This window comes from Massilia sp., assembly GCF_031995545.1.
Lineage (GTDB): Bacteria > Pseudomonadota > Gammaproteobacteria > Burkholderiales > Burkholderiaceae_D > Telluria.
The window spans coordinates 1-56953 of sequence record NZ_DAMAGA010000028.1 but is presented as its reverse complement, the minus strand read 5'-3'; the positions used below and the strand labels follow the sequence as shown (position 1 = coordinate 56953).

At 66.8% G+C, this 56953-nt stretch carries 50 protein-coding genes (1 of these 50 cut by a window edge); 24 read left to right on the top strand and 26 right to left on the bottom strand.

Going from position 1 to position 56953, the window contains the following annotated elements:
* Nucleotides 1-145 carry the final stretch of an NAD-dependent epimerase/dehydratase family protein gene (locus RTQ83_RS17645; protein WP_312517230.1) on the top strand. 776 nt of this gene lie to the left of the window's left edge, so 145 of the gene's 921 nt are visible here — the last part of the coding sequence; its start codon lies off the left edge, out of view; its stop codon occupies nt 143-145.
* A gap of 101 nt (nt 146-246) precedes the next feature.
* Here RTQ83_RS17645 and RTQ83_RS17640 read toward each other — a convergent pair whose 3' ends face one another.
* On the bottom strand, nt 247-2502 hold the full coding sequence (locus RTQ83_RS17640; protein WP_312517228.1) for an OPT family oligopeptide transporter: 2256 nt from the start codon (nt 2500-2502) through the stop codon (nt 247-249).
* Nucleotides 2503-2679: 177 nt separating this feature from the next.
* Between RTQ83_RS17640 and RTQ83_RS17635 the strand changes: the two genes are divergently transcribed.
* Together RTQ83_RS17635 and RTQ83_RS17630 are read left to right on the top strand one after the other, a co-directional pair.
* Entirely contained in the window at nt 2680-5178 is a 2499-nt protein-coding gene (locus tag RTQ83_RS17635) for a PBP1A family penicillin-binding protein (RefSeq protein ID WP_312517227.1), read from the top strand.
* 120 nt (nt 5179-5298) lie between these two features.
* The gene (locus RTQ83_RS17630; protein ID WP_409456124.1) at nt 5299-5658 is read left to right on the top strand and encodes a DUF1428 domain-containing protein; all 360 of its coding nucleotides are present in this window, start codon (nt 5299-5301) and stop codon (nt 5656-5658) included.
* A 6-nt stretch (nt 5659-5664) separates the two neighbouring features.
* Here the strand turns inward: RTQ83_RS17630 and RTQ83_RS17625 are convergent, their stop codons facing one another.
* Nucleotides 5665-6933 carry an AMP-binding protein gene (locus tag RTQ83_RS17625; protein ID WP_312517225.1) on the bottom strand — a complete coding sequence of 423 codons (1269 nt, stop codon included), beginning with the start codon at nt 6931-6933 and terminating at the stop codon, nt 5665-5667.
* 197 nt (nt 6934-7130) lie between these two features.
* Here RTQ83_RS17625 and RTQ83_RS17620 point away from each other — a divergent pair, with 197 nt between their 5' ends.
* The 7 genes from RTQ83_RS17620 to RTQ83_RS17590 all read left to right on the top strand — a co-directional run bounded on the left by RTQ83_RS17620 (nt 7131) and on the right by RTQ83_RS17590 (nt 13763).
* Complete coding sequence (locus RTQ83_RS17620; RefSeq protein WP_312517223.1) at nt 7131-7523, top strand: phosphonate transporter; 393 nt, start codon at nt 7131-7133, stop codon at nt 7521-7523.
* Between the two features lie 30 nt (nt 7524-7553).
* Nucleotides 7554-8939 (top strand): diguanylate cyclase, encoded by a 1386-nt coding sequence (locus tag RTQ83_RS17615; RefSeq protein WP_312517221.1) that lies wholly within the window; start codon nt 7554-7556, stop codon nt 8937-8939.
* Nucleotides 8929-10713, top strand: a complete 1785-nt coding sequence (locus tag RTQ83_RS17610; protein WP_312517219.1) for a bifunctional diguanylate cyclase/phosphodiesterase — start codon at nt 8929-8931, stop codon at nt 10711-10713. The genes RTQ83_RS17615 and RTQ83_RS17610 overlap by 11 nt, the downstream gene beginning before the upstream one ends.
* 105 nt (nt 10714-10818) lie before the next feature.
* On the top strand, nt 10819-11139 hold the full coding sequence (locus RTQ83_RS17605; RefSeq protein ID WP_312517217.1) for a hypothetical protein: 321 nt from the start codon (nt 10819-10821) through the stop codon (nt 11137-11139).
* A 235-nt stretch (nt 11140-11374) separates the two neighbouring features.
* Nucleotides 11375-11656, top strand: coding sequence for a hypothetical protein (locus RTQ83_RS17600; RefSeq protein ID WP_312517215.1), 282 nt, complete (start codon nt 11375-11377; stop codon nt 11654-11656).
* A 140-nt stretch (nt 11657-11796) separates the two neighbouring features.
* A complete protein-coding gene (locus RTQ83_RS17595) occupies nt 11797-12816 on the top strand; it encodes an HDOD domain-containing protein (RefSeq protein WP_312517213.1) in 1020 nt (339 codons plus the stop codon).
* Entirely contained in the window at nt 12816-13763 is a 948-nt protein-coding gene (locus RTQ83_RS17590) for a 5'-nucleotidase (protein ID WP_312517211.1), read from the top strand. The genes RTQ83_RS17595 and RTQ83_RS17590 overlap by 1 nt, the downstream gene beginning before the upstream one ends.
* Before the next feature lie 22 nt (nt 13764-13785).
* On the opposite strand, the gene RTQ83_RS17585 is transcribed toward RTQ83_RS17590, so the two are convergent.
* Both RTQ83_RS17585 and RTQ83_RS17580 read right to left on the bottom strand, forming a co-directional pair.
* Nucleotides 13786-14928, bottom strand: a complete 1143-nt coding sequence (locus tag RTQ83_RS17585) for a prolyl oligopeptidase family serine peptidase (protein ID WP_312517209.1) — start codon at nt 14926-14928, stop codon at nt 13786-13788.
* 166 nt (nt 14929-15094) lie between these two features.
* Nucleotides 15095-16432: a GDSL-type esterase/lipase family protein gene (locus tag RTQ83_RS17580; protein ID WP_312517207.1), complete on the bottom strand. Its 1338-nt coding sequence runs from the start codon at nt 16430-16432 to the stop codon at nt 15095-15097.
* Between the two features lie 201 nt (nt 16433-16633).
* Between RTQ83_RS17580 and RTQ83_RS17575 the strand changes: the two genes are divergently transcribed.
* On the top strand, nt 16634-17521 hold the full coding sequence (locus RTQ83_RS17575; RefSeq protein WP_312517205.1) for an alpha/beta hydrolase: 888 nt from the start codon (nt 16634-16636) through the stop codon (nt 17519-17521).
* Between the two features lie 119 nt (nt 17522-17640).
* Complete coding sequence (locus RTQ83_RS17570; protein ID WP_312517203.1) at nt 17641-18762, top strand: mechanosensitive ion channel family protein; 1122 nt, start codon at nt 17641-17643, stop codon at nt 18760-18762.
* A 17-nt stretch (nt 18763-18779) separates the two neighbouring features.
* Here the strand turns inward: RTQ83_RS17570 and RTQ83_RS17565 are convergent, their stop codons facing one another.
* Nucleotides 18780-19451 carry a class I SAM-dependent methyltransferase gene (locus tag RTQ83_RS17565; RefSeq protein ID WP_312517201.1) on the bottom strand — a complete coding sequence of 224 codons (672 nt, stop codon included), beginning with the start codon at nt 19449-19451 and terminating at the stop codon, nt 18780-18782.
* A gap of 169 nt (nt 19452-19620) precedes the next feature.
* Between RTQ83_RS17565 and mfd the strand changes: the two genes are divergently transcribed.
* The 4 genes from mfd (at nt 19621) to RTQ83_RS17545 (ending at nt 25866) form a co-directional block, all read left to right on the top strand.
* Nucleotides 19621-23067 carry a transcription-repair coupling factor gene (gene mfd, locus RTQ83_RS17560; protein ID WP_312517199.1) on the top strand — a complete coding sequence of 1149 codons (3447 nt, stop codon included), beginning with the start codon at nt 19621-19623 and terminating at the stop codon, nt 23065-23067.
* Between the two features lie 15 nt (nt 23068-23082).
* The gene (gene serB / locus RTQ83_RS17555; protein ID WP_312517197.1) at nt 23083-23931 is read left to right on the top strand and encodes a phosphoserine phosphatase SerB; all 849 of its coding nucleotides are present in this window, start codon (nt 23083-23085) and stop codon (nt 23929-23931) included.
* A 147-nt stretch (nt 23932-24078) separates the two neighbouring features.
* The gene (locus tag RTQ83_RS17550; protein ID WP_312517195.1) at nt 24079-25365 is read left to right on the top strand and encodes an SGNH/GDSL hydrolase family protein; all 1287 of its coding nucleotides are present in this window, start codon (nt 24079-24081) and stop codon (nt 25363-25365) included.
* A 66-nt stretch (nt 25366-25431) separates the two neighbouring features.
* Nucleotides 25432-25866 carry a hypothetical protein gene (locus tag RTQ83_RS17545; RefSeq protein ID WP_312517193.1) on the top strand — a complete coding sequence of 145 codons (435 nt, stop codon included), beginning with the start codon at nt 25432-25434 and terminating at the stop codon, nt 25864-25866.
* Between the two features lie 232 nt (nt 25867-26098).
* Here the strand turns inward: RTQ83_RS17545 and RTQ83_RS17540 are convergent, their stop codons facing one another.
* The 4 genes from RTQ83_RS17540 to RTQ83_RS17525 all read right to left on the bottom strand — a co-directional run bounded on the left by RTQ83_RS17540 (nt 26099) and on the right by RTQ83_RS17525 (nt 28652).
* On the bottom strand, nt 26099-26485 hold the full coding sequence (locus RTQ83_RS17540) for a cupin domain-containing protein (protein WP_312517191.1): 387 nt from the start codon (nt 26483-26485) through the stop codon (nt 26099-26101).
* A gap of 102 nt (nt 26486-26587) precedes the next feature.
* Complete coding sequence (locus RTQ83_RS17535) at nt 26588-26977, bottom strand: hypothetical protein (protein WP_312517251.1); 390 nt, start codon at nt 26975-26977, stop codon at nt 26588-26590.
* 35 nt (nt 26978-27012) lie between these two features.
* A complete protein-coding gene (locus RTQ83_RS17530) occupies nt 27013-27825 on the bottom strand; it encodes a Mut7-C RNAse domain-containing protein (RefSeq protein ID WP_312517189.1) in 813 nt (270 codons plus the stop codon).
* Nucleotides 27826-27887: 62 nt separating this feature from the next.
* Complete coding sequence (locus tag RTQ83_RS17525; RefSeq protein WP_312517187.1) at nt 27888-28652, bottom strand: DUF72 domain-containing protein; 765 nt, start codon at nt 28650-28652, stop codon at nt 27888-27890.
* Nucleotides 28653-28795: 143 nt separating this feature from the next.
* Between RTQ83_RS17525 and trxC the strand changes: the two genes are divergently transcribed.
* Nucleotides 28796-29233, top strand: coding sequence for a thioredoxin TrxC (gene trxC / locus RTQ83_RS17520; RefSeq protein ID WP_312517185.1), 438 nt, complete (start codon nt 28796-28798; stop codon nt 29231-29233).
* Between the two features lie 88 nt (nt 29234-29321).
* Nucleotides 29322-29684: a hypothetical protein gene (locus tag RTQ83_RS17515; RefSeq protein ID WP_312517183.1), complete on the top strand. Its 363-nt coding sequence runs from the start codon at nt 29322-29324 to the stop codon at nt 29682-29684.
* Between the two features lie 50 nt (nt 29685-29734).
* Here RTQ83_RS17515 and RTQ83_RS17510 read toward each other — a convergent pair whose 3' ends face one another.
* The 4 genes from RTQ83_RS17510 to phaC form a co-directional block, all read right to left on the bottom strand.
* Complete coding sequence (locus RTQ83_RS17510; RefSeq protein ID WP_312517181.1) at nt 29735-30907, bottom strand: cystathionine beta-lyase; 1173 nt, start codon at nt 30905-30907, stop codon at nt 29735-29737.
* Nucleotides 30908-30932: 25 nt separating this feature from the next.
* Complete coding sequence (rimO, locus tag RTQ83_RS17505) at nt 30933-32381, bottom strand: 30S ribosomal protein S12 methylthiotransferase RimO (RefSeq protein ID WP_312517179.1); 1449 nt, start codon at nt 32379-32381, stop codon at nt 30933-30935.
* A 161-nt stretch (nt 32382-32542) separates the two neighbouring features.
* Nucleotides 32543-33109, bottom strand: a complete 567-nt coding sequence (gene phaR, locus RTQ83_RS17500; RefSeq protein ID WP_312517177.1) for a polyhydroxyalkanoate synthesis repressor PhaR — start codon at nt 33107-33109, stop codon at nt 32543-32545.
* 275 nt (nt 33110-33384) lie between these two features.
* Complete coding sequence (phaC, locus tag RTQ83_RS17495) at nt 33385-35175, bottom strand: class I poly(R)-hydroxyalkanoic acid synthase (protein WP_312517175.1); 1791 nt, start codon at nt 35173-35175, stop codon at nt 33385-33387.
* Between the two features lie 46 nt (nt 35176-35221).
* On the opposite strand from phaC, the gene RTQ83_RS17490 reads away from it, so the two are divergent.
* Nucleotides 35222-35494 carry a hypothetical protein gene (locus RTQ83_RS17490; RefSeq protein ID WP_312517173.1) on the top strand — a complete coding sequence of 91 codons (273 nt, stop codon included), beginning with the start codon at nt 35222-35224 and terminating at the stop codon, nt 35492-35494.
* A gap of 23 nt (nt 35495-35517) precedes the next feature.
* On the opposite strand, the gene pgeF is transcribed toward RTQ83_RS17490, so the two are convergent.
* Nucleotides 35518-36318: a peptidoglycan editing factor PgeF gene (gene pgeF / locus RTQ83_RS17485; RefSeq protein ID WP_312517171.1), complete on the bottom strand. Its 801-nt coding sequence runs from the start codon at nt 36316-36318 to the stop codon at nt 35518-35520.
* Nucleotides 36318-37412, bottom strand: a complete 1095-nt coding sequence (locus RTQ83_RS17480) for an RluA family pseudouridine synthase (RefSeq protein ID WP_312517169.1) — start codon at nt 37410-37412, stop codon at nt 36318-36320. Before RTQ83_RS17480 ends, pgeF begins: the two co-directional genes overlap by 1 nt.
* Before the next feature lie 64 nt (nt 37413-37476).
* Here RTQ83_RS17480 and RTQ83_RS17475 point away from each other — a divergent pair, with 64 nt between their 5' ends.
* On the top strand, nt 37477-38316 hold the full coding sequence (locus RTQ83_RS17475) for an outer membrane protein assembly factor BamD (RefSeq protein WP_312517167.1): 840 nt from the start codon (nt 37477-37479) through the stop codon (nt 38314-38316).
* Between the two features lie 92 nt (nt 38317-38408).
* Here RTQ83_RS17475 and yaaA read toward each other — a convergent pair whose 3' ends face one another.
* Entirely contained in the window at nt 38409-39179 is a 771-nt protein-coding gene (gene yaaA, locus RTQ83_RS17470) for a peroxide stress protein YaaA (RefSeq protein ID WP_312517165.1), read from the bottom strand.
* Nucleotides 39180-39213: 34 nt separating this feature from the next.
* Here yaaA and RTQ83_RS17465 point away from each other — a divergent pair, with 34 nt between their 5' ends.
* Nucleotides 39214-39669 (top strand): putative toxin-antitoxin system toxin component, PIN family, encoded by a 456-nt coding sequence (locus tag RTQ83_RS17465; RefSeq protein ID WP_312517163.1) that lies wholly within the window; start codon nt 39214-39216, stop codon nt 39667-39669.
* A gap of 24 nt (nt 39670-39693) precedes the next feature.
* Complete coding sequence (locus RTQ83_RS17460; protein WP_312517161.1) at nt 39694-40857, top strand: pyridoxal phosphate-dependent aminotransferase; 1164 nt, start codon at nt 39694-39696, stop codon at nt 40855-40857.
* 55 nt (nt 40858-40912) lie between these two features.
* On the opposite strand, the gene RTQ83_RS17455 is transcribed toward RTQ83_RS17460, so the two are convergent.
* The 10 genes from RTQ83_RS17455 to RTQ83_RS17410 all read right to left on the bottom strand — a co-directional run bounded on the left by RTQ83_RS17455 (nt 40913) and on the right by RTQ83_RS17410 (nt 51211).
* Nucleotides 40913-41998: a tetratricopeptide repeat protein gene (locus tag RTQ83_RS17455; protein ID WP_312517159.1), complete on the bottom strand. Its 1086-nt coding sequence runs from the start codon at nt 41996-41998 to the stop codon at nt 40913-40915.
* Complete coding sequence (locus RTQ83_RS17450) at nt 41995-42885, bottom strand: AAA family ATPase (RefSeq protein ID WP_312517157.1); 891 nt, start codon at nt 42883-42885, stop codon at nt 41995-41997. The genes RTQ83_RS17455 and RTQ83_RS17450 overlap by 4 nt, the downstream gene beginning before the upstream one ends.
* Nucleotides 42885-44684 carry a pilus (MSHA type) biogenesis protein MshL gene (mshL, locus tag RTQ83_RS17445; protein WP_312517155.1) on the bottom strand — a complete coding sequence of 600 codons (1800 nt, stop codon included), beginning with the start codon at nt 44682-44684 and terminating at the stop codon, nt 42885-42887. The genes RTQ83_RS17450 and mshL overlap by 1 nt, the downstream gene beginning before the upstream one ends.
* 29 nt (nt 44685-44713) lie before the next feature.
* On the bottom strand, nt 44714-45076 hold the full coding sequence (locus RTQ83_RS17440) for a hypothetical protein (protein ID WP_312517153.1): 363 nt from the start codon (nt 45074-45076) through the stop codon (nt 44714-44716).
* The gene (locus RTQ83_RS17435) at nt 45073-45792 is read right to left on the bottom strand and encodes a hypothetical protein (protein ID WP_312517151.1); all 720 of its coding nucleotides are present in this window, start codon (nt 45790-45792) and stop codon (nt 45073-45075) included. The genes RTQ83_RS17440 and RTQ83_RS17435 overlap by 4 nt, the downstream gene beginning before the upstream one ends.
* Nucleotides 45789-46460, bottom strand: coding sequence for a hypothetical protein (locus RTQ83_RS17430; RefSeq protein ID WP_312517147.1), 672 nt, complete (start codon nt 46458-46460; stop codon nt 45789-45791). The genes RTQ83_RS17435 and RTQ83_RS17430 overlap by 4 nt, the downstream gene beginning before the upstream one ends.
* Complete coding sequence (locus RTQ83_RS17425) at nt 46457-47389, bottom strand: agglutinin biogenesis protein MshI (protein ID WP_312517145.1); 933 nt, start codon at nt 47387-47389, stop codon at nt 46457-46459. The genes RTQ83_RS17430 and RTQ83_RS17425 overlap by 4 nt, the downstream gene beginning before the upstream one ends.
* A 195-nt stretch (nt 47390-47584) precedes the next feature.
* The gene (locus tag RTQ83_RS17420; protein WP_312517143.1) at nt 47585-48046 is read right to left on the bottom strand and encodes a type II secretion system protein; all 462 of its coding nucleotides are present in this window, start codon (nt 48044-48046) and stop codon (nt 47585-47587) included.
* Nucleotides 48047-48260: 214 nt separating this feature from the next.
* Nucleotides 48261-49508, bottom strand: a complete 1248-nt coding sequence (locus RTQ83_RS17415) for a type II secretion system F family protein (protein WP_312517141.1) — start codon at nt 49506-49508, stop codon at nt 48261-48263.
* Nucleotides 49508-51211: a GspE/PulE family protein gene (locus RTQ83_RS17410; protein ID WP_312517139.1), complete on the bottom strand. Its 1704-nt coding sequence runs from the start codon at nt 51209-51211 to the stop codon at nt 49508-49510. Before RTQ83_RS17410 ends, RTQ83_RS17415 begins: the two co-directional genes overlap by 1 nt.
* Before the next feature lie 279 nt (nt 51212-51490).
* Here RTQ83_RS17410 and RTQ83_RS17405 point away from each other — a divergent pair, with 279 nt between their 5' ends.
* Together RTQ83_RS17405 and RTQ83_RS17400 are read left to right on the top strand one after the other, a co-directional pair.
* The gene (locus tag RTQ83_RS17405) at nt 51491-55606 is read left to right on the top strand and encodes a response regulator (protein ID WP_312517137.1); all 4116 of its coding nucleotides are present in this window, start codon (nt 51491-51493) and stop codon (nt 55604-55606) included.
* Between the two features lie 28 nt (nt 55607-55634).
* Nucleotides 55635-56573 carry a diguanylate cyclase domain-containing protein gene (locus tag RTQ83_RS17400; protein WP_312517135.1) on the top strand — a complete coding sequence of 313 codons (939 nt, stop codon included), beginning with the start codon at nt 55635-55637 and terminating at the stop codon, nt 56571-56573.
* Nucleotides 56574-56953 lie beyond the last annotated feature (380 nt).

The following is a 56953-nucleotide window of genomic DNA, read 5'->3' as shown; positions in this document are numbered from 1 at the left end:
TGAGAGCGGGCCATTTTCGCCGTTCGATCTGGCTACGCCACTGGTGCTCGATACTGCGCGTGCCAAGGCGCTGGGGTATCCGGTCAAGCAGACCGATGACTGGATCGGGGATGCGATTCGCCAGCATGATCTGGCTTATGTGTGATTTGCGGTTGATCGGAGTGTGTTGAACGCGTCACCCCATCAATGAACAACGCCGGCACAAAGCCGGCGTTGTCGTTTCCAGCGCCGGCCTCGCGCGCGCGCTTACTTCTTCGCCTTCTCGCGCGCCACCCAGTACAGCAGCCCCACGATCACCGCATACGGAATCATGCTCAGGTAGTTCGAGCTATCCCCCGCAAAGAACGGATTCGACGCTTCCGCCCATTTGCCGATCGCGCTGTCGAATTCAGTCAGCACGCCGGCCGTGATGGCAATGATGATCCCCGCGAGCGCGCCGCCGGCGATATAACCCGACGCCAGCAGCGTGCCCGAACTGCGGTCACCCGCGGCCTGGCGCTCTTCCTCGTTCAGGTTCGCGTTCTGTGGCAGCTTGTTGTTGCGGCGATCCGCCAGCCAGCGTACCGTGCCGCCGATCGCGATCGGCAGCGTCGCCACCAGCGGCAGGTAGACGCCGACCGAGAATGCCAGCGCCGAGATGCCGGCCATTTCCAGCACCACCGCGATCATCACGCCGAACAGCACCAGCGTCCATGGCAGCTGCTGGTCGAGGATGCCCTTGATGATGTACGACATCAGCACTGCCTTCGGCGCGTCGTATTTCTTGACCTCGGTGCCGTCGGGACGGGTCTTGTGCTGGCCGTTGATGCCCGGGTCGACCAGATATACCACCTTGCCGTCATTCGCCACGAAGTACTTGCCGGCCGGGCCGCCGACGGTATCGGTCTTGTGCCAGACCTTGTAGGTACTGGCATCGTCTTTGGCCTGCGGGCCGTGCAGCTGGCCGGTCTCTTCCAGCTTGGACGCATCGACCGTCAGGCCGGGCGCTACCTGCGCCGCCGGCACATAGACGGTGCCCGCTTCGTTCAGCTTGAGCAGGATCGGTCCCAGGATCAGCGCCGAGGCGAAGGCGCCGCACAGGATCGCGTACTGCTGCATGCGCGGGGTCGAGCCGACCAGGTAGCCGGTCTTCAGATCCTGCGAGGTGGTGCCGGCATTGCTGGCGGCAATGCAGACGATGGCGCCAACCGACAGCGCGGTGACGTAATAGCGCCCGCCGGTCCAGCCCATCACCAGGAAAATCAGGCAGGTGAACAGCAGCGTCGCCACCGCCATGCCCGAAATCGGATTCGACGACGAGCCGATCTCGCCGGTCAGGCGCGACGACACGGTGGCGAACAGGAAGCCGAACACCAGGATCAGGATCGCGCCCAGCACGTTCATGTGCAGCGGCGTGGCCAACGAGATGACGGCGATGATCGCCAGGCAGCCGATCACGACCCATTTCATCGGGATGTCGCGGTCGGTGCGCAGCGACTGGTCGCCGCTGCTGCCTTGCTTCATTCCAGCAAGGCCGCCGCGCAGGCCGTTCCAGATCGTCGGCAGCGAACGCACCAGCGAGATCAGGCCGCCGGCCGCCACCGCGCCGGCGCCGATGTAGAGGATGTAGGCGCCGCGGATATCGTCCGGCGTCATGTCTTTGATCAGCATGGTGCCAGGCGACAGCGGCACGGTGAGCAGCTCGCCGAAGAACTTGATCATCGGGATCAGCAAGAGCGACGCCAACACGCCGCCGGCCGCCATCGTGAACGCGATGCGCGGACCGATGATGTAGCCGACGCCCACCAGTTCCGGCGAAATCTCGGCCCCGGCGCTGCCGGCTTTCAAGGGCGCGCCGAACTCGAAGTTGATGGTGTCGCGCCAGCCCTTGAACGACACGCTCAGGGTTTTATACAGGATGCCGATGCCGAAGCCGCCGAAGATGATCATCGCGCGGCGCTTGGCCTCGCGCATCGCATCCGAACCTTCTTCGCGCACTTCGCCCGCCGCTTCGCGCGAGACGTCGGTGGCGGCAGCCTTCAGTACCTCGGCACAGGCGGTCCCTTCCGGGTATTTCAGTTCGCGGTGCTGGTCGACGATCAGCGTGCGGCGCAGCGGGATCATCATCAGGATGCCGAGCAGGCCGCCCAGCACGCCGACCAGCATCACGCGCGAGATTTCCAGGTCGAAGCCGAGAATCATGATCGCCGGCATGGTGACGCCGAGGCCGAAGGCCAGCGATTCGCCGGCCGAACCGGCGGTCTGGGCCACGCTATTCTCTAAAATCGTCGATTCGCGTGCGCCCATCTTGCGGGCCACGCCGAACAGGGTGATCGCGATCACCGCGACCGGGATCGAGGCGCTGACGGTGAGGCCGACTTTCAGCACCAGGTAGAGCGAAGAGGCGCCGAAGATCATGCCCAGGATCACGCCCATGATCAGGGCGCGGGGAGTCATTTCTGCAAGGCGAGCGGTGGCCGGGATGTACGGCTTGAAGGCCGCCGGGTTCGGGTCGTAAGGCATGGTGTTCCTTTGTTGCTGGAGCGGCTCGCCACGAGCAATGCGACGAGGTGGCGAGCCGAAAGCGAGAATATCTCACATGCAACGCGGGAATGAAAGCGTAAAAATTGCGTGGTATAAAAGCGGATTATAATCGGCCGCTGACGGCCTGAAGCCCGGCCCCACCATGAGAGTTCCGCAGTGACCAAGTCTTCCAGCACGCCTTCCCGCCCGACCAAACCTGCTCCAAAGCGTCCGCGCCGCCTGCGCGGCATCCTGCTCGCACTGCTGGCGATCATCCTGCTGGCGGTCGGCGGCGTCGCGGCCTGGGTGATGACGGCGATCGTGCCCAACGTGCCGCCGATCGACGCCGTCACCGACTACCGCCCCAAGATCCCGCTGCGCATCTACACCGCGGATAATGTGCTGATCGGCCAGTTCGGCGTCGAGCACCGCGACTTCGTGCCGATCGCGAAGATTCCGCCGATGATGAAGACCGCCGTGCTGGCGATCGAGGACACGCGCTTCTATGAGCACGGCGGCATCGACTTCCGGCGCGCGCTCGGCGCCGCCCGCGCCAACCTGGGCGGGGGCTTTCGCCAGGGCGCGTCCACCATCACGATGCAGGTGGCACGCAACTTTTTCCTGACGCGCGAAAAGCTGGTCTCGCGCAAGCTGACCGAGGTCGCGCTGGCCTACAAGATCGAGAACGCGCTGACCAAGGACCAGATCCTCGAGCTGTACATGAACCAGATCTATCTGGGCCAGCGCTCGTACGGCTTTTCCAGCGCCGCGCGCAGCTACTTCGGCAAGTCGCTGGATCAGCTGACCCTGGCCGAGACGGCGATGCTCGCCGGCCTGCCGCAAAATCCTGCGCGCCACAATCCGGTCGCCAATCCCAAGCGCGCGCAGCAGCGCCAGCACGTGATCCTCAAGCGCCTGCTCGACCTGGGCGAGATCAATGATGCCCAATACCAGCAGGCGCTGGTCGAACCGCTGCGCGTGAAGCGCGACGCCGGCCAGTCGTTCGATACCCGCGCCGAATACGTGGCCGAACTGGCGCGCCAGGTGGTGTACGAGCAGTTCGGCGAAGAGGCCTATACGCGCGGCTTCAGGGTCACGACCACCATCCTCAAGGCCGAGCAGGACGCAGCCTACGACTCGGTGCGGCGCAACGTGCTGGCCTATGATGGCCGCCACGGCTACCGCGGGCCGGAAGCGCGCATCGTGCTGGCGGGCGATGGCGACGAACGCGACGCGGAGATCGCCGAGGCGCTGCAGAAGCGCCCGACCAGCGACGGCCTGCTGCCGGCCGTGGTGCTGGCGGCCAGCGCGGACCAGGTGCGGGTCGAGACGCTGGCCGGCGACGAGCTCACGATCAAGGGCGCCGGCCTGAAGTTCGCGGCCGGCGCGTTGTCCAGCAAGGCGCGCGAGGCGATCCGCATTACGCCGGGCGCCATCATCCGCATCACGAAAAGCGACAAAGGCGACTGGGCCATCACCCAGGTGCCGCAGGTGGCGGCCGCGTTTGTCGCCATCGACGCCGACACCGGCGCCTATCACGCGCTGGTCGGCGGCTTCGACTACAACCTGCAGAAGTTCAACCACGTGACCCAGGCCTGGCGCCAGCCCGGCTCCAGCATCAAGCCGTTCGTGTATTCGGCGGCGCTGGAAAAAGGCTATTCGCCGGCCACCCGCATCCTGGACCAGCCGATCGAACTGCCCGGCGCCACGCTTGATACGCCATGGACGCCGCAGAACGACGACGGCGTGTTCGACGGCGAAGTCACGCTGCGCCAGTCGCTGGCCAAGTCGAAGAACGTACCGACCGTGCGCGTGCTGCGCGCGGTGTCGGTCGACTTCGCGCACCAGTACCTGGAACACTTCGGCTTCGACCTGGCGCGCCATCCGAAGAACTACACCATGGCGCTCGGCACCGGCGCCGTCACGCCGCTGCAGCTGGCCGGCGCCTATGCGGTGTTCGCCAACGGCGGCTACCGCGTCAAGCCCTATCTGATCGCGCGCATCGTGGACGGCAATGGCAGCGTGATCGCCGAGACCACGCCGCCCGCGGTCAAGCAAGAGGACGCGCGCGTGATCACCGCCCGCAACGCCTTCGTGATGGACACCATGCTGCGCGACGTGACCCGCTACGGCACCGCCGCCGCCTCGGCCAAGCAGCTCAATCGCCAGGACCTGGCCGGCAAGACCGGCACCACCAGCGACGCCATCGACGGCTGGTTCGCCGGCTATGGCGGCAACGTGGTCGGTGTGGCCTGGATGGGCTACGACGAGCCGCGCTCGCTGGGCGGACGCGAGTTCGGCGCCACGCTGGCGATGCCGATCTGGATCGATTACATGCGGGTAGCATTGGCCAAGGTGGCGCCGCAGGAGCGTACACCGCCGGAAGACGTGGTGAACGATGGCGTCGACTGGATCTATCCGGAATTCATCGACGCGGTGGAAGAACGCACCATCGACATCGCGCCGGAAGCCGATCCGGACGCCCTGCTGCCGGGCGACCCGGGCACGCAGCCGGCGCCTGACGAGGGCGCACCGCCTGATGCTGTGCCGGGTGCGATCCCGCTGCCGCAAGTGGCGCCGCCGGCGCCCGCTCCGCTTCCACCCCCGGCGCCGCCCGCGCCTGTACCGCAAGCGCCACAGCTTCCGCCCCCGCCCCCGCCCGGCGGACGTTATTGATCCTAGTCTGATCCTCCACGCTGCGGCCGGAACCTTCGGCACCCGGCGCCGGTCTGTTCATCAGACCCGCGTCCGTAGCGGGAAAACCTGTCCGCAGCATGTGATAACCAGGAGATGATCATGGCGTACGTCGATGGTTTCGTTCTTCCCGTTCCCAAGTCCAGGATCGACGCCTACAAGGCGATGGCCGAGACGGCCGGCACTGTTTGGCGCGAACATGGCGCGCTCGAATACCGCGAATGGATCGCGGACGACGTCAAACCCGGCAAGCTGACCTCGTTCCCGCAGAGCGTCGACCTCGCCGATGACGAAACCGTGGTGTTCGCCTGGATCACCTACGAGTCGCGCGAGCAGCGCGACCGGGTCAATGAAAAGGTCATGAAAGACCCGCGCCTGGCCGACGCCATGAAGCCGGACCTGATGCCGTTCGACGGCAAGCGCATGATCTACGGCGGTTTCAGCCTGCTGGTCGAGCGCTGAAAGGCGTCACAGGCAGGCGTCGATGATCCAGTCGGCCAGCTTGCCGCTGGCGCCGCGCGGCAGTGCCGCGCCGAAAGAGATCGCGGCCGGACATTCGGCGGCGGACAGGCGTTCGCCCAGCCATGCGTGCAATTCGGTGCGCAGGGTGCCGGCGCGTGCTGCGTCGGGCAGCGCCGCGTCGATCTGGCGCGGCACCACGAACGCCTTCAGCCGGTGCCCCTCGTCGGCCCGCATCAATCGCACGCTGGCGTCCGCCACCTGCGGGTGGAGCTTGAGCACGTCCGTCACGTAGTGCGGAAATACATTGATGCCGCCGACCTGCACCGCCTGGTCGACCCGACCCGCCGGACGAAAGTGCTGCGCGTCCGACCAGTCGAGCCGATCCTGCAGCGGGTAGGACTGGTGCTGTCCGTCCGGCATGCTGCGCTCCAGCCGGTCGGCTTCCTGCGCGCGGCGCCAGTAGCCGAACAGGGTGTAGTCCCCGTCCGCGCGGTCGCGCCAACCGACCCCGGCCGTCTCGGAACTGCCGTACACCTGCACCAGCCGCGCCAGTCCGGCATCAAGCACCCCGCGCGCAACGTGGTCGGGGCAAGGCGCGGTCGAGGTGACGCCGATGATATCGCCGGGGATCGCCGTCCCCGCCTGCTCGCTGAATCCGCGCCAGGAGTCAGGAAAGCCGACCACCAGATCGCCCGGCCGCAATTGCGCTGCCAGGGCACCCGGCGCCTGGCCGCGCAGGTCGGCGACATCCTCCGCACCCAGCCCTAGCCGGCGCGGCAACAGCACGGTAAACAGGAACCCGTAAATATGGTGCGACGGCACCAGGCTGACGATGCGGCGCCGGCCGGGAAACAGCGCGGCAAGCTCCAGCGTCTCCTGCCATAGCGCAGCCAGCGCGTGGGTACACGGTTTCGGCGCGCCCGAGCTGCCCGAGGTGCGGAAGGTCAGCGCGCTGCCATCCGCGTCCAGAGCGCTTCGCGCGGCCGCCACCCAGTCGTGCAGACGGGTGCTCGCCGGGGACGCAGCACCGGCATCGGCAGGCGGCCGGTGGTGCAAACGCAGCACGGTCTCCAGTGCCGTCGCCAGTCCCATCAGGTCGAGCGAATCGGCCCCGAGGTCGGCGCGCAGATCCAGCGCCATTGGCCATGGTTGCGCCAGCAGGCGCACGCCCGGCCGCATCAGCGCCATTTCGCCGGCCAGCAAGTCGGCAACCATGCGCCGCAGCACCGGTTGATCGCGCCACCAGCGGGCATCGGTCAGCGAATCAGAAGTCATGCACAGGCCCGTCGAATCGAAAGGCTGCGATGGTGACAGCGCATGGAAACGCTGTCAAACTGTTCATTCCTGTGGAAAAAACTCTAATCCTCAAAGAAATTGTGACGCTCCTACCCGCGCACAATTGACATCTGACCTTTTCACATGTCAACATCAATTTCTAATAATCAATAGCCGTTGAGTCGGCCTCCAAAACCATGACCTCTTCGACCATCACTTTCGGCATGCCGGACCTCGCTGCCCGCCTCGACCAATGCTCGCCGGAAGAACTCGACAGCCTCGATTTCGGCGTCATCGGTTTCGGCGCCGACACCAATGTGGCGCTGTATAACACCTTCGAATCGCAGGCTGCCGGTCTGTCGCAGCAGCGCGTGATCGGCCAGCCGCTGTTCACCAACGTCGCGCCGTGCCTGAACAACTTCATGGTCGCCCAGCGTTTCGAGGATGCCCAGGACGACGGCTCGACGCTCGACGACACCATCGACTACGTCCTGACCCTGCGCATGCGTCCCGTGAAGGTCGCCCTGCGCCTGCTGGCCAGCCCGGCCGGGAGCCACCGTTACGTGCTGGTCCAGCGCCAGCCGCGCTAATTCAACCCGAAGGCCACCGTGAGCCACGCCATGACCCGCGACATTAACCAGCTGAGTGCCGAGTACGAAGCGCTGATCCAGTTCCTGTACCTGGCCCCCGTCGGCCTGGTGCAGGCGGACGCCCATGGCGAGATCGCCATGATGAATCCGATCTCGGCCCAGCTGCTGATGCCGCTGTCGCGCGACGGTGGCCTGGACAACCTGTTCACGGCCCTGCAGGACGTGGCCCCCGAGCTGCGCGCGCTGTGCGACAGCTTCACCGCGCCCAACGGCAAGGTGTGCGACGGCCTGCACGTGCACCTGAATGCCGGCAGCGCCGGCACCCCGACCAAGCGCGTGCCGCAGATCCTGTCGGTCACGTTGCTGAAACTCGACGCCACGCGCCTGATGGCGGTGATCAGCGACATCACCGAACAGGTGCGGCGCGACCGCCAGCTGCGCCAGAGCGACGCCTGGCTCAACGCCATCCTGACCGGCATCACCGACTACGCCCTGGTCGCGCTCGACCACCAGGGCCGGGTCCACGAATGGAACCCGAGCATCGGACGCGTCACCGGCCACGGCGAAGGGGCACTCGGCCAGCCATATTCGATTTTTTACCCGCCGGACGCGATCACGCCGGAACACCTGCACGACCGCCTGCGCGAAGCCGACGCCAACGGCTGGACGCTGGACGAAGGCCGCCGCCTGCGCGCCGACGGCAGCGCGTTCTGGGGCAGCGTCCTGATCGCCCCGCTGCCCGACCGCGACCCGCTGCCGGGCCAGGAGCCGGACGGCGCCGCCTATTGCCTGATTCTGCGCGACATCACCGACAAGCGCGAAGCAAGCGAACGGCGCCGCCGCGAAACCTTCGGCGACTATCTCACCGGCCTGGCCAACCGCCGTGCCTTCTTCGAAGCGGCCGAGCAGGAACTGCAGCGCAGCCAGGCATTGCCGCGCCCGACCGCGCTGGTGGTGATCGATGTCGACCATTTCAAGGCGGTCAACGACTGCCACGGCCACCCCGGCGGCGACATCGTGCTGCAGCACCTGGCCACGATCCTGGGTGCCACCTTCCGCGAAGTGGACGTGGTGGCGCGCATCGGCGGCGAGGAATTCGCGGTGCTGCTGCCCTCGACCGACCTGGCGCGCGCCGCCGGCGTGGCCGAGCGCCTGCGCGCCGCCGTGGCCAGCCAGAGCGCCACGGTCGACGGCCAGCCGGTACGCTACACGGTCAGCGCCGGCGTCGCCGCCACCATCGACGGCAGCGGCGGAATCGACCTGCTGCTCAAGCAGGCCGACCAGGCGCTGTACGCCGCCAAGCGTGCCGGCCGCAACCGGGTCGAACGCTGGCGCCCGGAACTGATCGCCGGCACCGGCCCGAACGTGACATCCAACGACGCCCACCACCCCGAGGAGGACGCAGATGCTGCCTGACCCGAGCGACGCTTACGAAGCCCTGATGCAGTTTTTGTACCGCGCCCCGATCGGGCTGGCGCAGACCACCCTCGACGGCAGCGTCGAGATGCTCAATCCGATGGCGTCGAATCTGCTGATGCCGCTGGCGACCGAGCATGGCCTGGACAACCTGTTCGAGGTACTGGCCCCGGTGGCGCCGCAATTGCCGCAGATGGTCGCGGCCTTCGCCGAGCCGTCGGGCGTGATCTGCGAAGGCCTGCGCCTGCCGGTCGGGGTGGCGCACGCTGCCACCGGCAACCTGCAGGTGCTGTCGCTGAGCCTCTTGAAACTCGACCGCGAGCGCCTGATGGCGACCGTGGCCGACGCTACCTTCGAAGTCCAGCGCGAGCAGGAAACCCTGCACCGGCGCCTGCGCAACGCTGCGCGCACCGACGCCCTGACCCGCATGCCCAACCGCGAGGCGGTACGCGAAGACCTGCAGCGCCTGATCGACGCGCAGGTGCCGCTGCAGGACACTGCCCAGCCATCGGCCGACCCGCAGTTCGCGGTGCTCCTGATTAACGGCGACCGCTTCCGCCAGGTCAACGACAGCCTGGGCCAGGCCACCGGCGACCAGCTCCTGATGCACATGGCTGACCGCATCCGCGGCGCCCTGCGCCCGACCACCAGTTTCGAGGCACCCGGCGCACGGGTGCCGGGCCAGCTGGCGGCGCGCATCGGCGGCGACGAATTCGTGGTCGTGCTCGAGAGCATGCGCAACCGCAGCGACGCCGAGCGGGTGGCGATCCGCCTGCTCGACGCGCTGGCGCGCCCCTACGTGATCGACGGCCACGAGATCGTCTGCTGCGCCAGCCTGGGCCTGGCCTGGGGCGCCGGCGCCGCCAGCGATCCGGACGCCGTGCTGCGCGACGCCGGCATCGCCATGGTCGAAGCCAAGCGCGCCGGCGGCAACCGCCATACCGTGTTCGACCCGGGCATGCGCGAGCGCGCCGCACGGCGCGCCGACATCGAGGCCGACCTGCGCCAGGCCTTGACCGAAGAACAGCTGTTCGTGGTGTACCAGCCGGTAGTGGGCCTGCGTCCCAACGGCGCGGTCGACCATGCGGCCGGAGTCGAGGCGCTGGTGCGCTGGCGCCATCCGACCCGCGGCATCGTGCCGCCGGGCGAATTCATCCAGGTGGCCGAGGAATGCGGCCTGATCGGCGCGGTGGGCGACTTCGTGCTGCAGCAGGCCTGCCGCGACTTCGTCAGCTGGCAGGAACGCATGGGCGAGGCGGCGCCGCGCCTGATGGCGGTCAACCTGTCGCGCGCCCAGCTCGGCCAGGCCGGCTGGATCGACACCGTGCGCGCCACCCTGGAACACACCGGCATGCCGCCGGCAGCGCTGCAGCTGGAAGTGACCGAAAGCCTGGCCGCCCAGGACCAGGACATCCAGACCCGCCTGCACGACCTCAAAGGGCTCGGCATCAAGCTGGCGCTGGACGACTTCGGCACCGGCTACTCGTCGCTGTCGAGCCTGCACCTGCTGCCGGTGGACACGGTCAAGATCGACCGCTCCTTCGTGTGCCAGGCCGATACCAGCGCCCACCACCGGGTGCTGATCGAAGCCACCGTCAAGGTGGCGCAGAGCCTGGGCATGAACACGGTGGCCGAAGGCATCGAGACCCAGTCCCAGCTCGACGTGGTGCGCAGCCAGCGCTGCGACAAGGCGCAGGGGTATTTCTACAGCCGGCCGCTACCGGCGCCGGATCTGCTGGCCTGGCTCGACAGCAAGATGGCAGTGGCCGCCTGACGCGGTCCTGCGCTTGCTTCCTACAGCGCGCTCAGAACTGTTCCTATTCTCGTGCCTGTTCGGTACGCGCATCATGGCGTCATCCAATCTTCCAAGGAGAACGACATGAAACGGTCCTTGAACACTGCCCTGATCGCCGGCGTGATGGCCTTCGGCCTGGCCGCCTGCAGCTCGACCGACACCATGAACAGCACCAGCGGTTCGAGCACCACTTCGTCCACCAACAGCGGCAGCGCCGTGGAATCGAACAGCACCACCGGCGACACCACCGGCGGCTCGAGCTGGAACGCGGGCTCGACCGGCGTGAACGGCGCCGCAGGCACCACCGGCACCACCGGCATCAGCAACGCATCGGGCACCACCAACAACACCGATTCGTCGAGCACCGGCACCAATACCAATCCGAACACGAACATCAATCGCTAAGCGGATTCGCCGCGCGCGGGCTCACCGCCCCCGCGCAGTATTGGAGCGCACGCCATCGGCTTCCCAGGCATGGCGTGCGTTCCCGTTTTGGCACATACCTATCGCGTCGCTTGTTGGTCCCCGCGTATTGTCGAGTATGTGAGTACGGTCCTACATCGGTTGACGATGCGTTCCTATTCTCGACCTACCGCTGACCTCGCATTATTGCGTTACAGACAACCCGAGGAGAAACAACATGAAAAACACGATCCAGACCGTCCTGCTGGGCGGCGTCATGGCCTTCGCCCTGGCCGCCTGCAACACCACCGGCACCGACACCACCAGCGGCTCGTCGTCGATGGGCAGCAGCAGCTCGTCGATGGACCCGAACGCGCGCAGCAACGGCAGCAGCTCGAACGCGCCGAACAGCGGCACCGCGACCGGCGAAGGCGCCAGCGGCAACACCGGCGACACCCGTCCTGCCGCCAACACCCCGACCCACGGCGCGCCGACCACCGGCTCGTCGACCGGTACCTGATCGGCCCGGTTCAGCTTCAGCGGTAACATCGCGGCCCGGTCCGGGCGCCGAAAGGCGCTCCGGCCGGGCCGCGCCACATCCGGACGGCGCCGGCTCGGGTAGAATCGCAGCATGGCCGACTGCCCCGACCTTCCCACCTCATGAAAAAATGGCTCGCACGCCTGTTCGGCGGCGCCGCCGGCGTTCGCGCCGACGCAGACCAGGGCCGCGCTGCGGGCGCCCAAGCGTCACCTGATACCGGCATTCCGGCGGCCCCGCTCGAGCCGACACCCGACATCGACCTCGCTTTCTTCCTGTGGCTGGCCGGACCGCACGTCAGCGGCGCACCCGCCGGCGCCGCCCTGATCCTCGATGAACTGGCGCGCATGGCGCGCATCGGCGATGGCCAGACCGAGGCCGCCAGCCTGGTGCCGCGCGTGCCGGCCGTGATCCCGCAACTGCTGCACAGCCTGCGCGACCAGGACAGCTCGGCCGCCCGGCTGGCGCGCCAGGTGGCGCAAGACCCGGTGCTGGTGGCCGAGCTGATCCGCGAGGTCAACAGTCCGTACTACCGCCCCGCGACGCCGGTGCGCAACCTCGAAGGCGCACTGCTGCTGCTGGGCCAGAACGGGCTGCGCATGCTGCTGGCGCGGGTCGCCTTCCGCCCCGTGATCAGTATGCAGACCGGGCCCCTGGCGCGCCAGCTGGCGCCCAGCCTGTGGCGCCAGTCCGAACTGTGCGCGCTGGCAGCCGGCCTGCTGGCGCCGCGCCATGGCGCCGATCCGTTCGAGGCGTATCTCGCCGGCCTGATGCACAACGTCGGCCTGGTGGTGGCGCTGCGCGTGATCGACGGCCTGCTGCCGGCCGGCGCCCTGCCCGACGACGATGCCTTCGGCCTGGGCCTGGTCGCCGCCGCGCGCCGCATCTCGGCGCGCATCGCCGCCGAGTGGGAATTGCCGCCGGCGATCGGCCACGCCATCGCCCACATCGGCGACGCCGCCCCGCTGCCGGCCACGCTGGCGGCGGCCGACCGCCTGGCCAAGCTGCACCTGCTCGCCGGCGGCGGCCAGCCCGCCTTCGTGCGCTCCGCCGCACTGCTGGACGCGCCCGAGCGCCAGGTGTACGACGCGCTCATGCGGAGCGAACAGCCGGATCAACCACCGCAACCCGAGGAACCCTGATGCCTTTTCCCATCGAACAAAAGCTGGTGATCGGCGTCGCATCGAGCGCGCTGTTCGACCTGTCCGAATCGCACCAGGTCTACCTGGAGCAGGGCGCCGAAGCCTACCGCAGCTATCAGGAACGGCAGCGCGAGGTAGTGCTCGAGCGCGGCGTGGCGTTTTCCTTCATCCGGCGCTTTTTGAGCATCAATAAATGCTTCCCGCAGCAGGCGCCGGTCGAGGTGGTGCTGTTCTCGCGCAACTCGCCCGAGACCGGCCTGCGCGTGATGCACTCGATCGCCCACTATGGCCTGGACATCTCGCGCGCCGCCTTCATGAACGGCAAGTCGCCGTATGCCTACCTGCCGGCCTTCAACGCCTCGCTGTTCCTGAGCGCCAACGAGGAAGACGTCAAGAGCGCGATCGCGGTCAACTATCCGGCCGGGCTGGTGCTGCCCTCGCGCAGCGCCGATGACGAAGACGATATCGAGCTGCGCGTGGCGTTCGACTTCGATGGCGTGCTGGCCGACGACGAATCCGAAACCGTCTTCAAGCGCAACAACGACCTGGACGAATTCCACGCCCACGAACGCCTGCACGTGGCACGCCCGCACCAGCCGGGACCCCTGGCCGACCTGTTCCAGAAGCTCGCGATGATGCAAGCCCTGGAACAGCAGGCCGAGCGCGACGATCCCGGCTACCGCCGCATCGTGCGCATCGCCATCATCACCGCGCGCAGCGCGCCGTCGCACGAGCGGGTGGTCACCACACTCAAGAGCTGGGGCGTGACCGCCGACGAGACTTTCTTTTTGGGCGGGATGGACAAGGGACGCGTGCTGTCGGTGTTCAAGCCGCACATCTTCTTCGACGACCAGCTGACCCACTTGCGCGCCGGGCCGGGCGGCACCATCCCGATGGTGCATGTCCCGTTCGGGATCGCCAACCGGCGCGCGCCCGAACCGGCGTAGTTCGAACGGGAGCGGGACAGCGTCAGCGCTGCGCCGGGAAGAACTGGCTATAGACGCTGTGCGGCGGCATGCCGATCTGTTCCGGCTTCTTCATCAGGTATGCGAAACCTTCGCGCTCGCCCTTGAGGGTGCCGTTCAGGAAGTTCAGCACGTAACGGCCGGCGGCGCCGTGCGCACGTGCCACCTCATCGCGCGTGTACTCGTTGAAGTCGAGCGGATCGAGGCGCAGGAAGCTGGTGGCGAAATGGCTGTGCTCCATCGGGTACATCGTCAGCAGGTAGACGTCGGCGTTTTTCATCTTCTGCAGGGCGGTTCCCGACGGGTCGGGCAGGAAGCGCACGCGCTCGAACGGGTTCGGGCGCTGGGCCAGGAACAGCAGCGGCGTACGCATCTGTTCCAGCTTCAGCCAGGAGGCCTCGGCCAGCAGCTTGTGATGGTAGCGCACCGAGCCATCCAGGCAGACCAGTGCCTTGATCCGCTCGTCCTTTGCCGCCGCCAGCACGTTGGCCAGGCCGCCGAAGGAGAACCCGACCACGGCCAGCCTTTCGGCATCGGCCTGCGGCAGGGTGGCAGCGTAAGCGAGCAGAAAGCGGATGTCGGCCGCCTGCGCCTCGGCGTGGGCGAGGTCGGCCTTCTGTCCGCGGCTGGCGACGCCCAGCGCGGGGCTGGCGATCACGATGTAGCCGTGGCTGGCGAGCAGCTCCATCGTCTCGGCGTTCTCGAACGCGGGACTGCTCAGGCTGGGGGAATAGATCACCACCGGGAAGCGTCCCGGCACCGGCTGCGCATCGCGCACCGCCCACAGCGTGGCGTTACGCTCGGTGGCGACCTGGGCTGCGCGGTCCTTGCCGACGAACGACGCGAGCCAGTCCTCGACCACCTGCGCCCCCTGCTTCGGGGTGCGCCGGAAATCGTCGTCCCAGCCAAACAGCGCCAGGTAGTCGTTGTAGCGCATCTGCGCGCCGCCCTGGCGGGCCGGATACCAGATCACGGTCTGGATCGGACGCGCCGCGGCTTGCCCGTAGCGGCGGCTGGTGTCGTATTGCTGGACGGTGCGCATCCCGACCGCATGCGGGCCGGGCATGTTGTCGATGAGAAGCGCTTGCTGGGCGATGGAGGGAACGCTGCACAGCAACGCGAAGAAGAACGCAATCAGCCGGATCATGGGTCGCCTTATGGAAGTATCGATGAGCGAAACCTGGAGCACGGCAAAGCGGATTGTCGCTTTGCCATGCCGGCAACTCTACCATGCAATTCTTCGTTGGCGCACCATTTTTTGCTATCCCCTAGCAATCCATAGTCCAATACGTCAGCATCCCCTCGGCGATATCTCACAAGGCAGGTAGCGCCATTAACCGGTCCAGTTCCGGCTGCATCGCCTTGGCCCAGATCGCATAGCCCTGTTCGTTCGGGTGCAGCAGGTCGGGCATGATGTCCTTCGACAGGCTGCCGTCCGGCCCGAGGAAGGCTTGATTGATGTTCAGGAAGAACACGCGCTGGTTGTCGGCCAGCGACGGCAGCATCGCGTTGATCTGCTCGTTGGTCTTGCGCGCGCTCCCGTCCGGCGTGGCGTCGCGCGGGAAGATCGCCAGCAGCAGGATGCGGGTACGGGGCAGGCGTCGCTGCAGCTCGTCCAGGTTGCGCTTGATGCCGGCCACCGTGATCGCCGGGAAGTCGCCGCGCAGCCCGGTATTGTTGGTGCCGAACATCAGCACCGCGACCTTCGGACTGATGCCGTCGACTTCGCCGTTCTGCAATCGCCACAGCACGTTCTCGGTGCGGTCGCCTCCGAAGCCCAGCGCCAGTCCGTCACGCGGCGCATAGTACTGCTGCCAGACCGGCGCGCCCTCCTTTTCCCATCCCTGGGTGATCGAATCGCCGATGAACACCAGTTGCGGACTCTTGCCGGCGGCGACCATGCGCGCCTTGTCTTCCAGCTTCTGGCGGTGGCGCGGCAGCCACCAGTCGAGCGACCACGATTCGTTCAGCGTGTCCGGAGTGACTGCCACCGTGCGCCAGTCCGGGCACGGCGTGTTCGGCTTGCCGTCGCGCGCAAAGGCGATGTTGGCGATGCTGACCTCGCCGCTGCCGGTGCCTTCCATCGCGAACGGCCGCGCCACGGCGCTAAAATCGTCGCCGTCGCGCGCGAAGCAACGCATCGACAGGATGATGCGGCGCCAGCCCTGCCCTTCGGCCGCGCGACCCGCGACCACATACGGCACCTGGCGTTCGCAGTCGTCGCCGCAGCCGACCTTGAACACGATGCCGCCTTTCGACAGACGGTCCACCTTCAGGTCGAAGTAGACGATGCCGCGTTCGACATAGGGGCGCAGGTCGAGCGGCGCGCCCTGCAGCCGCACGCCGCTCTTCCAGATATCGTTCCAGCGTAGCGTCAGCGCGTCGCCGCCGCCGGTTTTCGGCGCACGCGACAGCGTGATCGCGCTGTTCGGGAATTTGTCCGTGAGCGCCGCGCCGGCGCTGACCGACGCGCCGTCAAGCGGATGCTCGCTGTCCGGGGCCAGCGCCACCACCTGCAAGCCCTGGCGCGCCTGGACGTCGAACAGCGCCACGCCATCGGGCTGGGCGTTGGACGGCTGGCCGCCGGTCGCGCACGCCGTCAACGAAACCGCGGCCAGCAATCCGAGGGCGCCGAGTCGGTTGTTCATCATGTCTCCTGTTGCTGTTGTGTTGGAACCGACATGATGCGCGACTGTTAGCGCTAACGCAATGCCTGGCCCTCACCCATCCGGCATTGCCACCGGTGCCGGCCCGGACCGGCGTGACAATGCGCGGGTTTTTGAACCGGTCTTATTGGCTATGCTGGCCGTTTCGTTCGACCACAGGGGAAGCAAGTAATGAGTGTGAAAAACATGAAACGCCGTCAGTGGGTCGGCGCCGCAATCGCCATCGCAGCCGCCTTGCCCTTCGCCGGCGCGCTGGCGGCGCCATTTGCATCGGAGCGCATCACCGTGCGCGTCGAAGGTTCCGGTCCGGACGTGATCCTGATTCCCGGCCTGAATTCGTCGCCTCGCGCCTGGGCCTCGACCGTCGCGGCGCTGCCCGGCTATCGCTATCACGTGGTGCAGGTGGCGGGATTCGCCGGCCAGCCGACGGGCGGCAACAAGGAGGGCCCAGTGGCAGCCCCGGTAGCGGAGGAAATCGCGCGCTATATCGACCAGGCCGGCCTGCGCCAGCCCGCCGTGATCGGGCACTCATTGGGCGGCACCATCGGCATGATGCTGGCCAGCCGCCACCCGCAAGCGCTGTCGCGCCTGATGGTGGTCGACATCTTCCCGTACATGGGCCGGTTCTTCGCGGGACCGGGCGCGGCGCCGGCACAGGTCGAAGCGGTGGCCGACCGCATCGCCGCCAGCATGCGCGGCGCCGACGCCCAGCAGCGCGCCACCCGCGCCAACGAGACCATCGCCGGCATGGTGGACAGCGAAGCGATGCGCGCCGGCGCGGTCGCGGATTCGCTGGCCAGCGATCCCGACGTGGGCGCGCGCGCCTACCGCGAGCTGATCGTGACCAACCTGATTCCCGAACTGGGCAAGATCACGGTGCCGGTGACGGTGATGTACGCCCAGCCGAAAAACGTGCCGGTGCCGCCGGAGCAGTTCGACCGGGTGTACCGGGACGGCTACGCGCAGGTCAGGCAGCTGACGCTCAAGCGGGTGGCCGACAGCGCGCACTTCATCATGTGGGACCAGCCGCAGTGGTTCCAGGCGCAGATGAAAGCGTTCCTCGAGGCTGGCTGAATCTTCGGCTGACTGGCGCTGGTCTGGCAACGCCACGCCACGCCACGCCAATTGTGCGCGCCGCGATCCGGTTGGGCAGCAGACTAGCCGTTTGCTGTCGTCGCCCGCTGGAGCCGCGCGTGGAACCACTGCTGCCGTACAGCCACTTCGAAAACTGGGTCATGGCCCTCGGCATCGCCGTGGGCAGCACTGCGCTGATGTACTTCGTGCGCTGCTTCACGATCCGCAAGCTGCACCAGAGGGCAGAGCGCAGTCCGGGCCGGCTGGACGAGTTCGCCGGCAAGATGCTGGGCGCCACCTACGTCAGCTTCCTGCTGTGCATCGGCGTGTACCTGGGCAGCCTGTTCCTGGTACTGCCGGCCAACTACAAGATCATCGTCTCGCGCATCGCGGTCGCCGCCCTGGTGCTGCAGCTGGTGGTATGGGCCGACGCCGGCCTGCGCGCCTGGCGCACCCAGTTCATGGCCACCCACGACGACGGCGCGCGCAAGGCCTCGAGCCTGATCATGTTCTTCATGCTGCGCCTGGTGACCTGGACGGTGGCGTTCCTGATGATGCTGGATAACTTCGGCTTCAACATCACCACCCTGGTAGCGAGTCTGGGGATCGGCGGCATCGCCGTCGCCCTGGCTACCCAGAACATCCTGGGCGACCTGTTCGCCTCGCTCTCGATCATGATCGACAAGCCGTTCGAGATCGGCGACTTCATCATCGTCGGCGACGCCCTCGGCGCGGTCGAGTACATCGGCCTGAAGACCACGCGGCTGCGCGGCCTCGGCGGCGAGCAGATCGTGTTCTCGAACGGCGACCTGCTCAAGAGCCGCATCCACAACCACAAGCGCATGCAGTCGCGCCGCGTCGCCTTCATCCTACGCGTGGCCTACGGCACGCCGGATGCGGAGATGGCGCGCATTCCGCAACTGGTACGCGCCATCGTCAGCGCGCGCGACGACGTCGATTTCGAGCGCGCCCACTTCTTCCGCTACGGCGAATGGTCGCTCGACTTCGAGGTGGTGTACCACTTCAAGAGTCCGGACTACATCCTGCACATGGACGCGCAGCATGCGATCCTGCTCGAGGTCTACCGCTGCTTCGAGCGCGAGCGGATCCAGTTCGCCCACCCCTTGTCGGTGATCCGGGTGGCCGAGCCGAGCGACCCGGCCGGCGGCTGGCTGCCGCACACGCTGGCGCGTGCCGGCAAAACGGCACCGGTCGCGGACTCCACGCCGGCGCGCCACTAGCCGTTTCAAACCACTTTTTACGCGAAGCCGATCCAGCCGCGGAACACGCCGGCCACGTAGAACAGCTCGACGTCTTGAAAACCGCCATCGCGCAGTAGCGCTTCGTCCTGGCGCGGCGACAGGATCGGCAACTGACGCGCCAGCCCTTCGCGCCGGCGCCGCGCTTCCTCGGGCGGCACCCCGGCCGACACCGCGAACGCCTCGTCGCGCGCCAGCCAGCGCGCACGCTCCCGGTCGTCCTCGCCGGCGCTCATGTGCGCCACCACGAACGGCGCGCCGGGGCGCAGGCGGCGGTGAATCGCGCGCACGGTGCGGGCGCGCTCCTCGAACGGCATGAAGTGCATCGTCAGCAGGCAGGCGGCGGCATCGAACGGCCCGTCCGGCGCGGCGTCGACATAGCCTTCGTGCAGGGTGACGCGCGGCGCGTGTGCGCCGATGGTGTCGAGCGCCAGGGCCAGCATCGGCGCCGACGGATCGACGCCGTCGAACGACCATCCCGGCTCGGCGTCGGCGAACACCTTCAGTTCGAGTCCGCCGCCGGCGCCCAGCACCAGTACCCGGGCATCGTGCGGCGCGCTTTCGGCCAGCAGGGCGCGCGCCATGCGCTGCATGTCGGCGAAGCCCGGCACCAGCCGTGGCGGGCCTTCGGCGTAGTGCGCCACCGCGTGCGGATTGGAAAAATGGTTCATCACGCTCCTCATCGCAAATCCTCGTAACTTATAATATTACGTAACTTCACAAGGTGCAAGGCACGGCACGGTGGTGCAGCAGTTCGCCAGTCGCGGCGGCACGCGCCCCGTATTGCGCGTTCGTCTATAATTGGCAGCCACTTTGACGCGAACGTAACAGCCACGCTGCATGCCTTTCGATCTCAAGAAACACCTCCCCAAACCAGGTCACCGCTTCGCCCTGCCGTCGCTGCACGGCTCGTCCGACGCTTATGCACTTGCTCTCGGCGCGCTGGCGCTGAAAGCCAACCGCCAGATGCTCACCGTGGTCGTCGCCAATGCCAGCGACGGCCAGCGCCTGCTGGACGAGATCCCGTGGTTCGCGGACGGCAAGCTGTCGTGCCACCTGCTGCCGGACTGGGAAACCCTGCCCTACGACGCGTTCTCGCCGCACCAGGACCTGGTGTCGGAACGCCTGGCGACCCTGCACGAGATCCGCAACGGCCAGTGTGACGTACTGGTGGTGCCTGCGACCACCGCCCTGGTACGGCTGGCGCCGCCATCGTTTTTGGCAGCCTACACGTTCTTCTTCCGCCAGGGCGAACGCCTGGACGAAGCCAAGCTCAAGGCGCAACTGACGCTGGCCGGCTACAGCCACGTGTCGCAGGTGATGTCGCCCGGCGAATACTCGGTGCGCGGCGGCCTGATCGACCTGTTCCCGATGGGCTCCGTGCTGCCGTACCGCCTCGACCTGTTCGGCGACGAGATCGAAACCATCCGCACCTTCGATGCCGACACCCAGCGCTCGCTGTATCCGGTCAAGGAAGTGCGCCTGCTGCCGGGCCGCGAATTCCCGATGGACGACGCCGCACGTACCGCCTTCCGCGGGCGCTGGCGCGAACGCTTCGAGGGCGACCCGTCGCGCTCGCCGATCTACCGCGACATCGGCAACGGCATCGCCTCGGCCGGTATCGAGTACTACCTGCCGCTGTTCTTCGAAGAGACGGCGAACCTGTTCAACTACCTGCCGGACGAGTCACCGGTGGCGCTCATTGGCGACATCGACGCCGCGATCCAGCGCTTCTGGCTCGATACCGAGTCGCGCTACAAATTCCTGAAGAGCGACCGCGAACGCCCGATCCTGGAGCCGCACGAGCTGTTCCTGGGCGCCGAGCAGTTCTTCACCTGCATCAAGCCGCACGGCCGCTGGGCCATCGCGCGCGATGCGGCGGCGCCGGCGTCGGAGCTGAGCGCACCCCTGCCCGACGTCTCGGTCAACCGCCGCCTGGAAGATCCGCTCACCAATCTGCGCGGCTATCTGGCACGGAGCGACACGCGCGTGATGATCTGCGCCGATTCGGCCGGCCGCCGCGAGACGCTGCAGCAGTATTTCGCCGAATACCGGCTCGACCTGACGCCGGTCGAAGGCTTCGAGGGCTTCCGCAACAGCGACGCCAAACTGGCGCTGGGCGTGGCGCCGCTGCAGGCCGGCTTCGAACTGAACGACAAGGAATCGGGCCGCCTGGTGTTCGTCACCGAGACCGAGCTGTATGCAGGCTCCGGCCGGCGCGCCGGCAAGAAGAAGCAGGAAGCCACCAGCCAGGTCGAGTCGATGGTGCGCGACCTGTCCGAGCTGAAAATCGGCGACCCCGTGGTGCACATCAACCACGGCATCGGGCGCTACATGGGCCTGATGAGCATGGATCTGGGCGAAGGCGAGACCGAGTTCCTGCACCTGGAATACGCGAAGGAGACCAAGCTGTATGTGCCGGTATCGCAGCTGCACGTGATCTCGCGCTACTCCGGCACCTCGCCGGAAGACGCGCCGCTGCATTCGCTCGGCTCGGGCCAGTGGGAAAAGGCCAAGCGCAAGGCCGCCGAGCAGGTGCGCGACACCGCCGCCGAACTCTTGAACCTGTACGCACGGCGCGCCGCGCGCCAGGGCCATTCGTTCGAATACTCGAGCATCGACTACGAGAACTTCGCCCAGAGCTTCGGCTTCGACGAGACGCCGGACCAGGCCGAGGCGATCCACAACGTGGTGAAGGACATGACCTCGGGCCGGCCGATGGACCGCCTGGTGTGCGGCGACGTCGGCTTCGGCAAGACCGAGGTCGCGCTGCGCGCCGCCTTCATCGCGGTCATGGGCGGCAAGCAGGTGGCGATCCTGGCGCCGACCACGCTGCTGGCCGAACAGCATGCGCAAACCTTCGCCGACCGCTTCGCCGACTGGCCGGTCAAGATCGCCGAGCTGTCGCGCTTCCGCACCGGCAAGGAGATCAACAACGCGATCAAGGGCATGGCCGACGGCACGCTCGACATCGTGATCGGCACGCACAAGCTGCTCTCGCCGGATGTCAAATTCACGCGTCTGGGCCTGGTGATCATCGACGAGGAACACCGCTTTGGCGTACGCCAGAAGGAAGCGCTGAAGGCGCTGCGCGCCGAGGTCGACGTGCTGACGCTGACCGCGACCCCGATCCCGCGCACGCTGGGCATGGCACTGGAAGGCTTGCGCGACTTTTCCATCATCGCCACCGCGCCGCAGAAGCGCCTGGCGATCAAGACCTTCGTGCGCAGCGAAGACGGCTCGGTGATCCGCGAAGCCTGTCTGCGCGAACTGAAACGCGGCGGCCAGATCTACTTCCTGCACAACGAAGTCGACACCATCGAAAACCGCCGCGTGATGCTGCAGGAGCTGTTGCCGGAAGCGCGCATCGGCGTGGCCCACGGCCAGATGCACGAGCGCGACCTGGAAAAGGTGATGCGCGACTTCGTCCAGCAGCGCTTCAACATCCTGCTGTGCACCACCATCATCGAGACCGGCATCGACGTGCCGACCGCGAACACGATCATCATGCACCGCGCCGACAAGTTCGGCCTGGCCCAGCTGCACCAGCTGCGTGGGCGCGTGGGCCGCTCGCACCACCAGGCCTATGCCTATCTGCTGGTGAACGACGTGCAGAACCTGACCAAGCAGGCGCAGCGCCGGCTGGACGCGATCCAGGCGATGGAAGAGCTGGGCAGCGGCTTCTATCTGGCGATGCACGACCTCGAGATCCGTGGCGCCGGCGAAGTGCTGGGCGAGAACCAGTCGGGCGAGATGCTGGAGATCGGCTTCCAGCTGTATTCGGACATGCTCAACGAAGCGGTGCGCTCGCTGAAGGCCGGCAAGGAGCCGGACCTGGCGGCGCCGCTGTCCTCGACCACCGAGATCAACCTGCACGTACCGGCGCTGCTGCCGGCCGACTACTGCGGCGACGTGCACGAACGCCTGTCGATCTACAAGCGCCTGGCCAACTGCGAAAGCCAGGACCGCATTGACGGCATGCAGGAAGAGCTGATCGACCGTTTCGGCAAACTGCCGGATGCGGTGAAGGCGCTGATCGAAACCCACCGCCTGCGCATCGCCGCCAAGTCGGTCGGCATCGTCAAGATCGACGCCCACGGCGAAGCGGCCAGCCTGCAGTTCATGGAAAAGCCGCCGATCGATCCGATCAAGATCATCACGCTGATCCAGAAGAACCGCCACGTCAAGCTGGCCGGCCAGGACAAGCTGCGCATCACCGCCAGCATGCCCGACCTGGCGGCGCGCGTGAACCAGGTCAAGCAGACCATCAAGCAACTCCTTGCATAACTACGTTAGAACGACATGACCACCAACCTGGTACTTCAGGGGCCGCAGGCCACCCACGCAACCCTGGAGCGCCTGGCGCAGCTGGCGGCGCCGGCATCCATCACGGCGCTGGGCGAGCATGCGCTGCGCGCCGACGGCGTCACCTACAGCCCGGCCCTGAAGGCCGAGCTGGATGCGGCCGCGTTCGAGGCCGGCGTCGACGCCACCTTCATCGCCGCCGGCCGCGCCCTCAGCGACTTCAAACTGGTGGCGATGGACATGGACTCGACCCTGATCACGATCGAGTGCATCGACGAGATCGCCGACATGCAGGGCCTCAAGCCGCAGGTCGCCGCGATCACCGAAGCGGCGATGCGCGGCGAGCTCGATTTCTCCGAAAGCCTGAACCGGCGCGTGGCCCTGCTTGCAGGCCTGGACGCGAGCGCGCTGCAGCGCGTCTACGACGAGCGCCTGAATATCTCGATGGGCGGCGAAGCAATGCTGCAGGCGGTGCAGGCAGCGGGGCTCAAGACGCTGCTGGTGTCGGGCGGCTTCACCTTCTTCACCGACCGTCTCAAGCCGCGCCTGGGCCTGGACAATACGCACGCCAACGTCCTGGAAGTGGTCGACGGCAAGCTGACCGGGCGCGTGCTGGGCGGTATCGTCGATGCAGACGAGAAAAAGCGCACCGTGGAACGCGTGTGCGCCGAACTCGGCATCGCGCCATCGCAGGCAATCGTGATGGGCGATGGCGCCAACGACCTCAAGATGATGGGCATCGCCGGGCTGTCGGTGGCGTTTCGCGCCAAGCCGGTGGTGCGCGCGCAGGCCGATGTCGCGTTTAATTTCTCGGGCCTGGATGGCCTGCTGACCATCCTCGCCTGACGGCTCAACGGAACTAAGTTCCCGCTTCGTTGCAACGCGCGAGCTAGCGCAAAAGCCGCGCGTGGCGCATCGCGTGCGCGCCTGCCGCTGGGCTATCGTGGATGTGCGGCCGGGCTGCGGCCGAACGTCCATCGACAGGGGCTCGCCATGACTTTTCCGGCTTTCCGCGCTTCATCCATTTCCAGCCATGCTGCGCCCGACGTGCGGCGGCGCGGACTGCTGCTTGGCGTGCCGGCGCTGGCGGGTGCGCTTGCCGTCGCCAGACCGGCGCAGGCGCGCGCGCCGCAGCGCTGGTGCGCGGCCTGGGGCTGCGCGCCCGCCGGACCGCCGCCCGCCGCCTCCACTCAGAGCTTCAGCAACCAGACACTGCGCCTGATCGTGCGCGCCTCGGTCGGCGGCAGCCGCGTGCGCATCCGCCTGTCGAACGAGCGCGGCAGCACCGACCTGCGCGTCGGCGGCGCCGCCATCGGGCTGCGGGTCGGCGGTGCGGCGGTGGGCACCAACGTTGCTCTTAGCTTCGGCGGCAACCGCGCAATCACGATTCCCGCCGGAGCACCGGCCGTGTCCGATCCGGTGAGCCTGTCAGTGGCGCCATTCAGCGACCTGGCCGTCAGCGTCTATTTTCCAGGGACGGTGCAGGCCACGACGCTGCACAACGCCGCCTACCAGGCCAACTATGTGTCCACGGCGGGCGACCATACGGCGAGCGCGAACCTGCCGGTGCAGCGCTCGTTCGCGTCCTGGCCCTTTCTGACCGAGGTCGACGTCGATGCCGGCGCGCCGGTGCTGGTGGTCGCGGGCGACTCGGTCACCGACGGCGTCGGCAGCACGTCCGGCGCCAACCGGCGCTGGCCCGACTCGCTGGCGCGGCGCCTGCAGACCGAACTGGGCAATGAACGCATCGGCGTGGTCAACCGCGGCATCAGCGCCAACCGCATGCTGGCCGATACCGACACCGCCCTGGTCGCGGGCAACGACCTGCTCGAACGCTTCGACCGCGACGTACTGGCCACGGCCGGCGTCGCGGGCCTCGCCGTGCTCATCGGCATCAACGACATCGTCTACAGCCCGGCGTCGGCACCGCTGGCGCCGGAATCGATGTTCGCCGGCTACCGGCAGCTGATCGAACGTGCGCACCTGCATGGCCTGCCGGTGCTGGGCATGACGCTGCCGCCCTTCTCCGGGTTCGTCTATTACACGCCGGCACGCGAAGCGGTGCGGCAGGCGGTCAACAGCTGGATGCGGGGCGCGGCGCCGTTCGACCTGCTGGCCGATATCGATGCGGCCCTGAGCGACCCTGGCACGCCGCAGCGCCTGCGGGCGGAGTACGACAGCGGCGACCACCTGCATCCGAACGATGCCGGCTACCAGGCGCTGGCGGCGGCGGTGCCGCTGACGGCACTGGCCTCGCTGCTGAACAATGGCGTCGTGTAACGAGGTGTAATTGTCGCCCACGGTTGCATCGGGACCTCGTAAGATGGCGCAATCAGGAGGACCGTCATGAAGAAACTAGCCATCATCATTGTGTCGCTGGGCGCGCTTGCCGGTTGCGCCACGCCCGGCCCGAACTACCGCACCGTGTATGCCCAGCCGTCCGATCCGAGCCAGTGGCGCGTCGTGTCCGTCACTCCGGTACCGATGGGCACCGGCGCCCAGCAGGCCGCGTCCGGCCAGTCCGGCTATACCACCACGACTGCAGGGCCGAACGTCACGTATTCGACGCCGGTGACGTCGCAGCCGGTCATCGTGCAGCAGACGCCGGTCTATGTGCAGCAGCCGGTGTACGTGCCGCAACCGGTGTATGTCGAGCAGCCGAATTACTGGTATCCGCCGGTCTCGATCGGGCTCGGGTTCGACTTCGGCCGCGGCTGGGGTGGGCATCGTCACCGTGGCTGGGGTGGGAGTATCGGGACGCGGTTCCCGTATCGCCGTTAAGATCAGTCCAGCGCCTGCTGTCTATCGCTAGCGTTGTGGCTCGAGCGGTTTAAGTGTTACCTTAAAAGCCGTCATCCCCGCGCAGGCGGGGATCTAAGTTTGCACGCGTCACGACGACGCTAAGAGCACTTGGATCCCCGCCTGCGCGGGGATGACGGTTTTTGGTTTAGTGGCAGGAGCGAGGCAGGCTGCTATTTCGCTCGTTCACTGCCTGCTGCGCAATCGTTGGCAATCAATGCCCGTGCTGACGCTCGTACTCGTCCGCCTCGGCCTTGGTCGCATGCACGACGCCATCCGGATGCTCCGGCGGCGTGTACAGCGTGTACAGGCGCATCGGCTCGGTCTTCGAGGTATTGATCACATTGTGCTCGGTGCCGGCCGGGATCACCACCGCCACGCCGTCTTCGAGTTTGTGTTCTTCGCCGTCCAGCAGCGCCACGCCTTCGCCCGCTTCGACGCGGATGAACTGGTCGTGGCCCTCATGGCGCTCGACGCCGATCTCGTCGCCCGGCTGCAGGGTCATGATGACCAACTGGCTGCGCTGGGTGGTGTAAAGGACTTCGCGGAAGTTGTTTCCAGCGAGCGTTTTTTCTTCGATATTGATGCTGTAGCCCGACATGTCATTCTCCAGGATGCTGATGGTTCAAGGGCGGCAATTGCCGCACTGACATTGATTGTATAAGAGCCAAGCGATCCGTGTGCAAGCGCCTTCAAAATGCCGTTAGTCCGGCCCGAACAGGTCGTGCGCATCGAGGATGGCGTAAGCGATATCCAGCCGCTCGGACAGGCGCCGGCGCACCGCCGCCGGCACCGACTGGCGCACCTTCTTGCACAAGCCCGGGCGCTCTTCCAGCACAATGACGATGCCGCGCACGGTACGCACCTCGTTCGGTCCCGGTGCGATGCGCAGTTCGGCGCCCAGGTTCGTGCAAATCAGGCCCTGCACATGCTGCAGGTCGGCGTAGCTGTCGACCCGCTCGATGCGCTCGATCAGTTTCTGCTCTTGCAGGCGCGTCAGCAGCAGCGGCCGCTTGTCGGCTTGCGGGTCGGCCATCAACCGCTCGCGCTCGCAGACGCAGGCGCCGGGCGGGCATTCGACCCGCAGCGGCATGTCGATTGGCGATGGTGTGGGCGAAACGGAAGTATTCACGCGCGTGCAGGGAGGTCGGTTTCGTAAGCCGATTCTACCTCGGCGCGGCCGCTCGGCGGCGCCTGCGTCGCTTCGCCGATCGCTGCCAGCAGCGCCGCCATGCGCTTGTAGTGCGAACCCTTCCAGTACACCCGTCCGCAACAATCGCAAGTGGTGAAGCTGTCGTGCAGCACGCGCACCGATTCCGGCAGGCGCTCGATGACACTGGCCTTGTCCACCGCGCGCAGCGGCAGATTGCAGTGCAGGCACAGCGAGAATGGCCGCGCGCCGGCAGCCAGGCCGAGTCGCGCGAACAGTTCGCGCAATTGCTGCTCGGGATCGAGTGCGTGGATGTAGCAGCCGTGCGCGACCGCACTGCGCTTGAGCAGTTCGCGGTCTCGCGTCAGCACGATGCGATCGCCGTCGCTCGCCAGCGCCTCGACCTCGTTGTCGTGATAATGGTTGTCGTACAGCGTGTCGTAGCCGGCCATGCGCAGCAGGCGCGCGAGCGCACCCAGATGGGCATCGGCGACGAAGCGCATGCGGTCGCGCGGCCGCGCGCGCAGCAGTTCACCCACTCCCGCAAGTCCCGCATCCTCGGCACGCGCATAGGTGGCGACCTGGTCGCCGTCGCTTAGGATGCGCTCGAAGCCGCTCGCCTCGCCGTTGACCAGCACCGCCTCGACCTCGGTATGCGGCACGCCCAGCGCCTCGATCATGTGCTTGACGGTGGCGCGGCGCGCGCACTCTGCCGCGAAGCTGCGGTCGCGCCGCTCGCGCGGCAGGAAGTCGTTCAGCGCTGGATCGAAACGGAAGGTCGCGGTCACCATGATGAGCGGCAGTATGGCAAATTCAGGTCAGGCACGCACAAGCTGTCCGTGCATCAATGCCGTCAGGCCGGCGCACAGCCGCCCTTCCCCATCAGCTCCAGCGCGTTCGGCACCGACGCGCCTTCGGCCGTGTTATCGAAGATGCACCAGACCGTGCGGCCGGCTGCCGCCTGCGCCTCGAGCCGGGCGCGCCATGCGGCAATCTCGTCGGCCGGATAGCTTGAGTAATAGATGCGCGGCGTGCCGTGCAGACGCACGTAGACGGCGCGCTCGCTCGTCGGCTCGTGCTCGCCGGGCTGTCCTGCAGCAGGGTCGGCAATCACCCGCACCACCTCGCATTCGCGCAGCAGCGCGCTGGCCGGCTCCGAAAACCAGCTCGGATGGCGCGCCTCGAACGCCACGGTGCAGCCGAAGCGTGCGCGCAGGCTGTCGAAGAAGGCGTGCGCCGGAGCATCGACGAAGCCGAAGCGTGGCGGCAGCTGCACCAGCAGGCAGCCGAGCTTCTCGCCCAGCATGCCGGCCTCGCCATGGAAGCGGTCGAGCTGCTCGTCGACCTCGATCAGGCGCGCGTCGTGGGTCACGGCGCGCGGCACCTTAACTGCGAAGCGGAAGTCGTCGGGCACGCTGTCCGCCCAGCGCGCATAGGTCTCGGGCTTGTGCGGCCGGTAGAACGAGGAATTGATTTCCACGGTAGGAAACACGGCGGCGTAGCGCTCCAGGTGACTGCCTTCGACCGGGAATGCGTCGGCGCAGGCTTTCGGCAGGCTCCAGCCGGCGCAGCCGACCAGCAGGTTGCCGCCGCCGTTGAGTAGAGGTGTCTCTTGCATCGATGGCTCGAAGTTTTGTCGTTTCCACAATTCTACGAAAGTCGGCCGCGTCCTGTCGCATGGCTGGGGCGGCGACGCGATTCGCATGCGGCGCTTACAATCATGGCATTCAGAACATGCCATGAACACGCAAGGAGAATTCCATGACCGAGCCGCTTCACGTCGTCTGCCCGCACTGCGACGCCGTCAACCGCCTGCCGCAGGCGCGCCTGCAGGATGCGCCCACCTGCGGCAAATGCGCCAACACCCTGTTTGCCGGCCGCCCGCTGGACGTCGACAGCGCCCGCTTCGAGCGCCACGTGTCGCGCAACGATATTCCGGTGCTGGTCGACTTCTGGGCCGAATGGTGCGGTCCGTGCAAGATGATGGCGCCGGCCTACGCCCAGGCCGCCGGACGGCTGGAGCCGGCAGTGCGTTTGCTGAAGGTCGATACCGAACGGGCGCAGGATCTCGCAGCGCGCTTCGCGATCCGCAGCATCCCGACCATCGCCCTGTTCCGCGGCGGGCGCGAGATCGCGCGCCAGGCCGGCGCCATGGATGCCGGACGGCTGGTGGCGTGGGTACAGCAGCACGTAGGCTGAAGCAGACGATCACAGCGCGCGACAAGTCTCGAAGCGACGATGCTACACTGGCAACAAACGGGACTTCCCCCGCACTGAAGGAGCTGCTATGTCGCAAGAACTGGTTATGGAACGCGGCGTCGAAGACGCCAAGCACTGGGCACGCATCCTGTACATCATCCATGCGCTGACCTTCTTCTTTTCGCTCGGCACGCTGTCGATCATTCCGGTGATCGTCAACTACGTGAAACGTCCGGAGACCGCAGGCACGATGGTGCACAGCCATCACACCTGGATGATCAAGTCATTCTGGTGGTATGTGATGTGGATGGTGGTCGGCGGCGTGCTGTTCGCCACCATCATCCTGATCCCGCTGGCGTACGTGGTGTGGTTCGTTGTCTGGGTGTGGAAGGCGTACCGTCTGGTGCGCGGATTCCTGGACCTGAACAGCAACCGGGCGATGCCGGTGTAAACACGAATGGGGCCGACGGCCCCATTTTATTTGATGCGCAGCCCGTGGTTTTACAACTGCGCGAAAGCGCGCTCCAGATCCGCGATCAGGTCGGCCGGATCTTCGAGTCCGATATTGAAACGCACCAGCACGCCGTCGTCCCACCGCGTGCGCATGGTCTTGATCCGGTACGGCATCACCAGGCTGTTCGGCCCGCCCCAGCTGTAGCCGATGCCGAACAGTTCCAGCGCATCGACCAGGCGATCGACCTGCTCTTCGCTGTAGCACGCATCGAACACCACCGAGAACAGGCCGCCGGCGCCGGTGAAGTCGCGTTTCCAGTTGGCGTGGCCCGGACAATCCTCGAATGCCGGATGCAGCACCTTGACTACCTCCGGCCGCGACTTGAACCAGGCCGCCACTTCGCGCGCGCTGGCGTCGTGACGCTCGAAGCGCAGCTTCATGGTCGGCAAGCCGCGCTGGACCAGGTAGGCATCGTCGGCGCCGACACCCATCCCGAGCCGCATATGCGCCTGCGCCAGACGCTCGTTCAGTGCACGGTCGCGCGTAATGACGGCGCCCATCAGCAGGTCGGCGCCGCCCGACTGGTACTTGGTCAGCGCATGCATGACGATATCGACGCCGAGGTCGAAGCCGCGCAGCGCCAGGCCGGCCGACCAGGTGTTATCCAGCGCCACGATCACGCCGCGTTCCTTCGCAGCGCGGCACAGCGCCGGCAGGTCCGGCACCTCCATCGACACCGAGCCGGGCGCTTCGGTCCAGAGCAGCTTGGTGTTCGGCTGAATCAGCTCGGCGATGCCGGCGCCGATCATCGGATCGTAATAGCGCGCGCTGACGCCGAAATCCTGGGTCAGCCAGCGTCCCAGTTCACGGTTCGGGTTGTAAACGTTCTCGGGCAGCAGCACGTCGTCGCCGCTTTTGAGCAGCGCGAAGTCGACCATCGCGATCGCCGCCAGGCCGGACGGCGTGAGCAGGCAGTGATTGCCGCCCTCGATCTCGGCCAGCTTGCCTTCCAGCACGAAGGTGGTCGGGGTGCCGTGCAGGCCGTAGGTGTACGACTGCTTGTCCTTCCACTCGGTCGAACGCATCGCTGCCACGTTCGGGAACAGTACCGTCGAAGCGTGATGGATGCCGGGCGGGAAGGCATCGAAGCCCGGCGGCGCGACGTAGTCGCTGTGGATCAGGGTGGTCTGGATCGACTTCTGTATCGACTTATCGCTCATTGCGCCGCGGGCTTGGGATGAAGGTTTAAACCGGCGAGGCCCACAGGTCGTGAGCGTCGGCCTTGGTGATGGTCACGTCGAGGAACTGGCCGACGGCTATTCTTTGCTTGCCCGGCACCAGCGGACGCTTGATGTGCACCACGCCGTCGATTTCCGGCGCGTCGGCGCTGGAACGGCCGATGGCTTCGCGCGCGCCCACTTCGTCGACCAGCACGCGCATGGTCTTGCCGACCTTGGCCTGCAGGCGCTTAGCCGAGATTTCTTCCTGCAGCAGCATCACCCGCGCACGGCGTTCTTCGCGCACTTCTTCCGGCACCGGATTGGCCAGTTCGTTGGCGGTCGCGCCTTCGACCGGCGAATAGGCGAAGCAGCCCAGACGGTCGATCTGTGCTTCCTTCAGGAAGTCCAGCAGGTATTCGAATTCGGCCTCGGTCTCGCCCGGGAAGCCGGCAATAAAAGTGGAGCGGATCGTCAGATCCGGGTTCATGCGGCGCCAGTTGAGGATGCGATCGAGGTTCTTCTCGCCGCTGGCCGGGCGCTTCATGCGCTTGAGGACGTCCGGATGCGCGTGCTGCATCGGGATGTCGAGGTAAGGCAGCACGTGGCCGTCGCCCATCAGCGGAATCGCCTGGTCGACGTGCGGGTACGGATAAACGTAGTGCAGGCGCACCCAGGCGTCGTACTGGCGTGCCAGCTGGCCCAGCATCTCGACCAGCTGGGTCATGTGGGTTTTGACCGGACGGCCGTTCCAGAAACCGGTACGGAACTTGACGTCGACGCCGTAAGCGGACGTGTCCTGCGAGATCACCAAGAGTTCCTTGACGCCGGCCTTGAACAGGTTCTCGGCTTCGATCAGCACTTCATCGATGCGGCGCGACACCAGGTCGCCGCGCATCGACGGGATGATGCAGAAGCTGCAGCGGTGGTTGCAGCCTTCGGAAATCTTCAGGTAGGCATAGTGCTTTGGCGTGAGCTTGACGCCGTGGTCCGGCACCAGGTCGACGAACGGGTCGTGCGGCTTCGGCAGGTGCAGGTGCACCGATTCCATCACCTCGGTCACCGCGTGCGGGCCGGTCACGGCCAGCACCTTCGGGTGCACCTTGGTGATGATGTCGTCGCCCGCGGCGTCCTTCTTGGCGCCAAGGCAGCCGGTGACGATCACCTTGCCGTTCTCGGCCAGCGCTTCGCCGATCGCGTCGAGCGACTCCTGCACCGCGGCGTCGATGAAGCCGCAGGTGTTGACGATCACCAGGTCGGCGCCGTCGTAGGACTTGGCGGTCTGGTAGCCTTCGGCGCGCAGCTGGGTCAGGATCTGTTCCGAATCGACCAGCGCCTTCGGGCAGCCGAGCGAGACGAAGCCGACTTTCGGCGCGACCGAGCCTGGCGCCGGCGACGGAATGACGACGGCGGGCGCGGCGGCTGCGGCAGCGATGCTGCTGTTGTTGGCGGAAGGATTACGACGAAGTTCGTGCATGGGCGGACGACAAAGATTTGAGCAATCCGCGATTGTACAGGAACGTGGTGCAGCGGTGGGATCGAGGGGCTGGACTGTTGCTTGCGGGTCCGCCGAAGCTTGACCACATGGAAACGGAAGCAGGTGGCCTGCAGGGAGCCACCCGATGGTTTTTTTGCCGTTTACTTCTTGTCCGTCGGCGGCGGCGTCATTCCCGGGAACGGAAACGCCCCGAACATCGCCTTGCTCTGGTTCTGCATCTGCTCCTGCATCTGCATGAACAGGTTCTTGCTCTGGTCGATGTAGTTGTTCATCATGCCCTGCATCATCGGGCCCTGGACGTTCATGAACTGGGTCCACATCTCGGGGCTGAACGGCTTGCCCTCGAGCGCGCCGGCGGCGCCGCTGGTGAACTTGTTCTGGATGTCGGTGAAGGCCTGGACGTTCTTTTCCAGGTACGAGCCCATCATGCCCTGCATCGCATGGCCGTAGTAGCGGATGATCTGCGCCAGCACCGAGCTCGAGAACATCGGAATACCGTTCGCTTCTTCTTCCAGAATGATCTGCAGCAGAATGCTGCGGGTCAGGTCTTCGTTCGACTTGGCGTCGACCACGGTGAACTCGTCGGCGTCGAGCACCAGCTGTTTGACGTCGGAAAGAGTGATGTAAGAGCTGGTCTGGGTGTCGTACAGCCGACGGTTGGGATACTTCTTGATCAGGCGTTCCGTACTTTTCTTCACACTACTCATCTCTCGTTCCATTGGTTGCGCCGCGGCGTCCGGGGGTGTTGGCCTCGTCTCCACGCACTTATGATTATGTTCACCGGACGATGTTCACTCAAGCGCCGGTTTATCTCCTGTTCGCTCCTGTCCAGCCCGCTGCTCGAGCTGGGTTCGAGTCAGCAGCCGGACACCGAGCACCATACCATGCAATCCACGCAGGTGCAGCAATTATCGGTTTTATCACTAATCTAAACTTTTTGTCAACAAACCGCGTTGACACGGAATTGCCAGTGCGCCGTTGTTCAGTCGCCGCGCGCCTTGACGTAACGGCCTGGCGCCGGCTCCAGTGGGCGGTAGCGCTCGCTGCCGTGGGCTGCCGGCGCGGCCACTTCAGCGCCGCCGTTTTCGGCCAGGAACCTGGCCCACTCCGGCCACCAGCTTCCCTTGTTCTCGGTCGCGCCTTCGAACGACTCCAGGTCGCTCTTCACTTTCGCCTTGCCCTTGCCTTTGGCGGCGCCGTCGTTGACCCAGTAGCTGCGCTTGTTCTTCGACGCCGGATTGATCACGCCGGCAATGTGGCCGGATGCACCCAGCACGAAGCGGTTCGCCTTCGGGTTTTTCGGATTGAGCAGGCCCATCGAGGCATACGCCGCCTGCCACGGCACGATGTGGTCTTCCTTCGAGCCGTAGATGAACACCGGCGCCTCGATCTTGCCGAGGTCGACCGGCACGCCGCAGACGGTGAGCGCGCCCGGCACCTTCAGCTTGTTTTCCAGATAGGTATTGCGCAGGTACCAGCAGAACATCGGACCCGGCAGATTGGTGCTGTCGGCGTTCCAGTACAGCAGGTCGAAGGCCGGCGGCTCCTTGCCCTTGAGGTAGTTCTGCTGCACATAGTTCCACACCAGATCGTTCGGACGCAGCGCCGAGAAGGTGGTGGCCAGGTCGCGTCCCGGCATCAGGCCGCCCGCGCCCAGATGCTGCTCGCGCAGCGCCACCTGGGTTTCGTCGACGAACACTTCGAGCACGCCGGTGTCGGAAAAATCGAGGAGCGTCGTCAGCAGCGACAGGCTGGCGGCCGGGTGACGACCGCGTTCGGCCAGCACCGCCAGCGCGGTGGCGGCGATGGTGCCGCCGACGCAGAAGCCGAACACATGGGCCTTGTCCTGGCCAGTGATCTCGCCCACCACGTCGAGCGCGCGGATCGCGCCTTGCTCGACGTAATCGTCCCATTTCAGGTTGCCCAGCTCGCGGCCCGGATTGCGCCACGAGACCATGAACACGGTGTTGCCCTGCTCCACGACGTAGCGCACCAGCGAATTTTCCGGCTGCAGGTCGAGGATGTAGAACTTGTTGATGCACGGCGGGATCATCACCAGCGGCACCGTGTGCACGTTCGGCGTCGTCGGCGTGTACTGGATCAGCTGGAACAGCTCGTTCTCGTACACCACCTGGCCCGGCGTGGTGCCGACGTTGACGCCGACCTCGAACGCCGATTCGTCGGACTGCGAAATGCGGCCCTTCTGCAGGTCGGCCAGCATGTTCGACAGCCCCTTGGTGAGGCTCTCGCCCTTGGTCTCGATCATCTTCTTCTGCGCTTCCGGATTGGTAGCGAAGAAGTTAGCGGGCGACATGGCATCGACCATCTGCTGCACCGTGAAGCGGATCTTCTGCTTTTCGCGCGCGCCGGCCTCGACCGCGTCAGCCATGGCCAGCAGGAATTCGGAGTTGAGCAGGTAGGACGCGGCGGAGAAGGCCGACATCGGATTGCTCGACCACTCGGAGGCGGAAAAGCGCTTGTCATGCAGCTCGGGCGTTTTGCCGGACATGAAGTCTTGCCACAGTTGGCCACCCTTTTTGAGATAATCGTCGCGGATCGCTTCCAGCTTGCCCGGCGCGATACCGGCGCCGGCGTTCTTCAGGAAGTCGAGCATCGGCGTCATGTTGCCGGCCGCGGGCATGGTTGGCATTGCCGGCATGGTGGGCACGCCGGGCATCGTCGGCATCATGTTCATCCAGCCCTGCCAGGCCGACGGGTCGGTGAATTGGGACAGCCAGTTGGAGGCGAAAGCTTGCGGGTCAGGCATGTTCATGTGGGCATCCGTTGTCAGGGTCTCGTCTAATCACCAGGAATAAGTCATGTGGATCGTCGCCATTGCTTGGATGTACGTAGTCGTATTGATGGCGGCAACCGAGCCGACCGTGGTGGGCGGCATCATGACGTTCTTGTTCTATTGTGCCCTGCCATTATCTCTTCTTTTTTACATTTCGGGCGCAAGAAGGCGCCGCGTCCGCCAGCGCGGCGCGGCGCCGCAACGCAACCTTGAACGGGACGTGGAACGGAATGTCGATACCAGGAAGGATGGCACGGGAGGCCCGGACACCATCGATGCCGATGGCGATGGCGACTGACTTGTCATCAGCCGCGATTGCGCTTACTTCAGCCAGATCAGGCTGGCCTGGCGCCCGGTGACGCCGTCGCGCCGGTAGGAGTAAAAGCGCTCGGGTGCGCTGGCGGTACAGATGCCGCCGCCATGCACGCGCGTCACGCCATCGCGCGCCAGCATCAGGCGCGCCAATGTGAACATATCGGCCAGGTATTTGCCGGGGCGGCCGGGATAATCGGTGAAGCAGTCACGCGTGGCCGCGCCCGGCAGCGCCTCCATGAAGGCGTCGATCACGTCCTGCCCTACCTCGAACGACTCTGGACCGATGGCCGGCCCCATCCACGCCGTGATCTCGCTGGCACCCGCCGCGCGCATCGCGGCCACGGTCTGCCCCAGCACACCGCCGGCCAGTCCGCGCCAGCCGGCGTGGGCCGCGCCAACCACTTTGCCGTCCAGGTCGGCAAACAGCACCGGCAGGCAATCGGCGGTCAGGATCGCGCACACCACACCTGGCTGCGTGGCGATGCTGGCGTCGCCGGTGCAGGTCGGACGGCCGGGGCCGGCCAGCGCCGCATCGACCACCTCGGCGCCGTGCACCTGGGCGATCCAGGCCGGCACGCCGGGCAGCCAGGCTTGCAGACGCGCGCGGTTTTCGCGCACGTGTTCGCCGTCATCAGCCACGTGCAGGCCGAGGTTCAGCCCGCCGCCGCCCTTGCCATCGTCGTAAGGACCACGGCTGACGCCGCCGTCGCGCGCTGTCGCCAGCGCGCCGACACCCGCCGGCAGGTCCGGCCACTCGGGCCAGACCAGGTCGTCAGCAGTCAGCGCACGCGCCATATCGGCCGGCATCAGGCGCGGTATTCGACCACGACATCGCCGTCGTCGTCATCGTCGAATTCGTCCTGGACGTCGCCATCCTGCGGCTCGTCGATGCCGGCCTTGGCGATCAGCTCGGCGAAGTCGGCGGCCAGCGGCACGGTCCATTCGCAGTCTTCGCCGCTGCCCGGATGCACCAAGCCCAGGCGGCGCGCCTGCAGCGCCTGGCGGTGGAACACCGGCGTCAGGTGGCGCTTGCCATATACCGCGTCACCGACCAGCGCGAAGCCGAGCGACTGCATGTGCACGCGGATCTGGTGCGTGCGGCCGGTCTCCAGGCGGCAGCGCACCAGGCTCACCGGGCGACGGTCGAGTTCGCCGGTGGCGACGCGCTCGTAATGGGTGATCGCCGGCTTGGCGAACGGGCTGCTCGAGACCGCCATCTTGACGCGGTCCTTGGCATCGCGCCCCATCGGACTGTCGATCGTGCCCGACGCCCGCGGCGTGCCCCACACCAGCGCGAAGTATTCGCGCTTGACGGTGCGCGCCTGCAGCTGGCGCACCAAGTCGGTCTGCGCGGCCAACGTCTTGCCGACGACCATCAGGCCACTGGTGTCCTTGTCCAGGCGGTGCACGATGCCGGCGCGCGGCACGCCCACCAGCTGCGGGCAATGGTGCAGCAGGCCGTTGAGCAGCGTGCCGGTCCAGTTGCCGGCGCCCGGATGCACGACCAGGCCGGCCGGCTTGTTGATGACGATGATGTCATCGTCTTCATGCACGATGTCGAGCGCGATCGCTTCCGGCGTGAAGGCCGTGTCTTCCGGCGCCGCTTGTGGTTCAATCACGACGGCTTCGTCGCCGTACGCGGTGTCCTTGCCACGGGCGGGCTTGCCGTCGACGGTAATGTGGCCGCTTTCAAACCACAACTGCAGGCGGCTGCGCGAGAATTGCGGCACCAGGGTGGCGACCACCTTGTCCAGGCGCTGGCCGCAATGCTCCTCGTTCAGCGCAAGGGTGATGGGGGACAGATCGATGCCGGAAGCGGGCGCGAACCCGCCCTCCAGCTCGTCGTCCAGGTCATTGTCATCAGGTAGTTCCGCCGAACCCGGCGCAGGAGTTAATATCACGTCAGTCCCATCGGCTATAATCAGCCGTTCGTTGAATCTAGGTAAAACTTTCTTGCAAAACGCTATGCAAAAAAAATTGTCTGTATTGGTCGCTACTTGCGCCCTCGTCGGTCTGTCGGCCTGCAGCATGCTGCCATCGGCCTCCGACGAAACCAAAAACTGGTCGGCGGAGAAATTATACGCTGAGGCGCGCGAGGAGATGGCCGGCGGGCACTACGAAGCCGCGATCAAATTGTTCCAGCGGCTCGAAACCAACTACCCGTTCGGCACCTACGCTGCGCAATCGCAGATGGAGATCGCCTACGCCTATTACAAATCGCAGGACCAGGCCGAGGCGCTGGCCGCGGTCGAACGCTTCATCAAGCTGCACCCGAACCATCCCCAGGTTGACTACATGTACTACCTGCGCGGCCTGATCAACTTCAACGACCAGCTGGGCTTCTTCAGCTTCATCTACGAACAGGATCCGACCGAGCGCGACCCGCGCGCAACCCGCGAAGCCTTCACGGCGTTCAAGGTCCTGGTCGACAAGTTCCCGAACAGCAAATACGCGCCGGACTCGATCGCGCGCATGAGCTACCTGATCAATGCGATGGCGCAGTACGAAGTGCACGTGGCGAGCTACTACTACCGCCGCGGCGCCTACCTGGCGGCGCTCAATCGCGCGCAGGAAGCCTTGGCCAACTACAGCGACGCCCCGGCGCGCGAAGAAGCGCTGTTCATCATGATGCGTTCGTACGACAAGCTCGGCCAGCCGCTGCTGCGCGACGATACGCAGCGTGTGTTCACCATGAACTATCCGAACAGCCGCTTCCTGAATCCGAACGCGTCGCGTGAGGCGCCGTGGTGGAAGTTCTGGGCCAAGAGCGGGCCGAAGCCGTCGCCGAAGGACGCGGTGGAATAAGGATCGGTAGCCGCGGCGCGCGTTGTGCGGCCGCGGCATCAACCAGTCGCCTGCTCAGGCGCGGCTACTGGTTTGCCCTGTCAGGCAAACGATCACACTTCCAGGCGGCGCCTGTACACCCACTTGCGCTCGCTCGACAGCCCAGGCTCGAACGCATACCCGTCCACGTCGAACTCTTTCAGCTGCTCGGGATCGGTAATTCCGTTCTGCGCCGCATAGCGCGCCATCATCCCGCGCGCACGCTTGGCATAGAACGAAATGATCTTGTACTTGCCGCCCTTCCAGTCTTCGAACACGGGATCGATCACCGGGGCTGCCAGCAGCTTGGGCTTCACCGACTTGAAGTATTCTTCCGACGCCAGGTTCACCAAGGCCGTCGCCCCTAGCGCTTCCAGCTGGCGGTTAAGCGCCCCGGTCACGATCTCGCCCCAGAACGCGTACAGGTCCTTGCCGCGCGGGTTCAGCAGCCGGGTACCCATCTCGAGCCGGTACGGATGCATGCGGTCCAGCGGGCGCAGCAGGCCATACAGGCCGGACAGGATGCGCACCCGCTGCTGTGTGTAGCCGATGGCGTCCGCATCGAGCGTGCGCGCATCGAAGCCGGCGTACACGTCGCCGTTGAACGACATGATGGCCTGGCGCGCTTCGGCGTGGTCCGGCTGCCAGTGGGCGTAGCGGCCGACGTTGAGCACGGACAGCGCGTCCGACAGCTTCATCAGCTCGCCGATGGCGGCCGGCGAATAGCCGCGCAGCACCTCGATCAGCTCGGCGGCATGCGGGACGAAATCGGGGGTGGTATGGTGCTCGGTGGTGCTGGGGGAGTCGAGGTCGAGGGATTTGGCGGGCGACAGTACGATCAGCATGAAGACAATTAATTTCTACAAATAAACAACCGACATGATACCCGCTTCCGCCAAACCCATCGTCATCGACACCAATGTGCTGCTCGACCTGTTCGTCTTCAACGATCCGCGCTGGGGCGAGCTGCTGCAAGCGATCGAAAGCGGCGAAATCCAGGCCCTGACCCGCGCCGATTGCCGCGATGAGTACCTGGCCGTGCTGCGCTACCCGCACCTGCCACTGGACGACGACAGCCGCGCCCAAGCAGCGGCCCGCTTCGACGCCCTGCTGCACCTGGTCGCGCCGGATGCGAAGCACGTGCGGCTGCCGGTGTGCACCGACCGCGACGACCAGAAATTCATGGAGCTGGCGCGCGACGCCGGCGCCACGGTCTTGATCAGCAAGGACAAGGCCCTGCTCAAGCTCAACCGCAAGACGGCGCAGGCCGGGCTGTTTCGCATCATGCTGCCCGAGGCGTGGCTCAAGGCGCGCGCCGCGGGCACGCTAGAATAAGGCATTCATCTTTCGACAACGATCATGACCACTCCGCTCTTGCCTCTCACTTCGCGTCTGCCGCAAGTCGGCACCACCGTGTTCACGCAGATGTCCCAGCTCGCCGCCGAACACGGCGCCGTCAACCTGGGACAGGGTTTCCCCGACTTTCACTGCGACCCGAAGCTGGTAGACCTGGTGACCGAGGCCATGCACGCGGGCCACAACCAGTACCCGTTCATGACCGGCGTGCCAGCCCTGCGCGAAGCCGTCGCGGACAAGATCGCGGCGCTGTACGGTCATCGCTACGACGCCGCCGCCGAGATCACCGTCACCGCCGGCGCCACGCAGGGCTTGATGACGGCGATCCTGTGCGCGGTGCATCCGGGCGACGAAGTGATCGTCATCGAACCGGCCTACGACAGCTATGCGCCGGCGATCGCCCTGGCCGGCGGCGTGGTGGTGCCGGTGACGATGCGCGTCGGCGCGGACGGCTACAGCGTACCGTGGGACGACGTCGAAGCCGCGGTCACGCCGCTCACCCGCATGGTGGTGATCAACACACCGCATAACCCGACCGGCAGCATCCTGCGCCGCGCCGACCTCGATGCGCTGGCCGCGATCGTCGACGGCACCCGCATCCTGGTGCTGTCCGACGAGGTCTACGAGCACATGGTGTTCGACGGCCAGCCACATGCTTCGGTGTCGTCGCACCCGCTGCTGGCGGCGCGCGCCTTCGTGGTGTCGAGCTTCGGCAAGACCTATCACGTGACCGGCTGGAAGGTCGGCTACGTGGCGGCGCCGGCGGCCTTGTCGAGCGAGTTCCGCAAGGTCCACCAGTACAACGTCTTCAGCGTCAACGCGCCGATGCAGCACGGGATCGCCGCCTACATGGCCGATCCGGCGCCGTGGCGCGACCTGCCGGCGTTCTATCAGAAGAAGCGCGACCTGTTCCGCGCGGGGCTGGCCGGCAGCCGCTTCGAGCTGCTGCCGGCGGACGGCACCTACTTCCAGTGCGTGCGCTATGGTGCGATTTCGGATCTGCCGGAGGCGGAGTTTGCCAAGTGGCTGACGCGCGAGGTGAAGGTGGCGGCGATTCCGGTGTCGGCGTTCTACAGCCAGCCGCAGGAGTCGGGCGTGGTGCGGTTCTGCTTCGCGAAGCGGGATGAGACGCTGGAGATGGCGCTGGAGCGGCTGGCAGTGCTGTGATCCGCCCCGGGCGACCGCACTCTTGGCGGTCGTGAGGGTGGTAGCGAAAAATACGTCAGCGGCCCAGTTGCTTCAAGCGCCGCTCGACAAACGCCTGCAGTTCGGCCGACAAGGTCCCACTCGCGCGCGCCCGCTGGAAGGCTTCCGCCGCCTCGGCATCGCGCTTCTCGCCCTGCAGCGAAATCCCCAGCCCCATCCACCACACACCATTCTGCGGCGCCGTCTTCAGCGCGCGCTGGTAGTGTTCGGCCGCTTCGTGCTGTCGCCCTTCGCGCTGCAGCACGCCGGCCAGGAAGGCGTGGTATTCGCCATTGCCCGTTGCATACGGCATGGTGCGGTTCAGGGTCTGCAAAGCCGGGCCGCCGCGTTCGAGCTGCAGGCGCGCCAGCAGCATCGCCATCGAGGGCTGGCGCGGATCGAGCGCCAGCGCCGCCTGCAGCTGGCGCATCGCTTCCTCGGGACGCCTGGCCTCGATCAGCAGGCTGACCAGCGTCTGGCGCGACGCCTCATGGCGCGGATTGGCGCGCAGGCCGGCCTGCAGGGTGGAGATTGCTTCGGTAACGCGGCCGTCTTCGAGCGCGTTCAGCGCGCGTTTATACGCGTTGTCGGCACGCTGGGCCGGCGTCTCGGTGCGTCCCGGCACAGCCTTCGGTGCAACCGGCTTCACGGGCTGCGCGCTCTTCGGCGCCGGCTCGCTCTTTCGCACGGGCTTGGAACGTTCCTCGCGCAGGGCTTCCTTGCGCGGCGGCTTCACCGGCTCGACTTTTTCGGGCGGCGCGGGTGGTTCGGGCTGGGGCTCGGGCTGCGGTTGCGGTGCCGGTTCGGGTTCGGCAGGCTGCGGCGCCACGGCCGCTACCTCGACCGGCGCGGCCGCCACGGCCGGAGCAACGAATGGGGTGACCACCGGCTGCGGCGCCCGCGCCTGCACCACCGGCGGCGCAGCGCGCCGCTCCAGCGCCAGCCAGCCCGCATACCCGGCCAATGCCAGCGCCGCCACAGCGCCGCCAATGACGGCCACCTGCTTCCATGGCGCGCGACCTTCGGCCGGCAACACCGGCCTGACGTCGCCCGGCAGCGGCTCCGCACCCGGCTTGCCGGCGCGCGCATCGAGGTCCTGCAGCATCTTGTTAATCAGGCTCATGGCGCCACCATCCATGCCACGCCCGCCGCCACGCCGGCAACCACGACGCCACCCAGCAGCCAGGTCCGGATCGTGCGGTTCACACCCACCGTATCGCGTGCGGCGATGGCGACATGGCCGCCACCCACCTGCTGCCGGCCCTGTCCATAACTGAGCATCAGCGCCTTGTGCGCCATGATGTTGACCAGGCGCGGCACGCCGCCGCTGGCCTTGTACAGGCCGCGGATCGCGCCGCGCGTGAACAGGCGCGCGCCGCCGAAGCCGGCCACGCGCAGGCGGTGCGCGACGTAGTAGTCGAGGTCGTCGCGGCTCAACGGGCCGAGGTGATAGTGGAACGTGATGCGCTGCGCCAGCTGGCGGATCGATTCGAGTTCGAGCTTGCGATTCAGTTCCGGCTGGCCGAACAGGACGATCTGCAGCAGCTTGCGCTTCTCGGTCTCGAGGTTGGTCAGGAGGCGCAATGCCTCCAGGCTTTCGACCGGAATCGCCTGCGCCTCGTCCAGGCACAGCACCACGCGCAGGTCCTGCCCTGCCAGCTCCAGCAGGCGCAGGTTGATCGCCTTGAGCAGCTGGTGCTGGTCGACGTCGCGCTCCAGCGGTATTTCCAGTTCGTCGGCCAGCGCCAGCATCAGCGTGCGCGGCTCCAGGTACGGGTTCGGGATGTAGGCGGTGACGAAGCCCTCGCCCAGCGTCGCCATGAACTTGCGGCACAGGAGCGTCTTGCCGGTGCCGACTTCGCCGGTGATCTTGATGAACCCTTCGCCACCGCGCGCCGCCACCAGCAGCGTGTTGAGCGCTTCCTGCGAACGCGGACTGCCGAAGAAGAAGCTGGTGTCGGGCGTGATCCCGAACGGCAGCTCGTGCAGGCCGAAGTGCGCGGTGTACATCAGCGCGGGCTCCGCGTGCGCGGATCGAGACTCTCGACCCGGCGCGTCGCGTCCAGCAGGTCCTGGCTCCAGTCGCTGGCGCCTTCGACGATGGTCGGCTTGATCAGGACCACCAGCTCGCGCTTCTGGTTCACGCGCGAGCGGTTGCGGAACAGCGCGCCCAGCACCGGCACCTTGTCGGCGCCCGGCAGCTGGTCGGTGTCGCCGGTCGAGGCCTGGCGCATCAAGCCGCCGATCGCCACCACGCGCCCGTTCTGGCCGCGCACGATGCTGTCCAGTTCCGAGGTGCTCGATGCCGCCAGCGGCAGCCGCAGCGTACCGCTGGTGCCGAGGTCGACGTCCTTGTTGACGGTCGAGACCTGGCTGACCGACGGGTGCACGTGCAGCAGGATGTTGCCCTTGTCGTCGATCTGCGGCGTCACGTCCAGCAGCACGCCCGAGAAGAACGGCTGCACCGTCACGCTCGGCGTCACCACGGTGCCGTTATTAGTGCTGTTGATGGTGTTGGTGACGCCGGTGACGAAGAATTCGTCGGTACCGATCTTGAGCACCGCTTTTTGATTGTTCATCGCCGCCACCCGTGGGCTGGACAGCACGTGCACGGTGCCCTGCGACTCGAGGAAGGTGATCAGGGCCGCGAAGTTATTGGTCTGGAAGGCGAAGCCGAACAGCGAGCCGGCCGCGGTGGCGGCGTTCGACAGCGAGAAGCCGGTGCTGGCGGAAAGGCCCTGGCCGTTGGCGATCACCGCCGGCTGGCCGCCGTCGTACGGCAGCGGCGCCAGGTTGGTGCCGGGAGAGATCATGCCGCCCGAGACGCGGTTCGGATGCGAGCCGCGGAACGAGGCGAACGAAGCCCAGTTGATGCCGCTCTGGAAGCTGTCGTTGAGCTCCACTTCGAGGATCTTGGCTTCCAGGATCACCTGGCGATCCACCGACAGCTGGGTGGCTTTCAGGTAGGCGTCGACGCTGCGCAGCTCTTCCGGCATGGCGCGGATCACCAGCACGCCCGACTGCGGGCTGATCACCACGCTGCGACCGCCCTCTTTCGAGCCGACGATGGCTTCCAGCGCGTCTTTCAGCTCGCGCCAGAAATCGTTATCCGACAGGGTGCGCACGTCGGTGCTGCTCAACTGCGAATTGGCGTTGCTGCCGTTGGTCTGGTTCGGGTCGTTCGGATTGGCGCCGTTGTTCTGGCCCATGCCACCGCTGTTGTTGCCGGTGCCATTGGCGTTGCCGTTGTTGTTATTGTTGTTGACGGCGTTGGCAATCGAGGTCGAGTTCACGCGCAGGTTCGACACGCCACGGCGCGCCGCGGTCAGGTAGTTCACCTGGAACATGCGGGTCTGCATGGTCAGCGGCCGGATCGTGATGCGCGCGCCGTCGATCTTGTAGTCGTAGCCGTACATTTCGCGGATCGCTTCCAGCGTTTCGACGATGGTCACGTCCTTCAGGTTGGCCGAGATCGTGCCGCCGACGTCCGGGTGCACCAGCATGTTGTAGCGGGTGCCGGCCACGATCGAGCGGAAGAACTGCTGCGCCGGCACGTTGTTGAAGGCGACGTTGAAGCGTTCCTCAAGCGCAGGTTTGGCCTTGGGCAGCTGGGCGGCCAGCGCGCCGGCCGGCGGCAGAAGCGCGTTGGCCACCGCGTCGTCGACCGGTTGCGCGGCGGCCGGCTGGCTGCTTGCCTTGGACAGCTCTTTCATGAGCTCTTCGTAGGTCGCATGCTGCGGCGCGCTCTGGCAACCGGCCAGGATCAGGGCCGCGGTCAGCGCGGCGCTCTTGAGGATCAGCTTCTTCATCGTGGCGTCCGTTTTGTGCTTTGCCGTGATCATTGCGCGGCCGGCGTCATGCCGGCCACGGTATCGACCGGACCATCCAGGCGCAGCACCTGGCGCTCGGCGCCGCGCACCAGCACCACCTCGTTGCGGCTCATCGACGCCACGCGCGCGCCCTTCCATGTGTCGCCCAGGCGCACGGTGTCGCCATCGATCACGGCCACGTGGCGCCCGCCGGCGCGCGGCGCGATCAGGATCGATTGCAGGCGCGGCGCGCCGGACGCGGCGCTGTCGGCGGCGGCCTGGCCGATGCCGGCCGGCGGACGGGTCGGGTCGAGCAGGCTCTGGGCGTTGGCCGCCAGATGGGCCAGGGCCAGGCCGGCACTGAGGGTCAGGGTGAGGATCAGTTTGTTCACAGCTTCATCCATTGTCGGTCCAGGCTCAGGGTATGCAGGGTGAGCGTCAGGCGCGCGGCCGGATATTCCTCCACGTCGAGCTGCGCCCGGCCCCAGAACATACGGGTGGGCAGCGTTTCGAGTGCGCTCATGTAGTCGACCATGTCGAGATAGTTGCCGCGCACGGTGACTTCGACACCGTGGCGGTAAAGCAAAGGGGTTGCCGGGGTTGCCGGGGTGGCCGGGGTGGCGGCGGTTGCGCTGTCGGCCGGCGTCGCCGGCGTTGCCACGGCATCGCTGCCAGGTGGCCCCGACAGCGGCTCCACCGGCAGCGTGCGCATCGACACCAGTTTCAGCTTGCCGTTGGCACGCAGGATCGATTCGAGCAGCGGCGCGATGCGTTCCGGCGGCACCAGGCCGTGCTCGATCGCCAGCAGCTGCTGGCCGAGCTGGCCCAGCTCCTGCTGGATGCCGTTCAGGCGCGCTCGCGCCGGGGCGTCCGGATCGACCTGGAAGGCTTGCACCTTGGCCGCGATCTCGTTGTCGGTGGCGTTCGCGGCCTCGAACTGCTGCGCGATCCGGGTGCGCAGCGCGGCCTGGTCGGCGAACATCGGCGCCAGCACTAGCGCGTGGCCACCGAATGCAATCACGGCTGCGCCGGCGGCGAATACCATGGCGCGTTCGCGCAGGCTCAGGGCGTCGACGCGCGCCAGCAGTTGCTGCAGCCGGGCCTTCATGGCTGCCCTTTCGCGCCCGGCGCTTCGGCAACCGATTGCAGGCTGAATTCGACATACGGCGCGGCCGCCGCCACCGGCTTGCCGTCGGCGCCGGCGACACTCAGGGGTGCACCCTGGTCGATCTGCAGGCTGGCGAAGGTTTTACCGCGCATCAGCGGCTCCTGCGTCAGGCGGTTCAGGTAGCCCGGCACCAGCGCCGCGTCGACAGTGCGGCCCTTGATGCCGATCTGGCTGCCGCCCGCCGCCACCGTCACGCCGGTCAGCCACAGGCCCTGCACGCTCTGGCGCGCCAGCGCGCGGAAGTATCCGGACAGGCCGCCCGTGTCGCCCAGCTCGCCGCGCGTCACCGCGCCCGAGATATGGCGCAGCGAGGCCAGCTTGCGTTCGGCATCGACGATCTGCGCGTCGAGCGTCTGGTCTTTCTGGCGCGGTGCGAACTCCAGGTTGGCCGTGGCCAGGCGCGCCTGGCGCTGCTCCAGGCGCTTGGCGCCGAGCGCGGCCTCCTGGCGCAGTTCGGCCGTCTGCAGCGCACCGAAGCCGGCCAGCGCGGCGATTCCCAGCACCAGCACGCCCAGGCCGAGCGCCATGGTGGCGGCCGACAGAATCTTCTTCTGCGGCTGGAACGCCGGGTTGAACAGGTTGATCTGCTGGACGGTCTTGCGCGTCATGGCGCCACCTCGTCACGCAGCGCGGCGCCGAGCGGCAAAAAGAAACGCTGCTGCAGCGCCCTGTCAGCCAACTCCGGCACCGCGGTCAGGTCGAATACCGTGGCCAGGTCGAGCGTCTCGACCGGGGTGTACAGATTGCTCGACAGGTATTCGTCCAGGCCGCTGACCGGCGACGGTCCCAGCACCAGCTTGGACACGCTGATGAAGGAATACTGACGCTCGAAATGGTCGAGCGAACGCTGCAGTTCGAGGGTGATCTTGTCGAAGCTGGCGTGCTTGCGCTCGTGGTCCGGTTCCAGCAGCTGGGCCAGCGTGACGTCGAAGCGGCGCGACAGGTACAGCTCACCGCGATAGGACACCGTCAGCAGGCCGCCATCGTCGCCGAACGACAGCATCGCCACGCCGCGGCCTTCCGGTTCGAGCATGGCCGAGACGTTACGCTGGGCCGTCTCGGGGATGTCGATCGCCTCGAGCTCGACCTTGGCGTCCAGGAACAGCTTCTGGCGCGGCGCGATCACGCTGTTTTTTGCCGCCACCACGAACAGCGATTGCTGGACGCGCGAGTTGGCGTCCAGGGGAATGTCGAGCACGTCGATAGTCGCTTCGGCCACCGGGAAGTCGAGGATGTCCTTCAGGCGCCAGCGCACCGCGGTCTTCATCTCTTCGCGCGGCACGTTGGGGGCTTCGACGTTCATGATCTGGTATTCGCCGCCGGCCAGCAGCGTGCTGCAATGACGGGCGGCGGCATTGCCTTCGCGTCCGGCCTTGTCGACGATCTCGCTGCCCGTCTGCCCCGGCAGAAAGGTGGCGACGGTCACGCGCGGCGTGGCGTCCCCAGAGCGCGCGACCGCGGCCAGGCTCACGCCCTCGCGCCCCACCGCGATGGTCAACCAGCCATCCTTCTTTTTTGTTCTTTTAAACAGACGCATGCGGACGGCCAATGAATCGCGGAATCGGATGATGTCGGGCAAAACTTGATTATAGACAAGAGCGGCCGGATAAATCACAAAAAATCGCTGATCCGGCAAACTTGATGGCCCGGCGTCGCTTGTCTGCAAAAAACCGGTGCCGCAAATGAAAACAGGCGCTGACCGGGCAGCGCCTGTTCGCCGGAGCCGGCTGGATCAGCTGCCGCAGTCGGTCGCGGTCAGGACGATCAGCGGTGCCGAGCGGGCAGCGGTCGCTTCGCTATACGCGACTTTGCAGGTGGCTTTCTGGGCATTGGTCAGGTTCTTCGGCGTCACGGTGGTGGTCTGGCCGTTGACGTCGATGTCGTAGTCGTCCCGGGTGATGCCGGCGGCGGCGGCGATCGATGCCGAATCCGGATAGCCGAGGACGATGCCAACGGCGGTATTCTCGACGGTGATGGTTTCCGCGTTCTTGATCAGCCACTTACCATGCAGCATCGCCGACGCCGAGCTGATCGAGCCCTTGGCGGCTTGCAGCGAAGCCACGCGTGCGTCGCCGCTCAGGCTGGCGAATTTCGGCAGCGCGGTCGCGGCCAGGATACCCAGAATGACGATCACCACGATCAGTTCGATCAGCGTAAAGCCGCCCTGCGCCTTCAGTTTCAACCCATTGTTCATGTTTTTCTCTCTGTAAGAAGTGTGTGCGAATGACCGCTGTTGACTCAATCGGTGGGGACGGTCATTACCCGGCAAGCGGGGTCCAGCCCCTGACCTCCCCGCTCTGCGCAAGCGCCACGGGAGAGATACGCGGCAATTCTACATTGAACATTGGGAATTTAAATATCCAGAAAGCAAAAATTGGCATATTCCAACAAATAAGCCACACCAACCATTATTTCTTGTGCAACGCGGCCTGTCCGAGGTCCCAGATCGGCAAGAAAATTCCCAGCGCCAGCACCAGCACCATCGCCCCCAGGAACACGATCAGGATCGGTTCGATCTGGCTCGACAGCGTCTTGAGTTCGTAATCGACCTCGCGCTCGTACATCTGCGCGATCTCGTCCATCAGGTCGTCGAGCGACCCGGACTCTTCGCCGACCGCGATCATCTGCAGCACCATCGGCGTGAACACATTCGCCGCGGTCGAGGTGCGCAGGATGCTTTCGCCGCGCTCGACGCCGTCGCGCATCCCCTCGATGCGCAGGCTCAGGTAAGCGTTGTCGGCCGTCTGCGACACGACGGTCAAGGCCTGCACGATCGGCACCCCGCTCCTCATCGACAGCGCGAAGCTGCGTGCGAAGCGCGCCATGGTGGCCTTGTGGATGATCTTGCCGGCGATCGGCAGGCGCAGCTTGTGACGGTCCCAGGCCAGGCGTCCCTTGGCGGTCCTGATCCAGGCCCGGAAGCCGAAGAATGCCGTTCCCGCCGCACCCGCCAGCGCCGGCCACCAGGCCACCGTGAAGGTGGAGGTGGCAAGCAGGATGCGCGTCATCAGCGGCAGTTCGGCGTTGAACGAGGCGAACACCTTGGCGAACTGCGGTATCACCCACACGTTCACCACCACCATCGCCAGCACCATCGCGATCACCACGAAGCTCGGATAGCGCAGCGCCGTCTTGACCCGCTCGCGCATGTCGCGGTCGAACTCCAGGTGGTCGAACAGGCGCAGGAACACCTCTTCCAGGCGCCCGGTCATCTCGCCCACCTTCACCATCGACAGGTAGAACGGCGTGAACACCAGCGGGTGGCGCGCCATCGCGATCGACAGCTCGCGCCCGGCGTCGAGCGACTCACGCAGATCCTTGATCACGCGTGCGAACGATTTGCTGATGGCCGATTCCTGCAATCCCGCCAGGCCGCGCATGATCGGCACCCCGGACTTGAGCAGGGTGTAGAGCTGGCGGCTGAACAGCTGCACGTCGAGCGATGTCACCTTCTTCTCGAACAGGCGTTCGCGCCAGCCCTGGACCGCCCCGCCCGCGCCTGCGCCGGTGCTGGCCTTGCGCGTCGGCGTGATCTCGACCGGCGTGACGCCGGCGCCGAACAGCTGGTCGGCCACCGCCGCGCTGTCGGCGCCTTCCAGCACGCCCTGCATCAAGGCGCCGCGTCCATCGCGGCCTTTATAGGCGAAGAATGGCATCAATCATCCAGCTGGTTACTGACCCGCATCGCCTCGGCCACCGTGGTGCGGCCCTGCACCGCCAGGCTGACCGCGTGGCGGCGCAGCGTGTCGCCGCCCATCTCGGCGTGCGCTACCTTCAGGAAGTGCGACGGATCCGGGTGGTTGACGGCGTCGGTCACGGCGCGCGTCATTTCCAGCAGCTCGTAGACGCCGGTCCGGCCGCGGTAACCGGTCCCGTTGCAGTGCGAGCAGCCCTTGCCATGGAAGAAGCGGGTGGAAGCCGCATGCTCCTTCAGTTCCGAGCGCAGCCAGTCGACTTCATTCGAAGCCGGGGCGTATTCGGTGGTGCAGCTCTCGCAGATCACGCGCACCAGGCGCTGCGCCAGCACCGCCTGCAGCGAGCCGCCCACCATATAGCGCGGCACGCCCATGTCCATCAGGCGCAGCGGGGTCGAAGCGGCGTCGTTGGTGTGCAGCGTGGACAGCACCAGGTGGCCGGTCATGGCGGCGCGCAGGCCGATCTGCGCGGTTTCCTGGTCGCGCATCTCGCCCACCAGCACGATGTCCGGGTCTTGCCGCAGCGCCGAACGCAGCACACGCGCGAAGTTGAGGTCGATCTTGTCGTTGACCTGCACCTGGTTAATGCCCGACAGCCGGTACTCGACCGGGTCCTCGACCGTGATCAGCTTCTTCTCGACCGAGTTCAGTTCCGACAAGGCGCTGTACAAGGTCGTGGTCTTGCCACTGCCGGTAGGCCCGGTCACCAGCACCAGGCCATTGGGCCGGGCGACGATGCTGCGGAAGCGCTCGACCAGGCGCGCCGGCATGCCGATCGCGTCCAATCTCAGATTGGCGCCGGCCTGGTTCAGCAGACGCATCACCACCGATTCGCCGTACTGGGTCGGCATGGTCGAGATACGCACGTCGATCCGCTGATTGCGCACCTTGACCGCGAAGCGGCCGTCCTGCGGCAGGCGCTTCTCGGAGATGTCGAGGTCGGCCATGAGTTTCAGGCGCAGCGCCAGCGGCGTCGCCACCTTCAGATCGGCCTCGGTCTGCAGGTGCAGCACGCCGTCGATGCGGAAGCGGATCTGCAGCCGGCCGTCCTGCGGCTCGATGTGGATGTCCGAGGCGCGCACCTGGGCCGCGTCGTCGAACACCGATTGCAGCAGCTTGACGATCGGCGCTTCTTCCAGCCCCGGGTTGGCGGCCAGCGCGCCGAAGTCGATCGAAGCGTCGCCCAGGTCCGCCTCGACTTCGCGCGCCAGGCCGGTGATCTCGCCGGTGCGGCGGTAGATGCGGTCGATCGCCGCCAGGACCTCGGTCTCGTTGACCACCGCCAGCTCGACGCTCTTCTTGAGCAGGCGCGCGATCTCGTCATAGGCGAACAGGTCGGTCGGGTCGGACACGCCCACCAGCAGCGTCTCGCGCCGGTCTTCCAGCACCAGCGCGCGGAAGCGCCGCGCCGCGGTCTCAGGCAACAGACGCACCAGGTCGGCGTTGATGTTATAGAACTTGAGGTTGATGTAGGGGATGTTCAGCTGGCGCGCCAGCGCGCCCGAGATCTGGTCTTCGGTGACGAACCCGTTCTCGACGAACACCCGGCCCAGCTTGCGGCCGGTGCGCTTTTGGTCCGCCAGCGCCTGCTCGAGCTGTTCTTCGCTCAGGAGCTTCTGCTGCATCAGCACTTCGCCGAGGCGGACTTTTTCTGGCCTTGCCATGCTTTCCTCATCCGTTATTTCTTCAAGGGTCGATTTTATGCCAGAAAGCATCAAAATTAACGTTTGGCATCATCATTCGAATGCTAGTGTTGTTGTCCGACGCCGCGCCGATGCTGTCAGCTTGTACAAAGCTGTCGATCTGCCATGTTGCGGCGTAATGACGCCGCCATGCCCCTCGGGCTTAACAATGCTATGCGGCAAGGGTAAGGTTCGCTACCATGACGGATGGGCCGCGATACCCAGCGCCGCCCTTCCTTTTTCCCTCACCGGAGTCCCCTTTTGTCGTTTGCCCGCCTGCCATTGCCATCGATCCGCGCCAAGCTGTACATCCTGGTGCTGGCATGCGCGCTGCCGATCCTGGTCGGTTACTTCGCGCTGGCACGCGACGCCGCGTTGCGCGAGCGCGCCCACGTGGCGAGCGACGCCCAGACCGTGGCCGAGGTACTGGCGGCGGCGGTCGACCGCGACATCGAGAGCGGCGAGACCGCCGCCCGCGTGCTGGCCAATACCGCGATGGTCGACAAGGGCGACCTGGAAGCGATCCACAGCGTGACCCGGCGCATGCTGCGCCCTGAATTCCCGGCCCAGGCCTTCGTGCTGAGCCTTCCCGACGCCACCCCGCTGGTCAATACCCGCTACCCGTTCGGCTCCAGCCTGCCGCGCAGCGGCAACGAAGACGATATCCGGCGCGTCGGCGTGACCGGCGACACGGTGGCCTCGAGCCTGCACCGGTTAGACGCCGGCGGCCAGTTCGCGCTGTCGGTCGACGTCCCGGTATGGAAGGACGGCAAGGTACGCTACGTGCTGTCGGTGCACCTGCGCCCGCGCCGCATGGCCGAGCTGCTCGACAGCCAGCACCTGCCCGAGGGCTGGGTGGCCGAGATCTACGACCGCCGTCACCAGATGGTTTCGCGCAGCGCCGACGCCGGCAAGCACCTGGGCGCGCCGATGGTCGCCGCCCTCGATGAAGCGGCGGGCACCCACGACACCGGCAGCGTGCGGGTGGAAGACGCCAGCGGCCGTCCCGGCTACGCCGCCTTCGCGCGCTCGACCCAGCACGGCTGGGTGGTGGCGATCCGCTATCCCGAAGACGCCGCGCGCGCCCTGCTCGGCCAGTCGCTCGGCACCACCGTGGCGGCGGTGGCCACGCTGCTGGCGATCAGCCTGGGCCTGGCGTGGGCGCTGGGCGGGAATATCGCGCGCTCGGTGCAGTCGCTGGCCGAGCCGGTCGAGCGCCTCGGGCGCGGCGAGCCGCTGGTGCTGCCGCCGGCCGACATCCGCGAGGTGGCCGCGGTGGCGCGCGCGCTGCAGCACGTCGACGCCGAGCTGCAGGAATACCGCAGCGGCCTGGAGTCGCTGGTGACCGAGCGCACGCGCGAGCTGGAAACCTCCAAGGCGCAGCTCGAAACCGTGTACGCGTCGGCCCCGGTCGGGCTGTGCTTCATGGACACCGACATGCGGGTGGTGATGGTCAACGACTACCTGGCCGACATCAACGGCCGCCCGGCGCGCGAGCACGCCGGGCGCACCCTGTCCGAGATCCTCGGTCCGCTGGGCGCCGAATACGAGCAGTGCTACCGGCGCGTGGCCGAGACCGGCCGCCCGATGGTCGAGATCGAATCGACCGGCGACGCCCCGAGCGCGCCGGGCCAGCAGCGCCACTGGATCGCCAGCTACTTTCCAGTGTATGGCCCGGACGCGGCGCTGATGGGGGTGAGCGCGGTGGTGCTCGACATCACCGAGCGCAAGCTGCTGCAGCAGCGCGAGCGCGACCACCAGGAGATGTTCCGCGCCCTGTTCGAGGCTTCGGGCGACGCCCACCTGCTGGTGGCCTACGGCGCCGGCTACGTCAGCGCCAATCAGGCCGCGGCCACGCTGTTCGGTTTCGCCGACCCGGCCGCGCTGCTGGAAGAATCGCCGGCCAGCCTGTCGCCGCTGCTGCAGCTGGACGGACGGCCCAGCAACGAGGCGGCGCTCGACTACATGCGCCGCACCCTGGACCATGGCCGTGCCACCTTCGAGTGGCTGCACCGGCGCGTGGACGGCACCGTGTTCCATGCCGACATCCTGCTGACCCGGGTCGATATCGGCGGGGTCGGCATGATGCAGGCCACGGTGCGCGACATCAGTACCCGGGTCGCGGCCGAGAACGCGCTGCGCGCCACCGGCGACCAGCTCAAGGACGCGCTGCAGCAGGCCGAACAAGCCAGCCGCGCCAAGGGCGAGTTCCTGGCCAATATGAGCCATGAACTGCGCACCCCGATGAACGCGATCGTCGGCCTGGCGCGCCTGCTGGAAGAAGGCCAGCTCGGCCCGCGCGAGCGCAGCTACGTGGCGCGCATGCGCACCGCGGCCCGTTCGCTGCTGGGCATGCTGAGCGACCTGCTCGACTTTTCGCGCATCGAGGCCGGTCAGCTGACGCTGGAAGCGATCCCGTTCCGCATCGACGAGGTGCTGTCCAGCGTCGCCGTGCTGAGTGCGCCGGGCGCCTGGGCCAAGGGTGTGGAGCCGGTGTTCGCGCCCGCACCCGGGGTGCCGCCGCTGCTGCGCGGCGACGCCCTGCGCCTGGAACAGGTACTGCTGAACCTGTTCGGCAACGCGATCAAGTTCACCGAGCGCGGCGAGATCGTGCTGGCGATCGACGTCGCCGCGCGCACGGACGACCGGGTGCGCCTGCGCTTTTCCGTGCGCGACACCGGGATCGGCATCGCGCCCGAGGCGCAGGCGCGCATCTTCGAAGTCTTCACCCAGGCCGACAGTTCGACCGTGCGCAAGTACGGCGGCGCCGGGCTCGGCCTGTCGATCGCACGCCGCCTGGTGGACCTGGCCGGCGGCAGCCTGGCGCTGGAGAGCGAAACCGGTGCGGGGACCACCTTCCACTTCGAGCTGGAGTTCCCGGTGCTGGAAGACGCTCCGCCCGCGCCTGATGCGGACGTAGCCGTGCGCGTGCTGGTGGCCGACGACAACGCCAGCGTCCGCGCCGCGCTGGCCGCGGCCTGCGCCGGCTACGGCTGGCAGGTCGATACGGCTGCCGGCGGCGCCGAGGCACTCGAATGCCTCGCCCAAACCCGCTACGACTACGCTTTCCTCGACAGCGGCATGCCCGGCCTGGACGGCGTGGCCTTGCTGGCGGCCGCGCGCGCGCGGGGCGGCGCGCCGTTGCCGCGCGTATGCCTGCTGGCGGCCGACCCGGAACTGGAACACTACGCCGAACTGGCCGCCGATCTCGGCGTGGCGACGGTGCTGGGCAAGCCGTTCACCGGCGCCACCCTGCGCGCCGCCGCCGCGCGCCTGGCCAGCGACGAGGCGGTGCCGGTGGCGGCGCCGGCGCTGCCCGCCGCCCCGCTGGCCGGCAGCCTGGACGGCCTGCGCGTATTGCTGGTCGAAGACAACACGATCAACCAGGAAGTGGCCAGCTACATCCTGGCGCGCGCCGGCGCGCTGGTGGCGATCGCCGGCAACGGCCAGGCCGCGCTGTCGATGTTGGCCGAACACGCGGGCTACGACGTGGTGCTGATGGACCTGCAGATGCCGGTAATGAACGGCTTCGAGGCCGCCGCCGCGATCCGCGCCGCCGGCCTGGAACTGCCGATCGTGGCCATGACCGCCAACGCCATGGACGAGGACCGCCAGCGTTCGCTGGCGGCCGGCATGCAGGCCCACCTGGCGAAGCCGATCGATGTCGACGAGCTGGTCGCGACCCTGTCGCGCCTGGCGCCGCGGCCGGCGGCCGATGCGGGCCAGGGTCCTGCGCCGGGCGCACCGGCCTTGCTGGCGCCGGCGGCCGACACGCCACCCGAGGTCCCCGGCGTCGACCTGGCCGCCGCGCTGCCGCGTTTCGCCGGCAGCTTCGAGCGCTTCGTCGACCTGTTCACCCGCTTCGCCGGCAGCCAGAGCGAGACTTTCGCCGAACTGCGCGATGAAGTCGAGGCCGGCAACCGCAACGCCGCCTGGCAGCTGGCGCACCGCCTGCGCGGCGTGACCGCCAACCTGGGCGCGCTCGACGCCGCCCAGGCCGCCCAGGCGCTGGAAGGCGCGCTGCGCGACGCTGATGCCGGCACCGTGCTGCTGCGCGTGGCCGAGCTGGGACGGGCACTGGACGTGCTGGCCGAGTCCGCACGCCAGCTCGCCAACACGGACGCCGCGGCAGCTTTCGAGGCAAACACGGCGCTACCCGCAACGGGTGAGACCGTTCCGCTGCACGATTCGCTGGCACGCTTGCGCCACCTGCTGGAGAATAACAACATGAAAGCCATCGCCGATGCCGACGCCCTGCGCCCGGCGCTGGCGGCCGCGGCCGGAACCCAGGCCGCCGGCGCCCTGTTCGACGCCGTCGCCACCCTGCGTTTCGGCGAAGCGCTGCGCCTGGTGGACGATCTCATGGGAAGGACGTAATGCGGAACATGAAGCGGAAGGAGACCCGATGAGCTGGACCGACATGGCCCTGAACGGCCGCATCCTGGTCGTCGACGATGCGATGGAAAACGTGCAGATCCTGCACGCCGCGCTGCAGGACGAGCAGGAAGTGCTGTTCGCCCTCGACGGCGCGCGCGCGCTCGAACTGGCGCGCACCCAGCAGCCGGACCTGATCCTGGTCGACGCCGTGATGCCCGACATCGACGGCTACGCCGTGTGCAGCCTGCTGCGCGCCGCGCCCGAGACGCGCGACATCCCGGTGATCTTCGTTACCGCCCTGAAAACCCCGGAAGACGAGACGCGCGCGCTGGAAGCCGGCGCCGCCGACTTCATCACCAAGCCGGTGAATGCCGCCGTGGTACGCGCCCGCGTGCGCACCCAGCTGACCGTCAAGCGCCAGGCCGACGCCCTGCGCGCCTTGACCCTGACCGATCCGCTCACCGGCGTGGCCAACCGGCGCGCCTTCGACCAGCGCCTGGAAGCCGAGTGGCGGCGCTGTGCGCGCGCCGGGCTGCCGGTGGCGCTGATCCTGGTCGACGTCGACCACTTCAAGGCCTACAACGACCACTACGGCCACCAGGGTGGCGATGCCTGCCTGGTGCAGGTAGCGGCGGCGCTGCGCCGCGGCGCCGGCCGTACCCATGACCTGGTCACGCGCTACGGCGGCGAGGAATTCGCGATCCTGCTGCCGCAGCTCGATGCAATGGGCGCCGAAGGCGTGGCCCATCGCCTGCTGGAAGAACTGGCGTTGCTGGATCTGCCGCACGCGGCCTCGCCCACCGCCCCGCACATCACGGTCAGCATGGGTCTGTGCAGCATGGTGCCGCGCGAAGGCCAGGGCCACGATGCCCTGTTCGCGGCGGCCGACGCCCTGCTGTACCAGGCCAAGGCGGGCGGGCGCAATCAATACCGGATGACGGACGACGCCGCGCTGGCGGCGCGCTGACCGGGTTAACGGTTTCAGCAGCGGAGCGCCGCCGCCGGTTCACAGGTAGCAGCGGAACAGGAACTCGGCCACGCACGCTGGCTTAGCGTGCCTGTCATTCTGCACGCAACGGTGACAGCGGCTAGGCTGCGTTCGATGCGGGCGCGCCAAGGGCACCATCGGTGTCACTGACAAGTGGCAAAAGCGGGAGGAAAAAGCGCGGACCATACCTGTGGAGGTTGGCCCACGGTCGGAGTAGCTCAGTTCAAGTCGCATTCCGGGTAATCGCTGCCCGTAATTTGGCAGTTGATCCGGAACTCATTCAAACTCGCGTAGTCTTATATACACGGCGGTGAGTTCCACCGTGTCAGCCTGTGGAGAGGACGGCTCTGGCCCTGCAA

Coding starts and splice junctions, on each gene's coding strand:
- serB (WP_312517197.1), top strand. CDS start 23,083: ATGACCACCAACCTGGTACTTCAGGGGCCGCAGGCCACCCACGCAACC.
- RTQ83_RS17525 (WP_312517187.1), bottom strand. CDS start 28,652: ATGCAAGAGACACCTCTACTCAACGGCGGCGGCAACCTGCTGGTCGGC.
- RTQ83_RS17490 (WP_312517173.1), top strand. CDS start 35,222: ATGTGGATCGTCGCCATTGCTTGGATGTACGTAGTCGTATTGATGGCG.
- RTQ83_RS17610 (WP_312517219.1), top strand. CDS start 8,929: ATGCTGCCTGACCCGAGCGACGCTTACGAAGCCCTGATGCAGTTTTTG.
- RTQ83_RS17565 (WP_312517201.1), bottom strand. CDS start 19,451: ATGAACCATTTTTCCAATCCGCACGCGGTGGCGCACTACGCCGAAGGC.
- RTQ83_RS17415 (WP_312517141.1), bottom strand. CDS start 49,508: ATGCCATTCTTCGCCTATAAAGGCCGCGATGGACGCGGCGCCTTGATG.
- RTQ83_RS17465 (WP_312517163.1), top strand. CDS start 39,214: ATGATACCCGCTTCCGCCAAACCCATCGTCATCGACACCAATGTGCTG.
- phaR (WP_312517177.1), bottom strand. CDS start 33,109: ATGAGTAGTGTGAAGAAAAGTACGGAACGCCTGATCAAGAAGTATCCC.
- RTQ83_RS17540 (WP_312517191.1), bottom strand. CDS start 26,485: ATGTCGGGCTACAGCATCAATATCGAAGAAAAAACGCTCGCTGGAAAC.
- RTQ83_RS17450 (WP_312517157.1), bottom strand. CDS start 42,885: ATGTACACCGCGCACTTCGGCCTGCACGAGCTGCCGTTCGGGATCACG.
- RTQ83_RS17400 (WP_312517135.1), top strand. CDS start 55,635: ATGAGCTGGACCGACATGGCCCTGAACGGCCGCATCCTGGTCGTCGAC.
- phaC (WP_312517175.1), bottom strand. CDS start 35,175: ATGAACATGCCTGACCCGCAAGCTTTCGCCTCCAACTGGCTGTCCCAA.
- RTQ83_RS17590 (WP_312517211.1), top strand. CDS start 12,816: ATGCCTTTTCCCATCGAACAAAAGCTGGTGATCGGCGTCGCATCGAGC.
- rimO (WP_312517179.1), bottom strand. CDS start 32,381: ATGCACGAACTTCGTCGTAATCCTTCCGCCAACAACAGCAGCATCGCT.
- RTQ83_RS17620 (WP_312517223.1), top strand. CDS start 7,131: ATGACCTCTTCGACCATCACTTTCGGCATGCCGGACCTCGCTGCCCGC.
- RTQ83_RS17455 (WP_312517159.1), bottom strand. CDS start 41,998: ATGAGCCTGATTAACAAGATGCTGCAGGACCTCGATGCGCGCGCCGGC.
- RTQ83_RS17550 (WP_312517195.1), top strand. CDS start 24,079: ATGACTTTTCCGGCTTTCCGCGCTTCATCCATTTCCAGCCATGCTGCG.
- RTQ83_RS17510 (WP_312517181.1), bottom strand. CDS start 30,907: ATGAGCGATAAGTCGATACAGAAGTCGATCCAGACCACCCTGATCCAC.
- RTQ83_RS17475 (WP_312517167.1), top strand. CDS start 37,477: ATGCAAAAAAAATTGTCTGTATTGGTCGCTACTTGCGCCCTCGTCGGT.
- trxC (WP_312517185.1), top strand. CDS start 28,796: ATGACCGAGCCGCTTCACGTCGTCTGCCCGCACTGCGACGCCGTCAAC.
- RTQ83_RS17630 (WP_409456124.1), top strand. CDS start 5,299: ATGGCGTACGTCGATGGTTTCGTTCTTCCCGTTCCCAAGTCCAGGATC.
- RTQ83_RS17545 (WP_312517193.1), top strand. CDS start 25,432: ATGAAGAAACTAGCCATCATCATTGTGTCGCTGGGCGCGCTTGCCGGT.
- RTQ83_RS17575 (WP_312517205.1), top strand. CDS start 16,634: ATGAAACGCCGTCAGTGGGTCGGCGCCGCAATCGCCATCGCAGCCGCC.
- RTQ83_RS17425 (WP_312517145.1), bottom strand. CDS start 47,389: ATGCGTCTGTTTAAAAGAACAAAAAAGAAGGATGGCTGGTTGACCATC.
- RTQ83_RS17535 (WP_312517251.1), bottom strand. CDS start 26,977: ATGCCGCTGCGGGTCGAATGCCCGCCCGGCGCCTGCGTCTGCGAGCGC.
- RTQ83_RS17615 (WP_312517221.1), top strand. CDS start 7,554: ATGACCCGCGACATTAACCAGCTGAGTGCCGAGTACGAAGCGCTGATC.
- mshL (WP_312517155.1), bottom strand. CDS start 44,684: ATGAAGAAGCTGATCCTCAAGAGCGCCGCGCTGACCGCGGCCCTGATC.
- mfd (WP_312517199.1), top strand. CDS start 19,621: ATGCCTTTCGATCTCAAGAAACACCTCCCCAAACCAGGTCACCGCTTC.
- RTQ83_RS17515 (WP_312517183.1), top strand. CDS start 29,322: ATGTCGCAAGAACTGGTTATGGAACGCGGCGTCGAAGACGCCAAGCAC.
- RTQ83_RS17640 (WP_312517228.1), bottom strand. CDS start 2,502: ATGCCTTACGACCCGAACCCGGCGGCCTTCAAGCCGTACATCCCGGCC.
- RTQ83_RS17600 (WP_312517215.1), top strand. CDS start 11,375: ATGAAAAACACGATCCAGACCGTCCTGCTGGGCGGCGTCATGGCCTTC.
- RTQ83_RS17580 (WP_312517207.1), bottom strand. CDS start 16,432: ATGATGAACAACCGACTCGGCGCCCTCGGATTGCTGGCCGCGGTTTCG.
- RTQ83_RS17605 (WP_312517217.1), top strand. CDS start 10,819: ATGAAACGGTCCTTGAACACTGCCCTGATCGCCGGCGTGATGGCCTTC.
- RTQ83_RS17430 (WP_312517147.1), bottom strand. CDS start 46,460: ATGACGCGCAAGACCGTCCAGCAGATCAACCTGTTCAACCCGGCGTTC.
- RTQ83_RS17460 (WP_312517161.1), top strand. CDS start 39,694: ATGACCACTCCGCTCTTGCCTCTCACTTCGCGTCTGCCGCAAGTCGGC.
- RTQ83_RS17585 (WP_312517209.1), bottom strand. CDS start 14,928: ATGATCCGGCTGATTGCGTTCTTCTTCGCGTTGCTGTGCAGCGTTCCC.
- yaaA (WP_312517165.1), bottom strand. CDS start 39,179: ATGCTGATCGTACTGTCGCCCGCCAAATCCCTCGACCTCGACTCCCCC.
- RTQ83_RS17420 (WP_312517143.1), bottom strand. CDS start 48,046: ATGAACAATGGGTTGAAACTGAAGGCGCAGGGCGGCTTTACGCTGATC.
- RTQ83_RS17435 (WP_312517151.1), bottom strand. CDS start 45,792: ATGAAGGCCCGGCTGCAGCAACTGCTGGCGCGCGTCGACGCCCTGAGC.
- pgeF (WP_312517171.1), bottom strand. CDS start 36,318: ATGCCGGCCGATATGGCGCGTGCGCTGACTGCTGACGACCTGGTCTGG.
- RTQ83_RS17530 (WP_312517189.1), bottom strand. CDS start 27,825: ATGGTGACCGCGACCTTCCGTTTCGATCCAGCGCTGAACGACTTCCTG.
- RTQ83_RS17625 (WP_312517225.1), bottom strand. CDS start 6,933: ATGACTTCTGATTCGCTGACCGATGCCCGCTGGTGGCGCGATCAACCG.
- RTQ83_RS17595 (WP_312517213.1), top strand. CDS start 11,797: ATGAAAAAATGGCTCGCACGCCTGTTCGGCGGCGCCGCCGGCGTTCGC.
- RTQ83_RS17410 (WP_312517139.1), bottom strand. CDS start 51,211: ATGGCAAGGCCAGAAAAAGTCCGCCTCGGCGAAGTGCTGATGCAGCAG.